This is a genomic window from Gloeobacter violaceus PCC 7421, from assembly GCF_000011385.1.
Classification (GTDB): Bacteria; Cyanobacteriota; Cyanobacteriia; order Gloeobacterales; family Gloeobacteraceae; genus Gloeobacter; species Gloeobacter violaceus.
The window spans coordinates 3,782,620-3,838,296 of the sequence record NC_005125.1 but is presented as its reverse complement, the minus strand read 5'-3'; the positions used below and the strand labels follow the sequence as shown (position 1 = coordinate 3,838,296).

The window sequence follows — 55,677 nt, the reverse complement described above, 5'->3', positions numbered from 1 at the left end:
AGTCGGGGCGGCCAGTTTCGCTTCGTAGAAGCGGCAGGCGGCCAGACCCAGCGAATAAAAAGTCGCCGCATTGGTACCGGCGCCGACCACCTGGCCCACGATCGGCAATTTGGTGAGCGGTCCAAGGCCCAGGCGCAGCACCCGGCCGCCGCCAAAATCGAGGGCAAAGATCATCACCACCTCGCCCTTGCGCTCGGAAGCCTGCAGATCCAGACCGTACACCGCCGCAATCTGATAGATCATCTGGGCCTGCAGCAGCAACGTGGCCGCAAGATCAATAGCCAGCAGTCCCGCCAAAAATCCCGGCACCACACTGCTCGCGAGGCCCAGACCGCCCGCGAAGAGCGCTTTTTCGCTCACAATGCGCCGGGCCAACTCCGCCGGGCCCTCGCCGGGGTATTTGTTGCGGAAGCGGTCCGCCTCCGCCTCCACCTCATCGACGTTGACCCGCTCGACAGCCCGCAGGATATTGCCCAGACCGACGGCGCCACCCACCGTCCGCACGAAAGGGTTCTCGACAATCGTCTCCACGGTCCGCCCCGCCTGCTGCGTGGCCTGCTCGATCCAACGGAGCGTATCGTTCATGGTTTCTGCCTTTGCACACCGGTAATGCCGTTGCTCTCAGTACAGCACAGTTCGTCGCCGTTGCTCCCCCTCCGCGGACAGAAGGCTTCCTCCATCCACCGGTTTGTTGCATGTTTTTTCGGTCCGGGTCTGTGGTCAGAGCTAACCGCTAAGATTCGAAATTGCTCAGCTTCCCATCCATTGCAAACCGATGATTCAGCCAATCGATATCAAAAACACCGGATTGGGCTTCTGCCTGCTGGTGCTTGCCGCCGCCCTCCCCGCCCTGGCCGAACCGCCCGCCAGATCCACGGTAGCCAAAAGCTCGCCCTCCGCGCCGCTGCTGGTGCGCTACAAGCTCAGCGGCGGCCGTTGCCAGGACGGCCCCTGCCAGAGCACCTATCTCATCGACCGCAGCGGGCATATCCAATTCACCGACCGCAGCGGCAAAACGGTCGAAAAATCGATGAGTCAGGCAGATCTTGCGGCCCTGCTCGAACAGATCAACGCCGCCGATTACCCACAAATTCGCTCCAACCGCACCGACGGCGAATGTCCCTCGGCTTCCGACGGTCAGGACGCTTCCTACACCTTCTACACCAACCAGGGTTCCCAGTCGATCTCCAACTGCGCCATCAAGATCGACCCCGCCTCGGCACCGTTTGCCCGGCTGCAGGAGATCTTGAGCCGCTATCTGCCCGAAGCTCAATAGCTCCCGGCGGCGTTGTCGATGAGCACCTTGAGCACGCCGGGTTCACCCGCCCGCCTATCCAACCAGGCTCGTCACGGGTTTCGACGACGGGCAAAGAGTTCTCGAAGACGACGGCGAGCATGGCGGTGAATTACGGCAGGTCTGCGGGATCGATACCCTGCTGCCTGAGCAATTCCGCCAGACGCGCCGCCCGTTGCTCGGCTTGCTCGGCACGTTGTACGGCCTGCTCAGCGAGCTGTTCGGCGCGCTCGGCCCGCTCGGTGAGTGCTTCGAACGTCTCGAAGCGTCTGCCGTCCGGGCGGAACAATTCCAGGTTGCCGTCCGCATCGAGATCGAAGCGCACCCCCAGGCGGGGGCTCGTCCAACCCGTCATCGTCGGCACATCTGCCAGAAACTGGCCTTCGCGTGTAAACCCCGTCAGGGTCAAGCGATCCGGGTCGTAGATGTAGTATTCCTCGACGCCGTGGCGCTCGTAGAAGCTGAACTTGCGGGTCATCTCGGAGGGCGTGTTGCCCGGTGAGAGCACCTCGAAGACCACCGCAGGCGGCTTGTTGTCCTCTTTCCACTGCTGGTAGGAGCCGCGGTCGCCCTTGGGACGGCCGAAGACGACCATGGCGTCGGGAGCGGCACGCAGATCCGGCCAGCCTTCCACCGGGTACCACAGCAAATCCCCGGCGACAAACACCGTCGGATCGGCCACGAATACCACGTCGAGGCCCTTCTTGATATAGACGATCCACTCGAACTGCCGGGTGTTGTCCGCCATGGGCAGGCCGTCCGAGTCCGGATAAACGACGGGTGTTTCGACCGAAGGCATGGCAGGGCCTGAAGGATTGCGCCCATTTTATCCGCCTGCCTGGACTACTTCAAAAACACCACCGTCACCCCGTTGCCGCCCTCGGTGCGATCGGCAAATTCGAAGCGGGCGACGCGCGGGTGGCGTTCGAGGATTTCGTGGATGCCGTCGCGCAGCTTGCCGGTGCCGTGGCCGTGGATGATCCAGAGCGGCCCGCTTTGGCGGTTCAGTTCCGGCTCCAGGAGCGCTTCCGCCTCGGCGACGCGCCGCCCCCTGAGATCGATCGTCTGCGCTTCGGTGCGCACCAGCGGTTCTTGCTTGGGCGGTGAAGGCGGACGGGGAACTTCAGCCTGGGGCCGCGGTTTGGGCCGGGTCGCCGGGCTACCGGGGCGACGCAGTTGGCTTGCCGGTACGGTGAGCTTTAATATACCCACCTGCACACGCACCTGATCGCCGTTGTCGGGAGGGCTCAGCACTTCACCCATCTGGCCGAGCGGAACGATCTCGACTTTGTCTCCCGGTTGGGGGCGGTACTCGGCCGGGGCGGCGGACTCCTCGCCCAGGTACGCTTCGCCAACGGCTTTGAGCGCCTCGGAAGCCTGCTGGGCCTGCTGGGCGGTGGCATCGCCGCGCTGGAGGGTGCGGATCACCTGGGCTACTTCAGCGCGGGCCTCGGCCACCACCTCGCGCACCTGCTGGTCCTGGCGGGCGCGTAGGGCCGCCTCGCGCGCGTCGAGAAGCACCTGCTGCCTGAGCAAATCCGATTGCAGCCGCTCGACTTCGCCCCGCAATCGGGTGGTGGAGCGCACCTGCTCCTCCTGGATCTGCAACTGCTCCTGCAGAGCGCCGATCACCCGGTCGAGTTCGACGTCGCCCTCGCTCAGACTCGCCTGGGCCACCGCCACCACCTGCGCGTCGAGCCCGAGCCGCTCGGCGATCGTCAGGGCGTTCGAGCGCCCCGGTATGCCCCACAGCAGACGATAGGTGGGCGAGAGTGTGGCCAGATCGAATTCGACCGAGGCGTTTTCGAAGTGGGACTGGGTGTATTTGAGCGCTTTGAGTTCGCCGTAGTGGGTGGTGGCGAGCACCAGACCCGCCCGCTCGGCCAGGTGCACCAACAGGGCGCGGGCGAGGGCGGCACCTTCCTGGGGGTCGGTGCCTGCCCCCACCTCATCGAGCAACACCAGCGCATCGGGGGTGAGGGCCGCCAGAATCCGCACGATGCGGCGGATATGGCCGGAGAAGGTGGACAAATTTTGCTCGATCGATTGCTCGTCGCCGATGTCGGCCAGCACCCGGTCGAACCAGGGCAGCACCGCCGGATCGCGGGCGGGCACGAATAGCCCCGCCTGGGCCATCAGCACCACCAGGCCGAGGGTCTTGAGGGTCACCGTCTTGCCGCCGGTGTTGGGGCCGGTGATCACGACCGCCCGCACCGCCGGGTCAACGGGCAGATCGACAGGCACCACCGGGGTACCCTGCTCGTGGCGCTCCTGCCAGACCAGGAGCGGATGGCGCACCTGTACCAGCCCGCAGCCGCGCTCGCCAAAGCGGGGGCGCACCGCCCCCAGCCAGCTTGCGTAGCGGGCGCGAGCCGCCGCCAGGTCGAGATCCACCAGCACCCGATGCAGATGCAGCAGCTCCGTAGCGCGCTCGGCCACCAGGGCCGCGAGTTCGGCAAGAATGCGCTCGATTTCGACTTGCTCGGCGCGCATCCCTTCGACCAACCGATTGGTGGTATCGATCACCGCCATCGGTTCGACAAACAGCGTCTGGCCGCTTGCGGAAGAATCATGGACGATCCCCGGTACCTGATCGCGGTGGCTGACTTTGACCGGGACGACAAATCGCTCGCCCCGCTGGGTGATCAGACTTTCCTGAAAGCAGTTGGCCCGCCGCTGCAACAGTTGCAACAGCGTGCGCTGGATCTCGGCGCGCAACCGCCGGTGGCCCGAACGCAGATCGCGCAACTTCTCGCTCGCCCGGTCGGCCACTTCACCGGTATCGTCGATGCAACGGTAAATTTCTTGTTCCAGTTCCGGAAAAGTGCGCACTTCGGCCACCAACAACGCCAGTTCCTCCGCCTGGCCGGAATGCTCTTCGATCGCCCGGCGCAGGCGGCGGGCAGCCGCCAGGGTCGAGGCGACGGCCAGCAGCGCTTCACCGGTGAGCAGACCCCCGCGCCCGGCGCGCTCAACGTCGGAGGCAATGTCGTGCACCCCGTCAAAGGCGAGGCCGCCCGGGACGCTCTCGGCCAAGCGCAGGGCCTCCTCGGCGCGCTGCAGCCAGCGTTCGGCTTCGCTGCGCGCCTCGAAGGGCAACAATGTCTCGCATTCACCTTTGGCCGCCTTGGTCTGGGCGAAGGAAGCCAGCTGAGCGCAAAGGCGCGCCCAGCCCAGCAGTCCGCGCGTTTCAGCACCGAGATCCGCTAACAACACAATGAGCAAATCGGGTGAGCCGTGAAAGATGATGCAGCCGCACCCACTTGATCGATCGTAGTACAGGCCCTTGCTTTTGGCCGCCGGGCGGCTATGCCGTACGATAGACTCCCGGGTATGCAAAACTGTTGGCAATTGCTTTTGATGTACCTGGACCGCCAGAACAATGCTCACCACAATGAATTCAACCCCAGAACCGGTCTCCGACAAATCCTGCAGTAACTCCGCCCAGCGCATTTTAGAGACGGCGGAGTACTTTTTTGCCCGGTTGGGGTTCATGGGCACGCGCGTCGACGAGATCGCCCGCGTCGCCCACATCAACAAGCGCATGATCTACTATCACTACGGCAGCAAAGAAGGGCTTTACCAGGCGGTGCTCGAAAAACACCTCAAGCCGATGATCGAGATGAGCCGCCACGTGCTGCAAACGGACCTGCCCCCCGCCGCGATGCTGGAGCGGCTGCTCAACACCTACTTTGATTTTCTGGCCACCCACCGCGTCTACGTGCGGCTGATCAGCTGGGAGGTGCTCGGAGAGGGCAATCAGCTGAGCAACCTCGGTTTTCGCCGCCAGACTTTTGAGCAGGTGGTTCATTATTTCGAGGTGGCCCAGAGGCAGGGTAAGCTGCGTCCTGACTGCGATGTGAGCCGCACGCTGATGGCGGGGATGCTGCTGTGCTACTCGTACTTCTCCCAGATGCAATACATGCAGAGTTTTTACTCGGAAATCCTCGACGACCCCGAACAATACGAACACTGGAAGCGTTCGGTGTTGGCGATGCTTTTGCGCTCCTGCGGCCTCGAACCCGCCTGAAGCGCCAAATCCTTCCCGGTGTGGCATCGTTGAATCTATGATCCTGCTTACCGGCGCCACCGGTTTTATCGGTTCACACACCGCCCGAACGCTGCGCGAGCGCGGTCTTTCTGTACGCGCTCTGGTACGCTCGGGGGCGGACACCTCTGCGCTTAAAGCTCTGGAGGTGGACCTGGTCGTGGGCCACCTGGACGACAAAGCCTCCCTTGTCCGCGCCTGCACCGGGGTGGACGCGATCGTCCACCTGGTCGGGATCATCCGCGAACTGCCGCCGACGGTCACCTTCGAGCGCATCCATGTCGAAGGCACCCGCAACCTGCTTGCGGCCGCGACCGAGGCCGGAGTGCGCAAATTCGTCTACATCTCCGCCATCGGTTCTCGGCCCGACGCCATAGCCCGCTACCACCAGACCAAGTGGGCCACCGAAGCCCTGGTGCGCTCCTCGGGACTGACCTGGGTGATCTTGCGTCCCTCGGTGGTTTTCGGTCCGGGGGACGAATTTATCAACCTGCTGGCCAACGATCTGGTGCGCAAGCCGCCCTTTATTCCGGTCATCGGCCCCGGCACCAACAAGTTGCAACCCTTATGGGTCAAAGATCTGGCCGAAGTGATCGCCCGCTGCACCACCAGTTCGAGCTTCGACGGCCGCATCCTCGAAGTGGGCGGCCCCGAGCAGTTGAGCCTGCACGAGATCTTGGCGCTGCTGGCCCGGCACCTGCGCGTGCGCAAACCCTTCGTCTCGATTCCGATCGCCCTCGTTCAGCCCGCTGTCGCCCTGGGTAGCGCCATTGCCCCGCAACTGTTGCCCATCACCGCCGATCAACTGACGATGCTCCAGGAGGACAACATCACCGCCGAGCGGCCCTTCAGCGGCGAATTGCGGATGCCGCTGACCGACCTGGCCACCGGCATCCGCGAGTATCTCCAAAATTAAGGCAGTGCTTTATCATTGTTTAAGAAATATTCGGGTCCCCAGATGGAAGTTCTCAAGTGGGTTGTCACGATCGTCGTGCTGTTGTTTGTGGCCATCTTCGCCTTCGGCTTCCTGTCCGGGGATCCGAGCCGCAACCCCGGGCGGGGCAGCGGGCAGTAGATAGATGCCGGGTGCCGGCGTTTGTGGGCCGACACCCGAATCTCTAAACTCAATGGGCGCCCGAGCCGATGGCGGCCCCGACCGGGGCGGGCTGGAGCAGACTGAGCCAATGGCCGTCCGGCGTGCGCATCGCCGCCACCTTGCCGAAGGAGGGCTCGCGGACCCGACCTTCCAGCTTGGCTCCCAGGGCTTCGAGCGCTGCCATGGTGGCAGCCAGGTCATCGACGACGAAGCTGAGAATGGGCGAAGCGCCGGCCGGGTGGGGATTTTCTGCGTAGTGCAGAGCAAGGATCGTTCCCCCGGTCTCCAACTCTCCCCAGCCGGGCGAGGCCGTTTTGACGGTCAGGCCCAGGCCTTCGCTGTAGAATTTCGCTGCCGCCATCACGTCCGGGACCATCAGCATGATGTGTCTAAACTGGACTGTCATCGGTCTATCCTCCGTCTCAACCAGCTTTAAGCTAGCAGAGCCCTGATTCGGTATGCTGAGTTCATTCAGCAGGAGTGTTCATGCCGTACCTTCCGGCTCTGCCGCCCGCACCGCCGCCCCTGGTGCGTCTGGTCCAGGCGGATCCTCAGGCGCCCGCCAAAAATCCGCCCCCTGAGCGTGCCCGCGATCTGCAGGCCCAGGGGGCGGGACAGGCCCAGGATCTTTCTACCGGCATCGACAACACCGCCCTGCAGCCGCGCGAGGAGGGGGTGCCCGTGGGCGGAGCGCTCAAGCCCGGCGAGGAGGTTTTCCTGGATGCCGATACCCAGCAGTACGACCAGATCAATCGGGTCTTTACCGCCCGGGGCAACGTCAAGATGCGCCTGCGCGAGGTTTTGTTGAGCGCCGACCAGATGCAAGTCAACCTGGACACCCGTCTGGCCGTTGCCGAGGGCAACGTCAAGCTGGTGCAGGGCGAACAGCGCATCGCCGGTACGCGCATGGAATACAACTTTGCCCGCAAAGAAGGCGTCCTGCTCAATGCCACCGGCCGCATCGACACCAAGGCCGAGAGCAAAGTGCGCATCAACACGCCCCTGGCCGCCGATCTGACCGGGGCTTCCGAACTGCCGCCCCCGCCCAAGCCCCGGGGCGGCATCCTGCGCTTCGAGGCCAAGCGCATCGTGTTCAACGCCGAAGGTTGGCGCGCGGAGGATCTGCGCGTCACCCCCGACCAGTTCGACCCGCCCGAACTGGAGCTGGTAAGCGCGCGGGCGACGTTGCGCGAAATCGGTCCGGGCAGCAACCGCCTGATGATCGATTCGGGGACGCTTTTTTTTGATCAAAATTTCGCGATGCCCTTTCCGGCCATCGAGAGCGTGATCGACAACGAAAAGCGCAAGCCCCCCTACGAAGTCGGCTCCGACTTTCTCGACAAAGGCGGCGTCTACTACCAGCAAAACCTTTATGTCGAATTTGCCAAGAACATCACTTTTCAAATCTCACCCCAGCTGTACATCCAGCAGGCCCTCAGTTCCAACAGCTTCTTGGATCCCAAAAATTTTGGTCTGCAGAACAAATTGAGTGTCGAGTACGACAATGGCCAACTCACCCGCCTGTTCTCCGAGATCAACGGCCTAGTGCTCGACGATCTTGAAAATCGCGTGCGCGCCCGCCTCGAACACATCGTCCCCGTCGGCAATCACACGCTCACTTTTAGTTACGCGTACCGGGAGCGCTTTTTTAACTATTTGCTGGGCTTTCAGACGGCCCAATCCAACCTCGGCATCACCCTCGATTCGCCGCTGATCACCCTCGGAAGCTCGGGCGTGCGGCTTTCCTACCAGGCCAACGCCGCACTCATCTCCGCCAACACCGATCAGCCGCAACTGGATAGGCAGCCGGATTTGGGCCGCTTTCGCGTGGCAGGCTCGCTTTCAAAGACCATCACCCTCCTGCAGGCAGAATTCTTACCACTGTCGCGCGAGACCCTGCGCTTTACGCAGATACCGGTCACCCCCGGTTTGTTTCTGGATGTGGGGACTACCCTTGTCCAGTCGTGGTACTCCAGCGGCGACAGCCAGGGCTACCTGGGGGGGCGCGTGAGCCTGTTCAGCATTCTGGGCCGCTTCAGCCGCGACTTTCTCGATTACACCGCCCTCAGCCTTTCGTACAACAACGGTTTTGTGAACGGCGAATCGCCGTTTTTGTTCGACCGGGTGGCTTCGCGCGAGCAAGTGTTCGCCGGCATCACCCAGCAGATCTACGGTCCCCTGCGCTTTGGAGTGCAGACCGGCATCGATCTGACCTTCGGACGGGCCGTCGACACCTTCTACACAGTCAGCCTCGATCGGCGCACCTACTCGCTGTCGATCACTTACAACCCGGTGCGCCAGACCGGCGGTTTTCAGTTGCGGGTGGATGATTTTAACTGGGGCACCAACGCCTACGGTCGCCCTGACCAGGTCACCGATGTGGTTGGCGGCGTCGAGCGGTTCAACCGCAACGGACCGGGCAGTCCGTGAACCCCTGCGCTGCTACGATGGCTGGAGAACTCTGGGCAGGAGTATGAAACCGACGCTGCTGATCTGCGAGCGCAAGGTGGACGATACCCTCGTGATGCGGGCTTATCGCATCGAGGAGCACCATGTGGTGGCTGTCTGGGGGTTGAGCGGCACACCATCGCCGCCCAAACGCTTGCTCTACGAAAATTTCGACGAACTCGACCGCAGCTGGTCTACCTTCGCGGCCATGGATGCAGCCACACTGCACCACGAACTCAGCCAGCGGCGCGAGGGTCTGCAGCCGCGCCTGCCGCGCATCCAGCGCAATCCCAACCGTCGGCGCGACCGGCAAGGGGATTCCCCCGCCGCTGCAGAGCGGCCCTACCGGACAGGAGAGCGCCCCGAGCGCCCGCGCATCGAGCGACCCCGCCGCTTCAACCCTCAACCCGGCTCCTAGCATGGGCTCGGTCGTCGCCATCGATCTCGGGGGTACCGCCATCAAAGCCGGCCGTTACGACGGACAGGGCCGGGAACTGGCGAGCGCCACGATCGCAACCCCCCGGCCGAGCACCCCCGAGGCGGTGCTCGCAGCCCTGAGCGCTCTGGTGGCGGTGCTCGATCCTGGAAGGGAAGCTGTCGCTCTCGGCGTGGGCGTACCGGGGTTGGTCGATGTCGGCGGCCGGCTGGTGTACACCTGCATCAACCTCGACGGCTGGCGCGACGTGCCGATGGCCCGCCTGCTGGAGGAGAAGACCGGCCTGTCGACGGTGCTGGGCAACGACGCCAACCTGGCCGGTTTGGGAGAAAACTGGCTCGGCAGCGCCAGCCGCTTCGGCCACGTCATCTTCATCACCCTGGGTACGGGCGTGGGGGGCAGCCTTATCCACAATCGCCGACTATTCACCGGTGCCCACGGCCTGGGGGGCGAGTTGGGCCATATGGTCTTCGATCCGCGCGGTCCGCGCTGCAACTGCGGCAGCAGCGGCTGCCTGGAACAATTTATCGCAGCCCCAGCCATCGCCCGCCGCTTCGGGCTTGACCCCGCGGTGCTCGGCGAGCGGGCGGCAGCAGGTGACCCCCAGGCCCTCGAATGTTGGCGGCAGGTGGGGCGCGACCTGGGCTACGCCCTGGTCGGTCTGGTGAACCTGCTCGACCCGGAGGCGGTGGTGATTGGCGGCGGGGTGAGCAAAAGCTGCCCCTACTTCCTGAGCGAGGCTGAGGCTGAAATTGACCGCCGCTCGATCATCAAGCGGCCCTGGTTGCAACTTTTGCAGGCGGAGCTCGGCAACGAAGCAGGTTGCATCGGCGCGGCGCGCCTGGCATTTCTAACGTTTACTTCTTGAGTTTTGTCGTTACTTAATTAGAGCTCTGCTTCGGCCTGGGTTGCTGTGACGACGTTATGTTTATTAACTTCAGAATGGTTTATAGACGTGATGCAAGTGTTGACTTACTGAAAACAGCCAATGTATTCTACGGGCAATTGCATAGTTTAGTGATTGAAGGATTTGGCCTCACCTGGCCACCCACTCTCAAAGGATGAATGCTATGGATTCCAAACGGTTAGTTTATCTGCCGCTGCTTACTGCTGCATTAACCCTGAATGTGACGATGGCCGGAGCCGTTGAACCGGCTCCTGAAGCCCTCAGCGGTCCTACCCTCCAACCTGAGGGATTGATTGCTCCACCGGAAATTGCACCTCGCACCGCCCCGGCTGCAACCACTTCGACAGTACCGTCTCTGCGTGCGCTTAATAGCGATTTCAACAGTGACGGCATTCCAGATATCGTCTGGCGGCTGCGCGGCAATAGTACCAGCAAGGGGGCCAACGTTCTGTGGCTGATGAATGGTACGAGCTATGCTTCGACGGTCACCCTGCCCGCGGTGACCGATCTGAACTGGTTCATCGCGGGCACGGGCGATTTCAACGGCGACGGCAATACTGATATTCTCTGGCGCAACAACAAGCCCGGTCCGACCAATACCCAGCAGGGCCGGATTGTGGTCTGGCTGATGGACGGTTCTACTTATCTGAGTACCGTCGATTTGCCCGGCGTGAGCGACGGCGACTGGCACATCCGCGGGGCGGGAGACTTCGACGGCAACGGCAGTCCGGATATTGTCTGGCGCAATTACGTAACCGGGGCCAACACCCTGTGGCTGATGGAGGGTGCCAACTTGCTGCAGACCTCGGCCCTGCCGAGCGTGGGCGATCAAGGCTGGAACATCTTCGGCAGCGGCGACGGTGACTTCGACGGCAACGGCAGCCCGGATATTGTCTGGCGCAACGAAGTGACCGGTGCCAACACCATCTGGTTGATGAACGGCACCACGTTCGGTGGGGCTGTGTCCTTGCCTGTGGTCGTACCCAACGCGGGTTGGCAGCTCAACGCCTTCGGCGATTACAGCGGCGACGGCAAGCCGGATCTTGTCTGGCGCAATTACACGACCGGCGCCAATACGCTCTGGCTGATGAACGGCACTGCCTTGGGCAGCACGGTTGCGCTACCCGCCGTGGCCTCCCCCGACTGGAAGCTGGAGAGCCCGCGCTGAGGGGGGCGAGTCCGACCGGATATGCTTTTTTGAGCTGCTTTCACGCTTATTTGGTGAAAGCAGCTCATTGCACCTATGCGGACGGGACTTTTGCTCTCACCACGTGAGGGAACAGCGCAGGCAATCGCGTGATAGCGCCTCATATATTTTGCGGATTCTTTCTGCAGCCTGACTGAAGACATTCGATAATGCCAGCGTCCCTCTCGCGTCCCGGCACAGGCTATGGGTATCAAAAGGCTGGTCTTCTCACTATCGCTTTTCGCAGCGATTGCCGGATGTTCGGTGAGTTTCGCTGCTGAGCTGCAAGGGCAACTTGCAGGCGGTTCGCCCCTGCGGCCGGATGGTGTGCTCTTCAACGCTCCCTGGTTCGCAGTCCCGGGGGGTACCCCGGCGGCCGACGGCGATTTTGACGGCGACGGCGGCGGCGACATTCTCTGGCGCAACAATCAGACCGGCGAAAATGTCCTCTGGTATCTCAACGGTACGACCTACACGAGCACCGTCGCATTGCCGCCGGTCTCCGACTTGAACTGGTTCATCGCCGGCACCGGCGACTTCAACGCCGACGGCCAGACAGACATTCTCTGGCACAACAACGGTTCCAGCCCTGAGAATACCCAGCGGGGGAGCGTCTCCGTCTGGCTCATGCGCGGGGCGACCTATCTCACCAGTGCCGCCTTATCCTCGACCGTCACAGGCGACTGGCACCTGCGGGGAGCGGGCGACTTTAACGGCGACGGCAGCCCGGATATCATCTGGCGCAACTACACCACCGGTGCCAACGTACTCTGGCTACTCAACGGTGTGCTCGTCACCGAGATCATCAATCTTCCCTCGGTCTCCGAAAGCGGCTGGAATATCTACGGCAGCGGCGACAGTGATTTTGACGGCAACGGCACCCCGGACATCGTTTGGCGCAACAACCAGACCGGGGCTAATACTATCTGGTTCATGAACGGTACGACTTACTCTACTTCCGCCGCCATACCTTCGGTCTCAGACCTCGACTGGCAAATCTCCGCCGTCGGTGAGTATAACAACGACGGCAAACCCGACCTGGTCTGGCGCAACAACCAAACCGGCGCCAACACCATCTGGCTGATGAACGGCACTGCTCTTGTTCAAACCGTGGCACTGCCCGCCGTCGGAGAGCTGCGCTGGAAAATGGTCGGCCCTCGCTAGGTTCAGGCGGAAGGGTGCAATAGTGGCCAAATAGATATAAATGCGTTGCGATCATGGCGCTGCACGCTGGGGGACTGTGGTCTCCTCCCAGATTTGGGACGGATCGCTGTCATGGGAGGATCAACGAACAGGGCGCCGTTGTGGTCCGCTGGTGTATTTCAAACTGTTTACATAATTTTCGATTTCGTTAGATAATATCTCCGATCCGTTGAGTGAGCAGGATATCGAGATGCATCGAAATAGGTTGTCTTATTTGTCCCTCGCCCTTGCTGCCGTTCTGGCGCTTCCGGCTTCCGCCGTCGTCACAGGCCCGATTCCCGAGCCGGCTCAAGGTCCTGCCCTGCAGCCGGATAGTGAGGTCAGTGCTGCCAAGGCCGCTTTAGAGTTGATTGGTGGGGGTGCTGTGCTCAACAGTGATTTCGATGGCAACGGCTCTTCAGACATTGTTTGGCGCAACTACACCACCGGCGCCAATACTGTCTGGCTACTCAACGGGGCAAACTTTGTCTCTTCCGTCTCCTTGCCGTCCGTCAGCAACCTGGGCTGGTTCATTGCCGCCACCGGTGACTTTAACGCCGACGGCAGTGTTGATATTCTTTGGCGCAATAACTTGGTGCAGCCGGGCAATACCCAGCAAGGCCTCAATTCTGTCTGGTTGATGAACGGGACGACCTACGTTGGTAGCGTCAGTTTACCTGCCCAACTTGATTCCAACTGGCGCATCCGGGGTGCGGGCGACTTCAATGGCGACGGCAGTCCGGATATCGTCTGGCGCAACTTCGCCACAGGTGCCAACGTTCTGTGGTTGATGGACGGCGTCATTTTGACCTCGACCGTTTCCTTGCCCGCGGTGGGACTCGATTGGGTTATTTACGGTAGTGGCGACGCTGACTACGACAACAACGGCACCCCGGATATTATCTGGCGCAATACCAAAACCGGTGCAAACAGCATCTGGCTTATGGACGGGCCCGCCTACAGTGCGTCCGCCATCCTCCCCGCGGTAAGTCCAAACGTCGGCTGGGAACCGAATGCCTTCGGCGATTACAGCGCTGACGGCAAACCCGATATTATTTGGCGCAACTACACTACCGGAGCCAACACCCTCTGGTTGTTGGACGGTACGACGTTTGTGGGCTCACTCGCACTCCCGGCGGTGGGTGATCGCAACTGGGAGATGGAAGGACCGCGCTAAAGCGGTTTGCTCAAAAACAGCGCCCGCGTCTGAAATCCCATTGCAGCGTACAGCCCGAGGGCGGCGGTGTTATCAGGCAGCGACTGCAGCAGCAGTTGCGAGTCGCCCTGGGTGCGGGCGATCTCCGAAGCCCAATCGAGCAAAAAGCGGCCGAGTCCCCGGCGACGGTGCTCGGGGCGGACGTACAGCAGGTGGACGTAGGTGCTCTGCGCGCCGCTGAACTGGTCCCACGCCCGCCCCAACCACAGACAGCCCACCTCTGTAGAGTCCTGCATCGCCCACCAGAGCGGCGTGCGGCGCGCGTCGAAGACGCGCGCGAGCAGGTTGTCGATGGTCCCGGGAGCCTCGGGGATTTCACCCAATTCGCCGAGCAGTTCCTTGAGAAAGCGGCGCAGGAGTGCACGGTCCTGGGTCTTGCCCGCGCGCAGGTGGTAGCCCTCCGGGAGACTGTTCACGGCGCACTGCTTGCAGGCACGGACCCGGAAGGATCCATCTGGGCCGGCGCCTTCATGTCCGCGGGCAAGAAGGCGCGCGAGGACATCAGCACCAAGGCAAATACGAACACGATCAAAACGGTAAAAAAGAGCAAATTGCCACGCATAGGCTGGGCACCCGACGACAAAAAAACGATCAGCGCGGCCGCGGGCGACCGCATCCTTCCATGATGGCCGAGCGGGCTCCGCAACATTGCGACAGCCGCGCTCAAAATTGCCCGAGGCTGCTGCTAGACTGATTAGCACTGTGCTAGCGATACGGGCAGATTATGGTAGACGCATTGCGCGAGGCGAACACCGCATCCCAGTCTGAGCGGCGGGAAACTTTGCTCACCCCCCGGTTTTACACTACCGACTTCGAAGCCTTGGCCAAACTGGATATCTCGGCGATGGAAGCCGACTTCGAGGCCCTGCTCGCCGAATTTCAGGCCGACTACAACCGCGAGCACTTCCAGCGCGACGCGGGCTTTGTGGAGCAAGCCCACCAGATCGATCCGCAGTGGCGCGCGTTGATGCTCGAATTTCTCGAGCGCTCCTGCACCTCCGAATTCTCGGGATTTTTGCTCTACAAAGAAATTTCCCGCCGTCTCAAAGCTGCCAATCCGCTGCTCGCCGAGTGTTTCAAAGCGATGTCGCGCGACGAAGCGCGCCACGCCGGTTTCTTGAACAAGGCGATGGGCGACTACGACCTGGGCCTCGATCTGTCGAACCTTGCCAAGCAGAAAAAGTACACTTTCTTCAAGCCCAAGTTCATCTTCTACGCCACTTACCTGTCGGAGAAGATTGGCTACTGGCGCTATATCGCCATCTTCCGGCACCTCGAGCGACACCCTGAAAACCGTATCCACCCGTTATTCAATTACTTCAAGAACTGGTGCCAGGACGAGAATCGCCACGGCGACTTTTTCGGGCTGATTCTCAAAAGCCAGCCGCAGCTGCTCAAAGGTCCGATCAACCGGCTGTGGGTCCGCTTTTTCTTGCTGTCGTTCTGCCTGACCATGTACCTCAACGACCGCAAGCCCCACAACCTCTACAGCGCCCTCGGCCTCGACGCCTCGCATTACGCGATGGAGGTGTTGCGGCAGACCAACCTCGATAGCGGCAAGGTCTTTCCGCTGATTCTCGATCTGGATAATCCCCGCTTTCAGCGCCATCTCGATCGCTGCGCGGACTTGAATTTGCAGCTTGAGGCGCTCTCGGGAAAAAGTCCTCTGGCCCGCCTACCGGTGATCGCAGCCCTTGCCGGCACCATTGCCCAACTGTTTTTGCTCAAACCCGTGGCGCCCCCGGCCCCCGAAATGGTGCGCTGACGGTGGCTAGAAGGGTCGGGGCCTTCGTGGGCGGGTTCTTGCTGGGCACAGCTGTGGGTAGTGTGCTCGGGTTGCTCCTGGCACCGCGATCCGGCGAGGAGACGCGCCGCCGCCTCAAGCGCTCGGTCGCCACCATACCGGGAGCCGCCGAGGAAGTGGCCGAGGACGCCCAGCAACGCGTCGACCGGCTGGTGCAGTCGGCCCGGCGCAGCCTCGATGAAACGATTGCAAGGCTCAACGAAGCGATCGAGGCCAGCAGACCCATCCAGGCTCCGCCCTCGGCAAAACCGGACAACAACGGTCAGACGGTTCCACCGGCACCGGCTGTCGAGCCTTAAAGACACTAAAACAGGGAAGAGAATGCGGCTCTCCCCTGTGTCCGGTCGGTAGAACCTAGTAGAGTTCGTCTTCTTTGTGGGTTTCGATCGAGCAGTTGGAGGTCGGGTAAGCGACGCAAGTCAGTACATAACCCGCTGCAATCTGGTCGTCATCCAGAAAAGACTGATCGCCCTGATCGATCGTCCCGCTCACCATCTTGCCGGCACAGGTCGAGCAGGCGCCCGCGCGGCAGGAGAAGGGCAGGTCCAGGCCCTGGCGCTCGGCTGCATCCAGGATGTACTCATCACTGGGACAGTCGATCTCTTTTTTGCCACTGGGGGTGACCAGGGTTACTTTGTAAGTTGCCATGTCGGTTGTTCTCCCGATTGAGGACTAAGAAGCCACAACTCCTCAAGGTACCATAAGCCCGATCGGGATCAGTGGGCGCTTCTAGGTATTTTTTCTCACCTGATCCTCAGGCAAAATCGTGTCAATCTGAAAGCAGCGCACCACTTCATTCACCATGCAAACCCTCGACCCGGTCACTCCCGCTCTGTTGCCTTTGCGCCGCGTCACCCGGCCGGTGCAGGTGGGGGCGCTCACCATCGGCGGCAACGCCCCGGTGGTTGTCCAATCGATGATCAACGAGGACACCCTCGACACCCCGGGGGCGGTGGCGGCCATCCGCGCCCTGCACAAAGCCGGCTGCGAGCTGGTGCGGGTCACGGTGCCGAGCCTGGCCCACGCCCGCGCCCTCGAGCGCATCCGCAAGACCCTCGAAGACACCTACCGGCCGGTGCCCCTGGTCGCCGACGTCCACCACGACGGCGGTCCCATCGCTCTGGAAGTGGCCCGCCACGTCGACAAAGTGCGCATCAACCCGGGATTGTTCGTCTTTCGACGGGCGCGCTTGGGCGACTACACCGCCGAGGACGTCGAGCGCGCCCGCGCCCAGATCCGCGAGGAACTGAAGCCCCTGGTGGATGTCCTGGGTGCCCAGGACAAGGCGATGCGCATCGGTGTCAACCACGGCTCGCTCTCGGAGCGGATGCTCTATATCCATGGCGACACCCCCGAGGGCATGGTCCAATCGGCCGTCGAATTTGTCGAGATTTGCGAGCAGCTGGGCTATCACAATCTGGTAATTTCCCTCAAAGCCTCGCGCGTGCCGGTGATGATCGCGGTCTATCGCCTGGCGGCCAAGCTGCTCGACGCCCGGGGGATGCACTATCCCTTTCACCTCGGGGTCACCGAGGCGGGCGACGGCGAGTACGGCCGCATCAAATCGACCGCCGGGATCGCGACGCTGTTGGCTGACGGCATCGGCGATACGATTCGCGTTTCGCTCACCGAAGATCCGCTCAAAGAAATTCCGGTCTGCTACGGTATCCTGCAGGCCCTGGGCCTCAGGCGGACGATGGTCGAGTACGTCGCCTGCCCCAGTTGCGGGCGGACGCTGTTTAACCTCGAGACCGTTCTGCACCGGGTGCGCGAGGCGACCCGCCACCTCACCGGCCTCAACATCGCCGTAATGGGCTGCATCGTCAACGGCCCCGGTGAGATGGCCGACGCGGATTATGGTTACGTGGGCAAGACCCCCGGTACGATCTCGCTGTATCGGGGCCGCGAGGAGATCAAAAAGGTGCCCGAAGCTCGCGGCGTCGAGGCACTGGTTGATTTAATCAAGTCCGATGGCCGCTGGGTGGATCCGTAAACGGGTTGCGCTCCGGTGTAGAGGCCGCAGTACGCGAGGGCGCCTTACAAGCGATTTTCAAGCAGCGGCGCCGTTTTTGCTGTCCAAAGCGTGCCCAACAGCCGCAGGGCAATCCGAGTGCAGTGCTTTTCCGTAATCCGGTTGGAATGCAGGAGAAGCTCACCATGAAAGACGCATTAACCAACCGCCGCGCCCTGCTGGACTTGTTGGGAGCCGCCGCCGCCGCCGCGGGTATCCGGTTGTGGGCCGATTCGCCCGCTGTTCGGGCGATGGAGACCGGCTCCGCTCCGCCCCTGCCCCTGCGTGGACCGCTGCCCGACTTTACAGGGATCACCCAGTGGTTGAACACGCCCAAACCGCTCACAGTAGCGGACCTGAAGGGTAGTGTCGTTCTGGTGCACATCTGGACCTTTGCCTGCATCAACTGCCAGCGCACCTTGCCCTACGTCGTCCGCTGGCACGAAACCTATGCTGCGCGGGGGCTGCGGGTCGTGGGCGTCCACACACCCGAATTTGCCTACGAGCGCGATATCGAGAACATCCGGCGGGCGATGCAGCAGCACCGCATCACCTATCCGAACGCCGTGGACAACCGGTTTGCCACCTGGAAAGCTTACAACAACGAGTACTGGCCGCACCTGTTCCTGGCCGATCGCCAGGGTCGGTTGCGCTACGACCACATCGGCGAGGGAGCCTACAACACCACCGAGCGGGTGATCCGCACGCTGCTTGACGCCTAGGAGGGTCGGCCCCCCTTTTGCGGGGGGCCGGTCCACCGACTTTCCTGACCTTCGTTCTCAGGAGCCGACGATCATGGTTGCTGTACCGTTGGGTCTGGCGTTTGCCGGTGGCTTTCTGACCGTGCTCTCGCCGTGTATTTTGCCGGTGTTGCCGATTCTGGTGGGCCGCTCGCTGCGCTCGCACCGCTTCGGGCCGGTGGCGCTGGTGATTGGGCTGGTGGGCGGTTTTGCCCTGGCGGGCAGTCTGTTGGGCGTCACCGCCGAGTGGTTCGCGGGGCTGGCAAGTTTCCTGCGCACCGCCGCCATCGCGCTGTTGCTCGCGCTGGGACTTGCAGCCCTCTTTCCGGAGCGGAGCGAGCGGCTGTGGGCGCGCCTGGGGGGATTTCAGCCCCTGGAACCCAAGCAGGACGGCTTGTGGGGGGAATTGCTGGTAGGCAGCCAGCTTGGCTTGATCTGGACTCCCTGCGCCGGGCCGGTGCTCGGTTCGATCTTGACCCTGGCGGCGGTGGGGGGACAACCGACGGGAGCTTTCGGCCTGCTGCTGGTCTACGGCTTGGGAGCGGCGGTGCCGATGCTGGTCTTCGCCTACGGCGGCCGTTACCTGAGCGCTCGGCTATTGGGGCTGCGCGCCCAGGGCGAGCTGTTGCAGCGGATCGCAGGCGCCGCGGTGGCCGCGTCGGCCCTGGCGATTCTGCTGGGCTGGGATGTGACTGTGCAGCTGTGGCTTGCTCCCCTGCTGCCGACGCCGACACTGTAATTCGTTTGTTGCAATCTTTGACGACCGGTCGGCTGCGTAAAATGGGACGCAGCCGACCATTTCTTTAGAAACCATCCGCTCGGACCCATGCCATACATCGACGCAACGCTATGGTAGCTATCGCCAGAATCGGCAAGTGATCGCGGTGGGGATGTACGTTTCACTGTATATTCGAGAAACATATGTTTGTAAAATTACATCAGACGTATCGTGGGAGCCGGTTCCTCCGTGGGCATGGACACTGAACCGGTTCCGACGTTGCCGCCGCCTGAAGCTACCGCACAAGAGGAAGACGCAATGACGACAGCCTACCAGCCCGAAACCGCCGGCTCTCCCCAGGTTCAGCCCAAAGGTTTTCTGGCTCAGTGGATCTATTGGGCGCTCAAGCAGCGGCTGCTGGCGCTGCTGGTGCTGCTGGTGATCGTCGGTGTCGGGATCAACTCGGTGATGCGGCTGCCCCTGGACGGCCTGCCGGACATCTCCAACGTGCAGGTGCAGGTGATTACCGAAGCGCCCGCCCTGGGTCCCCAGGAGATCGAGCAGCTCATCACCTTTCCGGTGGAGATTGCCCTGACCGGCATGCCCCGTCTCAACCAGATGCGCTCGATCTCCAAGTACGGCCTGTCGCAGATCACGGTCGTCTTCGAGGACGGTACTGACATTTACTTTGCCCGCCAACTGGTGAACGAACGGCTCAAAGATGCCGAGGGCCTCCTGCCCGCCGGGTCTGAAAGGCCCGTCCTCGGTCCGGTGAGCACCGGCCTTGGGGAGATCTATGTCTTCGAACTGAAGGGCGACGGCCGTTACACGCCCATGGAACTGCGCACGATCATGAACTGGACGGTGATCCCCCGCCTCAAATCGGTCCGGGGCGTCGCCGAGATCAACCCGATGGGCGGTTTCGTCAAGCAGTACCAGGTCAAACTCGACCCGGAGCGGATGCTGGGCTACAGCATTACGCCCCAGATGGTCTTTTCGGCGCTTGAGACCAACAACGCCAACTCCGGCGGCGGCTATTCAACAGATGGCAGCGGCGAGCAGACGATCATCCGCGGCGAGGGCCTGGTGACCAGCACCAGCGATATCAGCGATGTGATCGTCGATCGCAGCCACGGCACGCCGGTCTACTTGCGCGATGTGGCGGAAGTGGTCATCGGCAATCAACTGCGTCAGGGCGTGGTCACCCGCAACGGCACCGACGGCACGGTGGTGGCCACGGTGCTGATGCGCGCCGGCCAGAACGCCAACGGCGTGATCAAAGACGTCAAAGCGCGCGTCGCCGAACTGCAAAAGGAGTTGCCCGAAGGGGTCGAAATCGTCCCCCACTACGATCGCACCCAGCTCATCACCGCCGCCATCAAGACCGTCGCCATCAACTTGATTGAAGGCGCCCTACTGGTAACGGCCATTTTGCTGATCATGCTGGGCAACATCCCGGGATCGCTCATCACCGCCTTGATCATTCCGCTTTCGATGCTGCTGGCGATCACCGGCATGGTGATCGGCGGCGTGAGCGGCAACCTGATGAGCTTGGGGGCCATTGACTTTGGTCTGCTCGTCGACGGTGCCGTCTTCATGGTCGAGAACATCATCCTCAGGCTTTCCGAGCAGCGCCCCGAGACTCCCAAAGAGCGCATGGCGGTGATCGGAGCGGCCTCGGCGGAGGTGGCCAAGCCGGTGGCCTTTGCGATCACGATCGTCACGGTGGTCTACATCCCGATCTTTGGTTTGTCGGGTGTGGAGGGTAAGCTCTTCCAGCCGATGGCCTTCACGGTGATTCTGGCCTTGGTGGCCTCGCTGGTGCTCACCCTGTCGCTGGTGCCCCTGGCTTGCTACTTCGCGTTTTCCAAAAAGCTTCCCGAAGAGCGCGAGACGCTAGTGATCCAGTGGCTGCGCCCGGGCTACGAAAAGGGTGTCACCTGGCTGATGGGCAAGTGGCTGCCGGTCTCGGCCGTCTGCACGGCCATCTTTGTCGCTTCGCTGACGCTGGTGCCGCTGTTGGGTTCGGAGTTCGTCCCCAACCTCTCGGAGGGGTCGATGGTGATCAACATGCGCCGCCCGCCCGCCGCCTCCCTCGACGAAGGTGCCCGCCAGACCAAGATCCTCGAGAAGGCGATCAAGGAGTTTCCCGAGGTGGTCACCGCCGTCTCCTTCACCGGTCACCCGGAACTGGCCACCGACACCAACAAATCCGAGAACTCCGACATCCTGGTCATCCTCAAGCCCCAAAAAGAGTGGAAGACCGCCAAGACCCAGCCGGAGTTGGTCAAGAAGATCGAAAAGCGGCTCACCGGCATCGTACCGGGGGTGACGGTCGCCTACACCCAGCCGATTCAACAGCGCGTCAACGAACTGCTTTCCGGCGACCGTCTCGACATTGCCCTGCGCATCTATGGACCTGAGATCAACGAACTGGATCGCCTTGCGGGCCAGGCGGCCGGGGTGATCAAAAAGGTCCAAGGGGCGGCGGACGTGCGTGCCGAGACCGTGCGCGGCCTGCCGGTCTTCAATATCAAAGTCGATCGCCAGAGGCTTGCCCAGTACGGCATCAACGTGCGCGAGGTGCTCGACACCATCGAAGCGACCCGCGCCGGCAAGGTGGTGGGCACGATCTACGAAGGGCGCCAGCGCTTCAGTCTGGCGGTCAAGTTCGACGAGGATGCCGTGCGCGATCTGGAGGACACCCGGCGCCTGCCCGTCTCCACCGAGGACGGCCGCATCGTGCCGTTGGGAGCGGTGGTCGACATCACCACCAGCGACGGCATCGCCCAGATTTCGCACCGCGAGGGCGAGCGGGTGATCACCGTCGGCATGAACGTGCGCGACCGCGACCTGGGATCTTTCGTCGCCGCCGCCCAGCAGGCGGTCGAATCGCAAATCAGCGCCCCCAAGGGCTACCGGTTGGTCTGGGGCGGTCAGTTCGAAAACTACCAATCGGCCCTCTCGCGGTTGCAGATTCTCGTGCCGCTGGCGCTGGCCCTGATCTTTTTGCTGCTCTATAGCTCCTTCGGCAACCTGCGGCCGGGCATCTTGATCTTCCTCAATGTGCCCTTCTCGCTGGTGGGCGGTCTGGTGGCGCTTTACCTCAGGGGCATGCCGCTGTCGGTCTCGGCGGGGGTAGGCTTTATTACGCTCTTTGGCGTCGCGGTGCTCAACGGCATCGTGCTGGTCTCCACCATCCGCACCATGCAGGAGGCCGAGGGTCTGTCTGCTGAAAAGGCGGCCCTCAAAGGCGCCAAAGAGCGCCTGCGTCCGATTCTCTCGGCGGCCTTGCTCGCGTCGATCGGTTTTATTCCGATGGCCACCGCCACCAGCGCCGGGGCCGAGGTGCAGCAGCCGCTCGCCTCCGTCGTCATCGGCGGCCTGATTACCTGCACGTTCTTCACGCTCTTTGCTCTGCCGGTGCTCTACCCGGTGATCTGCGGCGGATCTTCCCCCGGAGGCAGCGCCCCCCGCACGAATTTATCGCTGTGGGAGCGCCTGCAGAAGTTGTTCGGGCAGTATAGCGCCGCCCCGAAGCCGCGTCCCGGGATCGAGCCTGCCCGGGTGGAACCGCCCCCTGCTTGAGATCTAGACATCGAGCGGTTCGCCCACCGCTTTTTCGAGATCCGCCCAGGCGCCCTGGTAGGCCACCACTGCTTCGAGATAGCTTTCGAGCACCGCCTGGGCCGCCTGCTGGGCGAGGACCACCTCGCCCAGGTCGCGCTTGCCCAGTTCGTAACTCAGTTGGGTCAGCTGTACCACGTCCTGGGCGGCGGGCAACAGCTGGTTGCGGTGGCGGCGCAGGCTCTCGCGGGCGTTGAGCAGCGCCCGGTAGGCCGTGCGCACTTCCACGGCAATCTGCAGCTTCAGAGCATCGATCTGCAGGCTGCTTTGCTCGCCGGCCAGTTCCGCCAGTTTCACTTCGCCCTGGTTGTTGTAGAAGACCGGCAGATCGATCCCCACGCCCACGTAGACCCCCTGGGCCTGGGGGTCGCTGTTGGTGCGCGTGGTAAACAGATACCCAGTCGCCACATTCACATCCGGGACGCGCTGGGCGCGGGCCAGAGCCAGCTGGCGGCGGGCCACCTCCCGCTGCTGCTCGGCCGCCTGCAGATCTAAGCGGGCGCGGTAAGCCCGCTCCAGGAAGGTGGCCACCAGCGGCACGGGGGCGCCCGGCAAAGGAACCAGGGCAGTTTTTTCGAGCGACAGCTCAAATAGACCCAGATCGTCGATATCGAGGGTTTCTTCCGGATCGCGTCCCAACAGACCACTCAGGGCGATCTGCGCCTGCTCGACGCGGCCGAGGGCTTCGGTCTGTTGGGTTTTGAGCCGGTTGACCTCCAGTTGGGTCTGCAGGGCGTCGGTTTTGGGCGATTCGCCCGCTGCGCTGCGCTTGCGGGCTACTTCGAGCAGCCTTTGGGCGAGGCGCTCCTGCACTTCGAGGGCGCGGCCGCCGGCCTGGGCCGCGGCGAACTGGGCGTAGGCTTTGCGCACCTGCGAGCGGATTTCAAAGCGTGTGGCGTTGTACTGTAAAAGGGCGAGGCGGTACTGGGCGTCGGCCAGGGCAAGGCGGGCCGGCCGCTTGCCTGCCGTCTCCAGTTTCTGAGAAAGCCCCACTGTCTGGGGGCTGCCGTCCTCGGTGTAGACCGTGCCGAACCCCCAGTAGACGGTCAGTTGCGGGTTCGGAGCAGCCCCGGCGGCGGTGATCCCGGCTAGCCCAATGCCCAGGTTGCGCTGGGCAACCACCAGCTGCGGGTTGCGCAGTTCTGCCTGGCTGAGCGCCTGTCTGAGCCCAAGGGGTCCGCCTGCGGGCAGGACGCCCTGGGCATTGGCGGGCAGGGCGTTCATCCCGGCCCACAGCAAAGCGATGCCGCTCAAATACAGACGGTAATGCATCTTGATCGTCCCTGCTGAAGTGATTGAGGTTCATCTTCTCCGCACAGCCCGGTTGGGAAGCGTCGCATGGACGACTGCTGTGGCGGTTGCGCGGCTGATATCGTGTGGCCATCGGTGCAGGCGGACGGCGATGGAGCGATACCGGCAAGACAGGCGACTGTGGATGGCCCTCGGTGCTCTCGGTCTGCTGATGGCGTTGCAGGCGACTGCCCGTGCCCAACTGGCGACGCTCTACCAGTTCGATGGACGGGGCGGCTCCTCCCCCTATGCGGGCATCGTCCAGGGCCGGGATGGGCATCTCTACGGCAGCGCCACCACCGGCGGGGCCTACGGCAAGGGCACGCTGTATCGCCTGTCGGCGGCAGGCGAGTTCAAAGTCCTGCACAGCTTTCGCGGTAAGGAAGGCGCCCACCCGGTCGCCCGGCCGGCCATCACCCCCGACGGCTCCCTTTACGGCACCACCAGCGCCGGGGGTTCCGCCGGGCGCGGCACGCTCTACCGCAGAGCCCCGAGTGGAGCGCTCACCACTCTGCACAGTTTTGACGGCGACGACGGCGGCAATCCCTTCGCCAGTCTGCTTTTGGCCCGCGACGGCCACTTCTACGGCACCACCAGTTGCGTCGCTTCCCCGGGCCTGGGCACGATCTTCCGCCTCGCAGCGGACAGCCGCTTCAAGACATTGCACACCTTCAAGCTCCAGGAAGGTTCCGACCCGTTCACCGGCCTGGTGGAAGGCAGTGACGGCCAGTTGTACGGCACAACGGTCTACGACGGACCCAACAACGGCGGCACGGTCTACCGCTTTTCGGCCGCGGCCGGCTTCTCGATGCTCCATGCCTTTCAGGACAGCGACAGCAGCACCGGCACGAGCCCCCGGGCCGCGCTGATGCTCGCGGGCGACGGCCATCTCTACGGCACCACCGTCGCCGGGGGCAGCTATGGCCTGGGCACGATCTTCAAGTTGTCCCCAGAAGGGGAGATGACGACTCTGCACAGCTTCCGGGGCGTGGACGGCTCGCGGCCCTACGGTTCGCTGATCCAGGGCAGGGACGGCAGGCTCTACGGCACGACCGTCAACGGCGGCAAGCCGTCGCTGATGGGCGGCAGCGCGGGCAAACTGTCGATCTTCGAGGACGGCGACGGCACGCTCTTTGCGATCACCCTGGAGGGCCGCCTCAAGACGCTGCATGTCTTTGGCGGCGAGGACGGTTCCCATCCGGTCAGCACCCTGATGCAGGGCACGGACGGTCACCTGTACGGCACCACCGCCCACGGCGGCCGGCTCGATCAAGGCACCGTCTTCAAGTTCGTCTTGCCGGGGGAGCGCTTTCCGGCCGCCTCCCGGGACAATCCGCCCTAGAATGGCCTCTGGCTTTCGGAGTGACCCGCTGTGCCGACCGGTGCGACAGCCCGATGGTGGGTTTGGTTGTGGCTGTTGTGCCTGTCCTGGTGGTGCCGGCCGGCCCACCCCCAGGCTTGGCCGGAGAGCGAACTGCACGCTCCCAATGCCGTCTGGTCCCTGGCGGATGTGCCCCCCGGCGCCTGGAGCCGCACAAAACTGACCCAAATCGCCCAGCGGCTCGACCTGGCGCAGCCGCCGCGCTTCGAAGGCGACCGCCCCCTCAACCGGCTCGAATTTGCCGACTGGTTGCAGCGGATCCTGGTGGGGCTCGAAGCGCGTATCGCCTCCGAGGGCGCGGCACTCCCCGAGCCTGCCGATCTGGCGGTCCTTGAGCGCCTGCGCGCGGAATTTCAAGACGAACTGGGGGGAGCCGCCGATCGCCTGGGAAGCCTCGAAACGCGCCTCGGTGCAATCGAAGCCAATCTCTTGAGCCCCGTCACCAAAATGGACGGCTCGGTGGTGATGGGCATCTCCGGCGGCGTCGGTTGTCCCGGCTGTACGATTTTCTCGGGGACCGCCGAGGAAACTTACCCCTCCGCCGCCGCCCTGGGGGATGCGCTCGGCGCGGTGAGCATTCCTATCCGGGCGGCCAACACCACTTTCGTTTCGCGCACCACCCTCAACCTGCGCACCACCTTCACCGGCCAGGACGAACTGCGGCTGCGGATGCGGGGGGTTACCGGCCAGGACATCAGCGCCGCGCTCGCAGGGATCGCGAGCGGCATCGGCGTGCTCATCTTCAGCGGCGGCCCCGACAATACTTCCTTCGACGGCTCGACGGTGGGCATCAACATCAACGGCACCTCCAGCTTCACCATCGACGAAATTCGCTATATCTTCCCGCTCTTTAGCCAGAACTTCCGGGTCTTCTTCGGCCCGCGCCTGGAGATTTCCGAATACCTCGATGCCAACAGCTTCGCCAACAACGAAGAACTCGACTTCACCGGCGGACTGACCACCAACAGCCCGCTGTTGACTTTTGTCTTTTTCGGGCCTGGTCTGGGTTTCGATTGGGACATCTCCGAGACGTTCAGTCTGCGGGGCATCTATCTATCCACCAACGCCGGGGCGGCCACCGGCGACGCCCGCCGCGACGTGAACCCCTTTGGAGCCCCCTACGGCGGGTACGGTGCGGGCGGGTTATTCGGCGGTGAATCGTCGCTGTTGGGCGAGTTCGAGGTGCGCCCCGGCCCTGCCGCCTCGGTGAAATTGCAGTTCGGACAACTCAACGAGCAAGGCGGCATCGTCGATACCCTGACGCTGCCCGAGACCATCCAGAACACCGTCACCCAGTCGCTGGGGGTGAACTTCGAATGGTCGATCATCCCGGCTTTCGCGATTTTCGGCCGCTACGGCTGGGGGACCACCGCGGTCTATCCGGTGGCCAGCATCGACGAGCAGTTCACGGCGATCAGCCTCAACACCTGGCAGTTGGGCTTTACCCTGCCCAATCTCGGAGGCGACGGCAACGCCCTCGGCTTCACCGTTGCCCAGCCGCTGCGCGTCTTTTCGGGCAGTGCCGTTGGTCTGGTGGGACCGGGGCTGACCAGTTCGCTGGTGCCGAGCGGCACCGAGCGCGACTACGTGGTCTACTACCGCCACATGCTCACCGACCGGCTCAGCCTCACACCGATACTGCAATTTATCGAGCAGCCGGTCAATTCCAGCCGCAGTAACGGCCTGGCGGTCGGTATCCTGCGGGCGGTCTTCAGTTTTTGACAACTGCGCTTTGAGATTTTGGCTGCACCGAAGCGGCGCCCGCTATGCCGGTCATGTAGGTTCTATTCCTTCTCACGAAATTCGAAAACTGCTATTGACTTCTTGAGGAGAGATTCAGTAATCGGCCCGTCTACCGATTGGAGTTGCGCCAAACAGATAGGCAGGGTGAGCGCGACACGCTGACGGTGCCCGGGGAGCACCCGTTCTTTCTCCAGAACAAAGGCTGGACAGCGGCGGAACGTTTGGAGCCTGGGGATCGAGTGCAGGCGGCCGAGGGCAAGAGGCTGCGGGTGGCCGGACTGGCGGCACAGGAGCAGACACGGAAGACGTACAATCTGGAGGTCGAGGGGGACCCCGCACCTTCTGCTTCGCTGGCGACACCCAGGCTTGGGTACACAACGTGTGTCCAGTTATTTCTCGGATTGTAAGCGGTAGCTATGCCCTCAAAGAGACGAAAACGCTTATTCAGCTCGAACGGCGGGGAGGTTTGGCAGAAGCAAACCGAATTTTTGACGATATCGCTGGTGCGAGACCAATTTTTACGATCCAAACCCCAAAAGGAGTTGTGCGCGCCGTGGAACTCGAAAACGGTATGAAAGCCTCGGTAAGAGGCTTTTCCTCCCAACCTTCCAGGCCGACGATTCAAATCGAGGGATTTGGCTCAAAGACGATTAAGATCCGCTTTGCCTGAGGAACGTACCGTGAGCAAATCAGAGGTTGGGGTCATACCGGAAACAGAATTCGACAGTAAGTTTGGGCTCGCTTACGCTTCTGTCTTCGTGGACGAAAGCCAACTTGCTTCTCTGGATCGAAGCGTTCGGACAACACCTTTTGTGAATAAAGCCTGGGAGACCGTACTCGTGCCCTACGGATTGTATGGAATCATAACCAATGCCACTGAATTCAAGGCACTCGAGCGGGCGGCGCTAGAAGTCGGTGACGAAGTTGCCATTATCACAGACATTGAGCCGATTCCACCGCACCGGTATTCTGTTCTAACTACTTGGGACGAGCAAAGTTTTGAAGCCGCATGTGACACAGGATTCTTGAAACATGTGGACAGCGTGTTGTTTGGAAGGTCGATGGGTTGGGGAGCTTTCTGTGCGACTGACGATTATTCTTGGATCGGCGGCCACGCAGGCTTTATGCAAGTTTTCATCGCAGAAGCCGGTGGAATCACGGTTTTGAGAGATCGGTTTCTCAGCTTCGCGTCGGACGAATGGCAAGTCGACTCGGCTTTTCGAGATGCACTGCTTGAACGGGTGGGTTGGCTCGCCCGGTAGAAGCTGCACTACGACAACGGTACCCGGGTGTGGTGCTGTGTAGCAGGACACCCGCTCACGCCGCAGTGTCTTCACACTCATCTCCGCACCGACGCTCGGCGGCCGCTCCCCGGCAAGAGGGGCGGTCGGTTGGATGCCTGCTCGGGCAGCACTTTCAACTTGCACGATACGGTCGTGACGCTGTTCATGTGTACCATTGCACACCAGTTGTGCAGGAGATGGTGAAGCGTGCTGTAGATGCCATTCCTCCCGGCGTTGACCTTTCAGGTACAGCGCGGGACTCCTGGCATATCTGTTGAACAAAAGAACAAGCTTGAGTGCTAGTGCGGGTCCGGGGTCGGGGCAAGACCCTCGGCGGGAGGGGACTTGGGCGGTTGCACTGTTGGAATTGGGCTGCCGGATTGGGTGCGGGCGTAGTCGAGGGCAGCTTTGGGAGTGACGAGCATCACCTTTTTGGTCTGGGAATCGGTGGGTTCTTGCAATGCTTCTAGAATTCCTTCGAGATCGAGCACTTCCACGGTTACGGGTACGTTTGCATTGGCTTGCTGGCGGCGGTAGCGGTCGATAAAGGCCGTCATCTCCTGCTTGGTGAAGTACACCGGCACGACGGTGCGGTTGTTCTGCTGGAGGGTCAGGTACTGTTTCTTGCCGGCATTGACCGTGGCGGCAAACAGCGGTGCCCCCTGCAAATCTTCGGGTTTGCGCCCGGCGGCTTGCAATAGCGACAGTGCCCACTCGACTTCGGTGCGGTTTGCGAAGAAGGCGAGGGTGACTTCCTCCTCGGTGCCGCGGCTTTCGAGGCGCAGCCGGTAGAGGTTGCCAAGCGAAACCGGCTGCACGCGCAACTGGCCGCCGCGGGCGGCGTCTTTTTTCTTGAACGCGGCGACGAACGCCTCGGCGTCCTGAGGGGAGAAATAGACCCCGGCCACCAGCGGCCCTTTGGAGCCGTCCGGCGGCAGCGACAACAGCGGTTTGCCGTCGGCGGTGGCGACGGTAAAGAGCACTACCGGCTTAAGCTTTTCGATAATCTGCGCCTGGGTGAGTGCTAGGACCTCACCACTCCAGACGATTGAACTGACCAGGATGGCCGCTGCCCATCCCTGCACCCGGCGCTTCATGAGCTTATCCAGATTTGATCAGATTCTACTGTGCGCCCTGGCCGTCCCACCGTCAACCGGCCCGATCCGGTATGGTGTGAAATGTTTGTCAGTGGAAAGTACGGATGTTTCGGATAGCGACCGACGGGGCCTGCAGCGGCAATCCCGGTCCGGGGGGATGGGCGGCCCTGGTCGTGGGGGAGGGCACCTACGAAGAAGTGTTCGGTTTCGAGCCGCACACCACCAATAACCGCATGGAGATGCGCGCCGTCATCGAAGGTTTGACGCGCGTACCCGCGGACGCCAAGGTGAAAGTGCTCACCGACAGCCAGTACGTGATCAAAGGGATGAGCGAGTGGCTGCCCGGCTGGAAGCGGCGCGGCTGGATCACTTCCACCGGCAAACCCGTCGAGAACCGGGATCTGTGGGAAGCGCTGGAGCGGGCGGTAGGGGGGCGCGTGCTCTGGGAGCATGTGCGCGGCCACACCGGCCACCCCGAGAATGAGCGGGCCAACACGCTCGCCCAGACGGCAGCCCGCGGCGGTGCTCCGGCCGTTGGCGCCCGGACTGTGCCCACCAATGGAACGACCTATCTGAGTCTGGTGGACGGGCACCTCAGCCGCTCGACCGGCTGGAGCGCCTGCCAGGCGCTGGTGCAGGGCGTATCCGGGGCGCGATACAAAAAATGCCGCAACCGGGCGGAGGAATTGGACACGATTTCTGCCTGGGGACTGCCTCCCGAGTCGCTTGTGCAGCTGGAAGGTTAAGATCTGCGGCATCCCGGAAATTTTGCATGCCCGACAGCCTGACCATCCACCTGCCCGACATTCCAAGTACGCTCAACCTGGTCGGTCCCGCCGAAGAAAACTTGCGTCTACTGGAAGCAAAAACGGGAGCCCAACTGGTCCTGCGCGGTCAGGATCTGGTCATTGCCGGGACAGACGAGCAGATCCAACGCTCGCAGCAGATCATTTATAACCTCGAAAATCTCTGGCAGCGCGGCAGGCGCATCGGCAATATCGATCTTTCCAGTGCCGAGCGGGCGGTGAGCACCGGTCGCACCGAGGAACTCCAGCGTCTGCAGCGCACCGTGGTGGCCGTCAACCGTCGCGGCGAACCTCTCTATACCCGCACCTTCGGCCAGTGGCACTACGTGCAGGCCATCGTCAGGCACGATCTCACCTTCGGTATCGGTCCGGCGGGCACCGGCAAGACCTATCTGGCGGCGGTGCAGGCGGTGCTCGCCCTGCAGGAACGGCGCGTCGAACGCATCATCCTCACCCGCCCGGCAGTCGAAGCGGGCGAGCGGCTGGGGTTTTTGCCGGGGGATCTGCAGGCCAAAGTCAGTCCCTATCTGCGTCCCCTCTACGACGCGCTCTACGACTTTATGGAACCCGAGCGGCTGATGCAGCTGATGGAAAAAGGCACCATCGAGGTGGCTCCCCTCGCCTACATGCGCGGCCGGACACTTAGTAATGCCTTTGTGATTCTCGATGAAGCCCAGAACACCACCGCCGAGCAGATGAAGATGATGCTCACCCGGTTGGGCAACGCCTCGAAGATGGTCGTCACCGGCGATCCGACCCAGACGGATCTGCCCGCGGGCAGCCGCTCGGGGCTCGCCCTCGCCCGCCGGATCCTCTCCGGGGTGCGGGGGATCGCCTTTTGCGAGTTCGGCCGCGAAGATGTCGTGCGCCACCCGCTCGTGCAGCGCATCGTCGAAGCCTACGAACAATTCGAAGCGAGCCAGGCGAGCAAACAGTGACGCGTCAGGGGGACCACCCCAGGTTGAGCGTTGTCCCTTCGAGCGCCAGCAGGGCGGCCTTGCGCGCCAGGCCGCCCGCGTAGCCCGTCAGGCTGCCGTCCGAACCGATCACCCGGTGGCAGGGTACAACGATCGCAATCGGATTGAGGGCGTTGGCCCGGCCGACCGCCCGGGCCGCGCTCGGATTGCCGATGCGGCCGGCGAGTTCGCCGTAGGTGATCGTGACCCCGTAGGGAATCCGGCACAGTTGCCTCCAGACGGTTTGCTGGAAGGCATTGCCGACCGGCGCCAGGGCCAAATCGAAGCTTCGGCGCTCCCCTGCAAAATACGCTTGAAGCTGTGAGGCGACTGCTGCCACCGCCTCAGGTTGCAAGGTCACGGTTTCGTATCGCTCCAGCGGGCGCGGGACACCCTGCAGTTCGTTCTTTTCTATGAAGTCGAGGTGAACGAGGGCACCGTCGCTGTTGACCTTACACCGTAAGGTTCCGAGCGGTGTTGGGATGTTCCCGACTTGTAGAGTGCTGTCGATGGATTGCGTCTGTGACATGACCCTTCTCCTTCCCCTTCGTGCTTGTCGGTTGTGGCCGCTTGGGATGCCCAGAGGTGGATTGCGGCGTAGGCCCGCCACGGCCGCCAAGCCTGGGAGCGCAGTTCCAGCGCGCGCGGGGTGAGGTGTGGCCTGCCTGACGAGGTGGCTTTGAGCAGGCCAAGGTCGCCTGCCGGAAAGGCGTCGGGATCTCCCAAGGCCCTGATGGCCACGTACTGAGCCGTCCAGGGTCCGATGCCCGGCAGTTGCAGGAGCCTTGCGACCGTCCGTGCCGGGGGAGGCGCCGGATTTAACAGTTCTGGATCTTCTACCAGCGCCGCTGCAAGTGCACGGATCGCCCGGGCGCGGGCGGGCATGACGCCGACATCTTCCAAAGGAGCGTTCACCAGGGCTTGCACCTGTGGAAACAACAGCAATGGCCCATCCGGCGGCAACGCGCCCAGGTGCAGGTCGAGCGGCTCACCCCAGCGCTCGGCGATACGGCCCACAATGGTGCGGGCGCCCGTGACGCTCACCTGTTGCCCGACGATGGCGCGTACCGCCAGCTCGAAGCTGTCCATGGTCCCCGGTATCCGTCGGCCTGGCACGGTTTCGAGCAACGGAGCGAGAAGTGGGTCGGCACCCAGGACAGCCGCGATTGCGGCCGGATCGGCGTCGAGGTCGAAAAAGCGCCGCAGTCGGGCGGCAACGGCCGAAAGTGCTGCGACCCGGTCGCTCTGTACACGCGCAACCAGCACCCCGGCCTGCGGATCATCGGTAACGGTCACGAGGGCCGCACCGTCCGCCGCCCGCAGGCTGCGCCGATAGGTTTCACCGGTTACCGCTTCGACCCCGCGGATCGCCCTGGGGGCCAGAAAAGCGAGAAACGCCGACCAGTTGAACGGCTTGCGATAACCCAGGCGCAGGACAATGCCGCAGCCACCGGCAATGCATCCTTGCTTGCGCAGGGTGTGGGGCGGACGACCATACATTTGCTGGAAAGCCGCATTGAATCGACGGATGCTGCCGAAACCGGAAGCGAAAGCGATCTCCGCCATGGCCAGATCTGTATCGACGATCAGGGCTTTTGCAAAGAGGATGCGGTGTACGGTCTTAAACTCGATCGCCGAGGCGCCCGTTTGCTCGCGAAAAATGCGCCGCAGTTGTCGCTCGCCGACACCGACGGCAGCGGCGATGTCCGGGAGGTTTTCGGTTTCGGGGGCTCCCTCGGCCATCAGCGAAATTGCTCGGCGCAGGGTTTCGTGCGTGCCGCTCCAGCCTGCATGGCCTGGGGCAAGTTCCGGCCGACAGCGGATACAGGGCCGAAATCCGGCCGCCTGTGCAGCCGCCGCGCTCGCGAAGAACATACAGTTGTGCGCCTTGGGAGGCGGCGTCGGGCAGACGGGTCGGCAGTAGATGCCGGTCGTCTTCACCGCCGTATAGAAGCGGCCGTCGAAGCGCTCATCCCGCGCCAGAACGGCCCGGTAGCAGGCCAGGTGGTCGATATCCATATGCCAAGCCTAATCGACCAAAAAGACGATGTCTGGCCGTTTTCGGACACCACCGGCGTTCAGGCCGCAGGCGACAGCTCGATGAGCGTCACCTCCGGCGGACAGCCGATGCTGAGACGCTTGAAGCGGCCCATTCCCCGCGACACATAAAGCTGGTTGTCGGCCTGTTGATACAGCCCCGCCCAGGCGTTCGATTTGATCACCCAGCCTTTGTAAGGCCAGGCGGCGGCCAGTTCCGGCAAGTAGTCTTTCACCTTTCGGCTCAGACGATTGTTCAAGGCGAGCACCGGACCGAGGCCCGGCAACCGCACCTGCCCGCCGTGGGTGTGGCCGGACAGTTGCAGGTCGATACGAAAGTCCCCCAGCCGCCAGAAGGTGTCGGGGTTATGGGAGAGCAACAGTGTCGGGGTGCGGCCCCGCAATGGGGTGAGTACGCGCGCGGGGTCGTAAGGGCCGAACCAGAGATCGCCCGTGCCGCCTACTGCCAGTTCGCCTACCCGGGTCCAGCGATTTTCGAGCACCGCGATCCCGGAACGCTCCAGGGCTTTTTTGATCTTGCGGCGTGAGTCGTAGCGGACGTTGTCGTGGTTGCCCAGTACCGCGAAGCTGCCGTGGCGGGAGCGCAGAGCGCCCAGGACTGGGGCCAGTTCGTGGATGGGCTGCGGATGGTGGGTGACAAAGTCGCCCGTGAGGGCCACCAGATCGACGTCGAGGGCGTTGACCATCTCCACCGCCCGCTCGATCGAACGCCAGGGCACATTGGCGTGATCCCAGTGGATATCGCTCAACTGCGCCACTTTCAGCGGCCGGTCGAGGCCGCGCACCTGGACCGGCACCCGCTCAAACTGCAACGAATCGGCCTCGTGCAGCGCCCAGGCGGGCAGGACGACGGCGCCGCCGCCCACGGCCGCGAAGCCCCCGAGCAGGAGTTGGCGTCTGGTGAGCATACTGGGGAAGTATTCCGTAGGGCTGATATCGATCCAGCGTAAAGCATCTTCTGCCGTCGCTGGCTTAACATCGGTACACGAGACAACGGGAGGAGATTGTATGTCCGACCTGATCCAGACGGTCATCGACAGCGAGGAAAAGGCAGACCTGCGCCAGTTTATCGGCTTACTGTACCAACAAGAAAAGCGTTACTTGTTGCGAAGCGATATTCTGCGGGTCTTCTCGGAATACTGCTCCCAGGCCCAAAAAGAAGATAGTTTTTTCTCGGGATCGCTGCTCGGCCAACTCATTTACTTTACCCAGGAATTTATTCTCGAGAACGAGAGTCTCTGTCTGGTGTTGCGGCCGGTAATCGCCCGGCAGGAGTATTGCCGCATCAATCGCGAAGATTTGCGCGTCGAACCGCTCAGCATCCAGGAGTACCTGGATCTATGCGATCAGACCGCGGGCCGCTTCCGTCCCCAGGACGGCGACGTGCTGGAGCTGGATTTTCAGCCGTTTTATGATTTCTCGCCGAGCATCCGCGACTCCAAAAATATCGGCAAGGGGGTGCAGTTTCTCAACCGCTTCCTGTCGAGCAAACTCTTCCAAGATCCGGGCAGGTGGCAGCAGCGGCTGTTTCAGTTTCTCCGGCTGCACCGCCACAACGGCAGCCAACTGCTCATCAACGAGCGTATCCAGACGTTGAGTCAGCTGAGCGCGCAGCTCAAGCGCGTCATCGCCTTTGTGAGCGCCCGCCGCCCCGAAGAGCCCTACGCCAATTTCCGCTTCGACCTGCAATCGCTCGGCTTCGAGCCGGGCTGGGGCAACACCGCCGCCCGCGTGCGCGAGACGCTCGAAATTCTGGATGCGCTGCTCGATTCGCCCGACCACGAGACGCTCGAAGCGTTTATCTCGCGCATCCCGATGGTTTTTCGGGTGGTGCTCGTTTCTCCCCACGGCTGGTTCGGCCAGGAGGGCGTGTTGGGCCGCCCCGACACCGGCGGCCAGGTGGTCTACGTGCTCGACCAGGCGCGCAGTCTGGAAAAGCAGCTCATCGAGGACCACACCCTGGCCGGTCTGGAACCCAACCCCAAAGTAGTCATCCTCACCCGCCTCATCCCCAACAACGACGGCACCCGCTCCAACCAGCGGCTCGAAAAAGTCTACGGCACCGACAACGTCTGGATTTTGCGGGTGCCCCTGCGCGAGTTCAATCCGGCGGTGACCCAGAACTGGATCTCGCGCTTCGAGATCTGGCCCTACCTTGAGTCGTTCGCCATCGACTCCGAAAAAGAACTGATGGCCGAACTGCGGGGACGGCCCGATCTAATCGTCGGCAATTACTCCGACGGCAACCTGGTCGCTTTTTTGCTGGCGCGGCGGCTCGGGGTGACCCAGTGCATCATCGCCCACGCCCTCGAAAAAGCGAAGTACGCCTACTCGAATCTGCAGTGGGAAGAACTCGACGAGCAGTACCATTTCTCGCTGCAATTTACCGCCGATCTGATCGCGATGAACGCCGCCAACTTCGTCGTCACCAGCACCTACCAGGAGATCGCCGGCACCGCCGACAGCGTCGGGCAGTACGAGTCGCACCGCACCTTCACGATGCCCGATTTGTACCATGTCGTCTCGGGGATCGATCTGTTCAATCCGAAGTTCAACGTGGTACCCCCAGGGGTCAACGAGAACATCTATTTTCCCTACACCCGCGCCGAGGACCGCACCCCGGGCGACCGCGAAAGGCTCGAACAACTGCTTTTCAGCCTCGACGATCCCGACCAGGCCTATGGCCATTTGGTCGATCCCGGCAAGCGCCCGCTCTTTTCGATGGCCCGCCTCGATCGGATCAAGAACCTGACCGGATTGGCGGAGTGCTTCGGTCGCAGCCCCGCCCTGCAGGAACGCTGCAATCTCATTCTGGTGGCGGGCAAACTGCGCGCCGAAGATTCCACCGACCGCGAGGAAATTGCCGAGATCAACCGGCTTTACGAGATCATCGATCGCTACGGTCTCGACGGCAAAATCCGCTGGCTGGGGGTGCGCCTGGCCAAGGTCGATTCGGGCGAAATCTATCGGGTAATCGCCGATCGCCAGGGGATCTTCGTGCAGCCGGCCCTTTTTGAGGCGTTCGGTCTGACGATTCTTGAGTCGATGATCTCGGGATTGCCTACTTTTGCGACGCGCTTCGGCGGACCGCTCGAAATTATCCAGGACGGCGTCAACGGGTTTCTCATCAACCCCAATGCCCTGGAGGAGACGGCGGAGAAGCTGCTCGAATTTGTGAGCAAGTGCGAGGCCAATCCCGCCTACTGGCAGCAAATCTCCGAGCGGGCCGTCCAGCGGGTCTACAGCACCTACACCTGGAAAATCCACACCACCCGCTTGCTGACCCTGGCACGCATCTACGGCTTCTGGAACTACGGCTCCCAGGAGAACCGCGAGGACCTGCTCCGTTACGTCGAGATGCTCTTTTATCTGCTCTTCAGGCCGCGGGCGCAGAAGTTGCTGGAGCGGCACTTCCAGCGCGATTCGATAGAATAAGGCAGACCTTCGCACCCGATGCCATGCTGCAACGCATCAAGCTTCTGCCCTGGCCCGAGATCGCCTGGAGCGCCGTGCTCGCCGATCTCGGGCTTTTGGTGATCTGCCCGCTGTTGGTGGTGGTGTTTTTTGCCACCCCCGGCCCGCTGCGCACCACCCTCGTCGGTGTCGGCGTGCCGCTGTTGTGCGGAGTGGCAGGCGGGGTGCTCGCCCGGCTGATTTTCAGCCGTCTGTTCTCACGGCAGATGATCGACAACGGCATCGGTTGGGCACTGGTGCTCACCGTTTCGCTCACCGCCTTTCCGGTGGGCTGGGCTCTGGGAATCGCGCTGCAGAACCTGCCTCCCCTGCTGGGTTTAGCACTGGAGGCGAGCGAACCCGTTCAATTTGTCGGTGAATTTATCGGCAACACCGCGCGGTTGCTGTTCGATATTGTCTTCGTGGTGGGCGGGGCGATGGGCATGTTCTGGCGGGCCATCCGCGTCGGCCGCTGACGGCAATCGTTCAATTGCTCTGCCACCGCCCCTGGAGTTGGGCCTGCTCCATGCTTTGCTCCCAGTGCGCTCCGTCGAATGGGACAATCGAGAACTTTTCGAGCACCTCGCCGTCGAGACAGCGCACGTTGACGTCCACGGCATCCGGGTGGGAGCGGGGCCGGTAGAACGGGTGGATCCCGCAGACCCGGCAGAAGGTGTGTTTGGCCACGCCGGTGTTGAACGTGTAGGTGCTTAGGGCATCGGTGCCGCTTATCAACGTGAAGCGCTCGTTCGGCACGATCAGGTGCAGGAATCCTTTTTTGCGGCAGATGGAGCAGTTGCAATCGTCCGCCTCGTGCTTTTCCACCGCCACGCGAAAGCGCACAGCGCCGCAGTGGCAACCGCCTTCGTAGATTGTCAAATTCTGGCTATTGTGGCGCACAAGCAAATTCTTGAGTGATTGGGTTTTGTGAGCATTTCTGCTGTTTGACAGTAGGCACAGCAATCAGCGAAATGGTTACGTATTTCCTGTTGAAGTCTGACCGACTCGGGTGTTGGCCTGGAGTTGCAGTGGTTTTTCGGGGTGCAACACCGTTCCGTCGAACGTCGCTTCAATATTCTGAGTCACAGGCTTGTTCTTTCTGGATGCCTTCAGTCTAAACCTCTGCAAGACCACCGATCGGATCAATTCAAGAACGGCTTGCACTTATAGAAAACCGTGCTCGGCCAGGAAGGCAGGGGTCAGGTTTTCCTGGCTGTCACGTTTACTGCCGCCCAGAAGCTTCTCGACGTACTTGCCGATGAGATCCGCCTCCAGGTTGACTGGGTCACCGGGTTTGATTGCACCCAAGGTTGTTTCGGCAAAGCTGTGGGGGATAATCGCTACCCGGAACCAATCGCCAGCAGTGTTGCAGGCGGCCACCGTCAGGCTGATGCCGTCGATGGCGATGCTGCCTTTTTCGACGATGTAGCGGGCCACCGCCGGCGGCGCCTCGAAGTCGATCTCCCAGGAAAGGCCGGCGGGATGAACCGCCACACAGCGGCCGACGCCGTCGATGTGGCCGGTGACGATGTGGCCGCCCAGCTTGCCCCCGGCGCGCAGCGCACTTTCGAGGTTGACCGCGTCGCCCGGGATGCGGCCAATCAGCGTCGTGCGATCGAGCGTCTCCTGCGACAGACCGGCGGTGAAACTGTCGCGGTCGAAGCGCACGACGGTAAGACAAATACCGTCCACGGAAATGCTGTCGCCCAGGGCCACGTCTTTGAGCACTTTCGCAGCCCGAACGGCGATTTCTTCACTGCCCAGAGCCAGCAGAGTGCCCGTCTCCTCGACGATGCCGGTGAACATCAGTTGGCCCTCGCAAGCGCAGGGGCGGCGCCAAGCCCGTGGGTGCGGCCGAAGGTGTCAATTGCAGCCAGGGCGCGGTCGCGGTAGGCCCAGTAGCGCTGCTGCTTGTGGCGGATGCGGGGGGTAATTTCGGGAAGCAGGGCGAAATTGGGGGGCATCGGCTGGAAGGTTTTCGGATCGCCGTGGCTCACGTAATCCACCAGCGCCCCCGCCATCGTCTCGACCGGCAAGACCAGCGGATCTCTACTCTGAGCCAGGCGGGCGGCGTTGGTCCCCGCGAGCCAACCGCCCGCCACCGCCGCCGTGTAGCCCTCGGTGCCGGTGAGCTGGCCGCAGGCCAGTAGCCGGGGATGGGCGTGAAACTGCAGCGTCGGGGCAAGCAGATGGGGCGAGCACAAAAATGTGTTGCGGTGCATCACCCCAAGGCGGACGAACTCGGCCTGCTCCAGACCGGGGATCATCTGAAAGACGCGCTTCTGCTCGCCCCATTTGAGGTTGGTCTGAAAGCCGACCAGATTCCAGAGGCGACCCGCCCTGTCCTCCTGCCTGAGCTGCACACAGGCAAAGGGCCAGCGGCCGGTGCGCGGGTCGGTGAGTCCCACCGGCTTGAGCGGGCCGTAGCGGAGCGTCTCGTAACCGCGGCGGGCCAGTTCTTCCACCGGCAGGCAAGCTTCAAAAAATTTGCGCTCCTCGTGCTCGAATTCTTTGAGTTCAGCCTGCTCGGCCGAGGCCAACGCTTCCCAGAACGCCCGGTACTCGGGCTCGCTCATCGGACAATTGTAATAAGCCGCCTCTCCCCGGTCGTAGCGCGAGGCCAGAAAGACTTTTTCGGTGTCCAACGATTCGCCCGCGACGATCGGGCTTGCGGCGTCGAAAAAGCTCAAGTACCCCAATCCCGTGAGCGCCTGCAGACCGTGGGCGAGCGGCTCGGAGGTGAGCGGGCCGGTGGCGAAGACGACGAGCCCCGCGGCGGGAATTTCCGTCACCTCCTCGCGGCGCAATTCGATGAGCGGATGGTTGGCCACACGCTCGGTGAGTTCCCGGGTATAGACCGCCCGGTCCACCGCCAGCGCCCCCCCCGCCGGGACGGCATGGGCGTCGGCCACGGCGATCACCAGCGATCCCAACCGCCGCAGTTCTTCTTTGAGCAATCCCGGCGCCCGGTCGGTGGCCATCGCCCCGAAGGAATTGCTGCACACCAGTTCTCCGAGGTGGTCGGTGTGGTGGGCGGGACTGGGTCGCACCGGCCGCATCTCCGAGAGCACCACCGGCACCCCGGCGCGCGCACACTGCCAGGCCGCCTCCGCCCCGGCAATACCGCCCCCAATCACTCTCACCGGCTCGATCATGGCCAACGTTTCGACGACCACTCCAGTGTGCCATCCCCCCGCCGCCCATAGCCGCAAACCGGCCGCCGCGACAATTTTCCCGGAGTTGTTGACAAAGACTATCAATAAACTTAGTCTGACCATTAAGGCGGCTTTCGCAGCAGCCTTCCGGGCGGGCAAAGCGGCGGTGGCCAGCCTGTCCATAGGGTTGGTCGTTGCGGGGGCAATTGCTTTGGGTTTTCCCATGCCCGTGGGTCTCGTCTCCAGTTCTGTTAGTGAAGTTTCTCAATAGATGGCCGAAGCACCTCAAGTGATGGAAACGCTTGCACAGGCACCCTTGCAGATGGCAGACGGCGGCAATGTGCACCTGCACGTCCTGCCGGGGGAATGGCTGGGACTGATTGGGGCAAGCGGGGCGGGCAAATCGACGATGTTGCGGTTGCTGGCCCGGCTGTTGGCCCCCTTCGGCGGGGTGGTGCGCCTGGATGGCCGGCTGTTGCAGTCGGGCGGCATTTTGGAGGCCGCCCAGGCGCTCGGGCTGATTCCCTGCGGCCTGGCACCCACGGGCCTCACGGTGTGGGAGACGGCGGCGCTGGCGCGGGCCGGTTCGCGCGGCTGCCGGTTGGGGGCCGAAGATCGCAAAGCGGTGGATTGGGCGCTGGCGCGCGCCGGGGTGGGTGATCTGGCCGACCGGTTGGCCGAGCCGCTGCTTGGCGCTGCCCGCCAGCGGCTTTTTTTGGCCCTGGCCCTGCTGCAAAGTCCGCGGGTGCTGCTGCTCGACGATCCGACCATCGCCCTCGATGCGCGCGAGCAACTGGCGCTGTTGGAGTTGCTCGCCGATCTCAAGCGCACCGAGAATCTGGCGGTCGTGACCGTCTTTGATGATCTCAATCTGGCGGCGCGCTTTTGTGAGCGTCTGCTGCTGCTCAGTGACGGCCGGCCGGTGGCCGGCGGCACTCCCGGACAGGTGCTCGCAGCACCGCTGTTGGAGCGGGCGATGGGGGTCGAGTTCTATCGGTTCGAGACGCCCTTCGGCCTGCAGGTCTTTCCTATTCGGATTCTTTCGGAGTAATTGCGCCCATGCATGGTTTATTCCGCCCGCACTTTGCGGGACGGTGGAACGCGGCTGCGTTCGCCTGGTGCCTTGTTTGTGTCCCAGTTGCCCCGGCTGCTGAAGTACCGCACCTGGCCGAGCTTGAGCGGCCGGCCACCGAAGCGGGGTTGCTTACCCAGCAGCCGCTCCCGGAGCCTCCCTCCAAAGCTCCGGCACCTGGGAGTACTCCTGCAGAACCGGTCTCGAACTTTGTCCTGGAAGATGTGAACGTGACGGCCAACCGCCGCACCCAGAGCGATCTGAGTACGCCGCTTGCCATCACCGTGATCCCCAAAGAAGAAATCGACCGGCGGCGGGCGCGGGCCACGACCATCGCGGACTTGCTCAATACCGTCCCCAACTTCAGCCAGTCGTTTACGGGGGGCCGCTTCATCAGCCAGCCGCGCCTGCGGGGCGGTCTGGGGGGGCGCGGCTCCCAGTCGGGGCTGCTCATCTTGGTGGACGGCATCCGCCGCAACAATACCAACGGCACCGAAGACTATCTGCTTGATTTTCCGGTCGATCAAATCGAGCGCATCGAGGTGATCCGGGGGGCGGCCTCGGTGCTGTACGGTACGGAAGCGGTGGACGGCGTCATCAACCTCATCACCCGCCGGGGTGTTACCGAGCAGACCGCGCGCCTCAGCGCCAACTTCGACTTCGGCAGTTCTGAAACATTTCGCACCGGGATCGGCCTGAGCGGCAAAGCGGGCAATCTGCGCTACCTGACGCGCTTTTCGAGCCAGAACGTCGGGGATTACCTGGATGCCACCGGGAAGACCCAGGTGCGCAACCGCTTCGATTCTCAGAACTATCTGGCCCGCCTCACCTATGAGTTCGACAACAAAAGCGAGCTGGAATTCGAGTTTCTCGCCTCGCGCACGCAAAATCTGCTGTTGCCCATCGTTTCTGATAGCGGAGCGGTGTTCGATTTTTCCTTTCCTTACCGCAACCGCGACCAGTACGCCTTCACCTACCGCAACGCAAATCTGCTCGGAAGCGAATTTCAGGCGCGGCTCTACTACACCGGCTTCGAGCGCAACTTCCGCAACAACATCTTCCTTGAGGCCGGACCCGGGGCATTGATCCCCACTTCGCTGCAAGACCAGCGGCCGATTCTCACCAGCCTGGGCGGCATCGCCCAGTTCGTGAGCACCCTGGGAGCCGCCAAGCTCACCTGGGGGCTCGACGCCTACAACGAGAGCTACTCCAACAACGACACCGAATTGACCGGCGGCGTCGCCGACTCGACTCCCCAACGCCCGAGCGGCTCCCAGCGCTCCATCGCCCCCTTCGCCCAGGCGGCCGTGCCGATTGCTGCGGGGCTCAACCTCACCGCCGGTCTGCGCTGGGACAACTACCGCCAAGCGGCGCAAGCCACCGCCCTCAACCCGGTCTGTCCGCTGCCTTTTTTGCCTCCTGGCGTGCCTTGCCCCTTCCCGTTGCCGCCGGATAGCTTTCCGGGCAACGTGCGCGAGACGAGTGAACTCATCCCAGCGGCGGGCCTCACCTGGGAATTCGCTCCAGGCTATGCGCTACGCGCCAGTTACGGCCGGGCCATCCGCAACCCGAACTTTTTTGAGTTGTACGGCGGACCCCAAAGCGTCGGTGTCACCCTCGGCAATCCGGGCCTCACCACCGAGCGCTCCGAGACTTACGATATCGGCATCAGGGTGCGCCAGGGCCGATTGCGCGCCGATATCGGTTATTTTCTGAGCAACTTCGATAACAAAATCGTCGCCCAGGCGCTGCCCGAGTTCGGCGGGCTGGTGTTGCTGCCGGCCAACATTCGGCGGGTGCAGGGCTACGGCTACGAGGCGGAGGCGTCCTGGGAAATCGTGGACGGCCTGACTGTATTTGGCAGCTACGGCACCGTCACCGCCTACGACCAGGACACCGGTACCCGCATCGGCTCTGCCCAGGGCTATCAGCTCGTGCCCGCCTCAGCAAGCATCGGGCTGCGCTTTCAGGAGCGCTCCGGCTTCTACGCCCAGGCCATCTTGCGCAACGTACCCAGTTACTTCGCCACCGCCCCGGCCGGTCAAGGCAACGGGTTTACCGTCCTCGATTTTGATCTGGGCGTGCCTTTGAGCGGGGCAACCCGCCTGGGGATCGGGGTGACCAATCTTACCGACGCTCTATATCGCGAGCCTTTCACAACCTTCAACGCCCCCGGTGCCCAGATTTTCGCCTCGCTTGCCACGGAGTTTTGAATCAAGCTGGCAGAATATCCCAGTCTTCGGCAGCAAGGGGCTCGAAGGCATTTTCATAGAAGAAAGAGGTACCCCTCAAGGGATAAAGACTGCGATTTTCACCCGCAGGTATCGAAGACCGAATCGAAATCGTTACTTCCAAGACATCGCCCGCTTTGATTGGCAAGCCCTCAACACTCAGTGATCCGTCCTTGACCACGATGATTTGAAAACTATGGGCCTCCATTGCAGCTCCTTATAGTTGCGTCCTCCTACTCATTAGATTTTTCAGCAATCGTTTCGGCAAGAAACCCACGGCCAACCTACCGGATCGGCCGTGGGAGCAGGGAGAACGACAAAATCGCGAAATCAGCTTCTGCCGGCAGGATCGGCCAGACCGTCAATCGGACTGACGTCCCCCATAAAGGCGATCAAGTCGGCGGCGGTGAAGCGTCCGTCCTCGCGGGCGATGGGCCGCTTGGGTTTCCAGGTGGGGCAGCGGTTGAGGAAGGAACTGCTGTCACCTTCGAGCAGACCCACGAACACCTCCGCCAGGATGCGGCTGCCAACCGGGCCGAGGCGGCGGCCACCGTGCTTGATCTGGGCCTCCTTGAGGACGTAGTACCAGAGGGGAGATTCGATGTGCAGGTTGTGCTTTTTGGCCACCGCGCCGTCCGGACCCTGGGCGATTTGCTCCGGGCTCAGCGGCTCCATGCCCATGCGCAGGGCCACCGACTGGCCCGGCGGCAGACCGACCATCTTGCCGCGCAGCAGGTTGCGCACGGCGAGGGAGGCAAAAGCGTCCGGGCGGCCCTGCCCCTCGACGTTGGGCAACACGCTGAGCGGCTCCACCAGGAATGGATCGAGTTTGCGGCTGGGGTTGGTGGGCAGAGAGGCATCGAGATCAAAGAATCGGCGCCAATCGATGATCCAGTCGCTCGGAACGGGTACGTTGGCAAAATCGTTCGGCTCACCCGACTTGGCCGTAAAGCGGAACAGCAAATCGAGGGTGGCCGGAGTCACCCCACCCGGCCGCGGGGTGAAGACCCGGTTGTAGTCGTAGACCGAGCGGATCATGCTGTGACCCAGGCGGTAGACGGCCACGGAGAACTCCACCGGGATAAACGGAAAATCCTTGTACTGGTAAAAGCGGCGGCCGTTTTTGAGTACGTCATCCAGTTGCCCTTGCTCGATAATGCGGGGCAGAAAGTCGTGCAGCACGATCCACTGGTAGTGCCAGATCAGCAAATCGCGGGCCTCCTCGAAGGGGGACTTGCGCTCGGGCGACTCGCTGGGAATTTCGCCGCTGCGGATGAGGCGGACGAGCTTGTTGTGGGCCTTCAAAAAAGCAACGTGCAACTGGGCGACGATCAGGTTCTCATCGTTGCGCTGGTCGCCCAACAGCGCCGTGCCCTCGGCGTTGCGCGGCAGGTCGTTGGGCTGGGAGACCGGTACGTCGGCATCACCGGCGCCGGGCTGGGTGTTGGTCAAACCGACCAGCAATTCCTCCACCGGGCCTGTGCGGCGGATGTTCGTGACCGGGTCGGTAGCGGCAGGAGGTTGACGGTAGAGGTAGGGCTGCACCGCCGGGCCCGAGCCGTAGACCGAATCGAGATCGAGCATCGGCGAACGGAAGTTGGTGAGCGCCTGCGGATCGATGAGCGTTTCCTGCAGGGAGGTGGTGTCGAAGGTGATGTCGTGGTCGATGAACTGGCCCAGGTAGGTGTAACCCGCAGGCACCTCGGGGTTGTCCCCTTCGGGGGTGTTCGGTTCGACGTCGCCCATGGCCAGGCCCAGTTCGATGAGCGCCTCGTTTGGGGGCAACAGCGGACGCAGACGGGCGAACATGCGGCCGAACTTGCCGGAGGGCACGAACTCGCCCAGTGGGTACTGCTCACCGGTGCGCGGTGCGTGGCCGTGGCGGCGGACCTCCGGTCCGCGGCGGCTCGCAGAAGGAGGGACGGAGGTGGGTCTGTCTTGGGTACTGGTCATCTTCGTCACCCGATGATGGATTGAATCGAGAGGTCTGGATACAGAGCGGCCCGTCGGCACCAAGCGTCATACCCGGGCAGGCGCGCCGCAAGCTTCGGCTTGCAAAACGCGGACTGACGATTTGGATCGACGCGGCGACCGCCCGCGAGGCCCTAGGGCCGTGCCGGTCATGGCCGTTGTTGAGAAATGATTGCCGACAATAACCGAACATCCGCCGGGACATTCGTTCTCTTGCCGCCCTGGAAAATCATTCGCGCCGACAAGCGGGATGCTCGTCGGCAGGACAGTAGTCGATTCGGTGCTGATCGACTGTAGATTTGTGCATTTTGAATTATGCATTGCTGTCGAAACGTCCGTGGGCGCAGGCCCGACGGCCGATCCATGGGGCTTCCAGGCCGCAGGCGACCCGGAGCGACTACTCTGAAGTCAGGAGAATCGCACGGTCTCGATGGAACAACTGCTCTACCTGGAAGTTCCGGCACCGACGGCGAAGGTGCGCGAGTGGCTGCAGGTCACTTTTCGCCCCGCCTTCGGCACCCCCTCGCCCACGCCGGACGGCTTTCGGCTCAGCTACGAGGACGCCGAGTGGGTCTGCTTTGTGTGGGAACTGCAGCGGACCACTTATCTCAAAGTCTTTCGGTGGAGTGATAAGCCAAGCGCCGCCGAGGCAGGCTGGGTGTCGGATCTCAAGACGCGGCTGGAGGCGGCTTTTCCGCTCGCCTACCCCGAACTGCCCACCATCGACCTGGGGGGTCAGTCGATTTTCGAGGCGCTGCGCCCTTACTATCCGCTCACGGTGCACTACTTCGAGACCCGGATGGAAAACGGCGAGTACGCCCTCAAAAAAGCCTACTGGTGGGAAAAGCGCTGGCGCGAAGGGGCCGCAGGCCGCCTGGCGGCACCCGAACCGGTCATCTTCAAAAGCCGCCCCGCCAATCCGCCGCCCATCACCTACGACCTGATCTACTGCGGCGCCGCCCTCGGGATCATCCACGCCGCCGCCATGGCCCGCCTCGGTTGGCGGGTGGCGGTGATCGAGCGCGGCCCGTTCGGCGGGATGAACCGCGAGTGGAACATCTCCAGGAGCGAACTCGAATCGCTCGTCGAACTGGGACTGTTTGGCCGCGAGCAGGTCGAAGGGCTCATCCTCAACGAGTACTACGACGGGCTCAACAAGTTCTACGACGGCAACGTGCCGCCCCGGGCCAAGGGCAAACTGCTGCACACCCCGACGGTCCTCAACGTCGCCCTGGATGCCGAGAAGCTGTTGCACCTGTGCGGAGAACAGGTGCGCGCCCACGGCGGCGATATTTTCGACTGCACCGAGTTCGATCGCATCCACGTCTGGGAGGAAGGTCTGGTCGTCGAAGCCCATCAACTGGGCACCGGCGAGCGGCTGCGCCTGGGTGGGCGGCTGTGCATCGACGCGATGGGATCGGCTTCGCCGATTGCCCTACAGCTCACCGGCGGCCGCGCTTTTGACTCCGTTTGCCCGACGGTGGGGGCGGTGGTGAGTGGCTTCAAGCCGGGGGTGTGGGACCTCAAACTGGGCGATGTGCTCTGCTCCCACGGCGACATCTCGCGGGGCCGCCAGCTCATCTGGGAACTGTTCCCGGGCAAGGGCGACGAGATGGCGATTTATCTATTTTATTACCATCAGATCCACCCCGACAACCCCGGCAGCCTGCTCGATCTCTACGAGGATTTCTTTGCGATCCTCCCCGAGTACAAGCGCTGCGATCTCGGTGCGCTCGAATTGAAAAAGGCGACCTTCGGCTACATCCCGGCGGGCTCCGCCCTGGAGACCCACGAGCGGCGGGTGGCCTTCGACCGGTTGCTGACCATCGGCGATGCCGCCTCGCTGCAGTCGCCTTTGGTCTTCACGGGCTTCGGCTCGCTGGTGCGCAATTTGCCCCGGCTGTGCGAGTTGTTGCACACGGCCTTGCAGCACGATTTGCTCGCCGCCGCCGATCTCGACTGCGTGCGCGCCTCCCAGAGCAACATCGCCGTCACCTGGCTTTTTTCGCGGGCGATGATGGTGCCCACCGGTAGGCGGCTCTCGCCCGAGCGCATCAACGCTATTCTCAACATCTACTTCGATATCCTGGCCGATAGCCCCCCCGGCCTGGTGGACGCCTTTCTCAAAGACCGCCTGGGCTGGATCGAGTTTACGAATCTGGCCCTGCGCGCTGCCTTCAAAAACCCCCGCATCCTTACCTGGGCCGTGGACGTGGTGGGCACCGAGACCCTCGTCAACTGGCTTCCGGCTTACGGCCGCTTTGCCTTCGATTCGCTGCAGAGTGCCGTGTTGGGCGGCTGGCTGCCGGAGGTGGTGCGCTCCGCCCGCCACCGCCTCGAAAAGACCAATCCCCGCCTCTGGTATCGCCTGTTGGCCTGGAGCTACCGGCTCACCTACGGTATCGGCCGCCCGGCCCGCACCGGATTTGTTCTCAGTTAAGATGACCTCGTTGCAAAAAATGCGGGAGAACCAGTGATGAGTGAAGTGCAGACGCAGCCCTCGGCCGCCGATGTGTTCCGGGCAGCCTACGAGAACCGCTACACCTGGGATGCCGATTTTCCGGGTTTCGAGGCGGATTTTACCCTGGTGCTGAATGACGAAACCCACACCGGCACCGCCGCCATCCTCAAAGACTTGAGCGTGCGCGTCGAGACCGCTGACGCCAAGGCGCAGGAATGGCTCTACAACCAGCTCAAAGACGTGGTTGTCCACCGCAAGCGCTCCAGTTTCGAAGCGGCCCACAGCAAACACACCTTCAGTTTCGACGGTGAAGCCGACGAGACCGGGGCGCTGCCGGTGACCGTGGGCGGCGACGCGATGGGCTCGAATTACAAAATCCGCGACAACCAGGTCGTCCAGGTCTCCCGGACAATGGGGCGCATGGCCTTCACGATCAACCACCTGGCCAAGATCGATACCTCCACCGGTTATCTTTCGACCGCCTACAACGCCGTGTTCCGCAACGCCCAGAGCGGTGAAGTGACCGCCCAGCGCAGATTCGAAGACACCTACGAAGAGTACGAAGGCTACTGGGTGATGACCAGGCAGGTTGTCCACAGCCGCGAAGGCGACACCTCGACCGTCACCGAGATCACCTTCACCAACCTGCGGCCAGTGCAGTAACAGAGTTTCGGGTGTCGCTCCGAGCTGGCCGACACCCGACGCCGATTCCAACCATCCAGCACAAACGCAGCTACCTACCCGGCACCAGTTCCACCTTCACCCAACCCGGCTGGCGCAGGTCGAGAGCTTTGTAGGCATCGATCGCCGAGAGCATCGGTTCGACCTGGGTGAGGATCTTGCTCGGTTCGAACGACAGGTTTGGGAGCCATCCTGTTGACAAGAAAGCCAAAAGACGCCTATTATTTAGGAGTCCTAAATAAATTGCCGATGAGGCAAGCGGGATGTTTGAAGAAGTCCCCGGCGCGATCGAGAGCAAAGTCCTCGATGGGCTGGCTCGGATTGCCACAGTCATGAAGGGAGAGACCTGGCAGGTGGCGGGCGAAATGGGTCTGACGCCTACCCAGGTCCAGATTTTGAAGCTGTTGCACCTTCGTTCTCAAGAGGTGGTACGTATGTCGGAAGTAGCTCGGGAACTGTCCGTCACCCCGGCCACCGCGAGCGACGCTGTGGGTGCCCTTATCCGCAAGGGCCTGGTTGCCAGAACTCTGTCGCCACAGGATGCCCGGGCTTTTGTTTTGACATTGACCGAAGCGGGAGCAGCCCAGGCCAACCGCCTGGTGCAGTGGCCCGCGAGCCTGCTGGAGGCGGCCGGTACCCTGGCGCCGGGCGAGCAGGCGGCAATGACTCGATGTCTTATCAAGATGATCCGTTCTCTGCAAGAGCAGGGCCAGATTCTCCCGGCGCGGATGTGTGTCAATTGTCGCTACTTTCGACCCCACAGCTATCCAGGTTCGAACACTCCGCACCACTGCGCCTTCGTCGACGCGCCCTTCGGTGATCGCAACCTGCGCGTGGAGTGCCCGGATTACGAGAGGGCCGAGCCGCAACTGGCCGACCGCAACTGGTCAACTTTTATCCGTGCACAATCACAATCCGACAGCTCATTGTGATCGTAACGGTGGTTTTTGAGCAGCAGTCCAAACAACCGCCGGCTTGAAAGGCGCCTTCCCAAGCCCCGACAAGTTTCATTGCTGATTTTCCTAATCAGGTGTTGCGGGCAGAGCGGGCGGTCGCGCTCGCTTTGCGCAGATTCCCGTCTATCCATCGAATCCAAGGAGATCTCACCATGTCGAGTATGCTTCGTTCGTTGTTGCTGGCCGGCACAGCCTCCGTCGCGCTCATTACCGGCACGGCCTTTGCCCACGAGGCCCTCACCCCTGTTGCCACCAGCACTACCGCCGATGCAAGCACCATCGAGGCGCCCGCGGGCGGTGCGGTGAAGCCCGAGTGGGACATTGTCCGCACTGTAATCGCCACCGAGGGCAACGTCGCCGTCTTCCGCATGGAGGTGAGCGGTAAGGCGGGTGCCGCCAAACCGACCGCCACCGGCAAGTACGCGGGCACCGAGATCTACGCCTATGTCTGGCCGACTTCGATCGACCCAGCCGAGGTCGGTTTCGAAGCCAAAAGCGGCATCCTCGCCTTCGCGGTCGCCACCCACCCGGACTTCGACGACACACCCATTTTCGACGAGAACGGCGACGGCAAACTCGACAACGACGGCAACACCTGGCACACCCACTGGGTGGTGCTCGTCCCCGACGAGACGATGCCCGGCATGCTGAAGGTGCGCGATTTGCCCGAAGGGGTCAAACCCCGCCTGCCCAAGACCTGGCCCGGCGTGCCTATTTTCATCGACAGCCCCGGTTACTCGCCCGCCATCGGCACCCGCACAGTCGAGGTACGTGTTCCTTTTGACAACATCGGCGCTGTCAAAGGAGCATCCTTCGACGGTGTAACCGCGGGTCTGCGCGTCAACGCCAATCTGCACAAGCCGCTGTGGCGCGTGCCCAACGTCTTCGATGTGGCCTCAGGCAAACTCACCCTGCCCGGTAAGATCCGCTAAGCATCCTGCAGCTTCCGCCCGGGGTGCCTACCCCCGGACGGTTCTTTAGAGTCGGGAGTGGTCGGAACAGCAGGGACGCTTGAGTATGATGTGCTCAGAGAATGGGGCAGGTTGCGGAGCCTTTGGAAAATGAAAACACCGGCTTTCCTGCAGGACACCTGGGTACCGGCCAGTTGGGAGTATCTGCTGGCCCTGGAGGGCGATCCGGCTCTGGTGAAGGCCAAGTTTTATTACAACAGCGGCTGGATGCGCGTTGAGATGTCGCCGGTCGGACCGTCCCACGCCCAGGACAATGGCCTTGTCGCCTCGATCATTGCCCAGTGGCTACTCATCCGGGCGCTGCCTCTGTACAGCTACATCAACGTCACGCTCAGGAAGACCGGCCTGCAAGAAGCGCAACCGGCTCTAGCGTATTTCGCAGGACAGGCTGGCGCCCGCCCCGCTCGCTCCAACAGACCGATCGACCTGGAGACGGTCCAGGCGCCGGTGCTGGCCATCGAAATTTCAGCAAGCACCCTGGCGGACGATCTGGACGCCAAGCGGGAACTGTACACCCGGCTGGGGGTAGGGGAGTACTGGGTGGTGGACGTCGAGGCCGTTGAAGTCCGCATGTTCGGCACAGCCGAGGGTGAAAGCGGGCTGGTAGCGATCCAACATTCACGAGTGCTCGTGGGCCTGGAACCGTCGGCCCTGGCCGAAGCCCTCAGGCGCGGCCAGAGTGAGGGTGACGCCTCAGCGATGCGCTACATCAGTAATCTCTAAAGGCCATGGGTTTAAATGGTAATGGCGCAAACCCAGACGCCACAGGGTACCCACGCCGCCGGAGGAATCCCCGCTATGAGCGATCTGCCAGTCGCCCCAACCCCCGCCGAACCAGTCAAGTACGGTGAGCGGGCTATCGAAGCAGGCCAACTGATTACCTTTCCCAATCCCCGCCCCGGCCGCGACTACGACATCCACATCACCCTGCCGGAATTTACTTGCAAGTGCCCTTTCTCGGGCTACCCGGACTTTGCGACTATCTATCTCACCTACGTTCCCCACGAGAAGGTGGTCGAACTGAAGGCCCTCAAGCTCTACGTCAACAGTTTCCGCGACCGCTACATCTCCCACGAGGAAGTGGTGCACGTCGTGCTCGACGATTTCGTGGCCGCGGCCGACCCGCTGCGCGTGCAGATCAAGGGCGACTTCAACCCGCGCGGCAACGTGCACATGGTGGTCGAAGCCCGCCATACCCGACCCGGCACCTGACACCTGCATGCCCAACCTCATCGCCGACCCCGAACGCCTCAAAGAGCGGCTCGAACTGCTGCCCACCTCGGCGGGCGTCTACCTGATGCGCGACGAGGCCGGGGAGATTCTCTACGTCGGCAAGGCCAAGAATCTCAGAAACCGGGTGCGCTCGTACTTCCAGCCCGGACACGACCACTCGCCGCGCATCGCGATCATGGTGGGCAAGGTCCACGACTTCGAACTGATTCTCACCGACACCGAGGCGGAGGCGCTCGTCCTCGAAGACAACCTGATCAAGACCCACAAGCCGCGCTACAACGTCCTGCTCAAAGACGACAAGCAGTACCCCTACCTGTGCATTACTTGGTCGGAGGAGTACCCGCGCATCTTCGTCACCCGCCGCCGCGGCAGCGGCCACCCGGAAGACCGCTACTTCGGTCCCTACACCGACGCGGGGGCGTTGCACAGCACCCTGGGCCTGCTCAAAAAACTCTTTCCCCTGCGCCAGCGCAATACCCCCGTCTTTAAGGACCGCCCCTGCATCAACTACGAGATGGGCCGCTGTCCGGGCCTCTGCCAGCGGTTGATTTCGCCCCAGGAGTATCGCGCCACCATCCGTCAGATCCAGATGATCCTCCAGGGGCGCACCGCAGAACTCCTCGCCCAACTCGAAGACCAGATGCAAACGGCCGCCGCCGCGATGAACTTCGAGCATGCCGCCCGACTGCGCGACCGCATCACCGGCCTCAACCAGTTGGGTGCCCACCAGAAGATCACCGTTCCCGACAGTTCGGTCTCCCGCGACGCGGTCGCCCTGGCCGCCGACGCCGCCCTCGTCTCGATTCAGCTTTTTCAGGTGCGCTCGGGCAAGCTCATCGGCCGGCTCGGTTTTTCGGCCGCCGCTTCCGGCGAGGATCCTGGCCACATCCTCCAGCGCGTGCTCGAAGAGCATTACCGCGCCTCGGCTTCCGAGGAGATTCCCCTCGAAGTGCTCACCCAGCATCCGCTGCCAGAGGCAGATATTCTGGCTACCTGGCTTGCCGAGAAAAAAGGCCGCAAAGTCGAAATCCATGCCCCCCAGCGTCAAATCAAAGCCGAACTCGTCGAGATGGTGGCCCGCAACGCCGAGGCCGAGTTGCAGCGCTTGGAGCGCTTCTCCCGCCGCCAGGAAAAGGGGCTGCTCAACCTGGCGGAGGCTCTAGAATTGCCGAGCGTTCCCCGGCGCATGGAGTGCTACGACATCTCCCACATCCAGGGCACCGACACCGTCGCCTCGCGGGTGGTGTTCGTGGACGGAGCGCCCGCCAAGCAGTACTACCGCCACTACAAAATCCGCGATCCGCGCATCGTGGCGGGCCGTCCGGACGACTTTGCCTCGATGGCCGAGGTGATCTCCCGCCGCTTTGCGCGTGCCGAGAGCGAACCGGAGGGAGACCTGCCGGATCTGGTGGTAATCGACGGCGGCAAAGGACAGCTTTCGGCCGCCCGCGCCGTTATGGAAGAGCTGTCCTACGGCGATGTGCCCACGATTGGCCTGGCCAAGCGCCTCGAAGAAGTCTTCCTGCCGGGGCGTTCGGACCCGGTGCTGATTGCGCAGGGCGACCCGGCTTTGCACCTGCTGCAGCGCATCCGCGACGAGGCCCACCGCTTTGCGGTGAGCTTCCACCGCGAGCAGCGCGGCAAGCGGATGACCCGCTCCAGCCTGGATGATATCCCCGGCATCGGCCCTGCCAAGCGCAAGATCCTTCTCGATACGTTCCGCTCGGTGCCGGTACTCGAAAAGGCGAGCTTCGAGGAAATTGCCAAGACCCCCGGCATCGGCTCGCGTCTAGCGCAAGTGATTCACACGTACTTTCACGGCGAGCCGGAAGCAGTGGCAAGGGCACTGGAAGCCGAGCAAGCTGCCAATTGATTCCGGTGCCCCAAGCACCCTGGAACACTGCGGCGGTACGCTTGTTCGTGTATCTGCCGGTTGCTGAAATGGGCTGCCGCAGATAAGCGTGCCACTCGGCTTTTTTGTGCCCCCATCGCCCTGGCCAGTTGGACCGCGAGCGACCCGACACCACCGGCACCGGCATGGATGAGAATCGACTCCCCCACGCGCAGGGCAGCCCGCACCACCAGGGCATCCCAGGCGGTTCCACCCGCCAGAGGAAGTGCTGCTGCTTGAGCGTGCGAGAGGTTGGCGGGTTTATGGGCAACGATGGCTTCCTCCACAACATGGTATTGCGCGTAGCTGCCCGGACCACCGAAAATGCGCGGAACGTAGAAGACTTCGTCGCCCTCGGCAAAGTCCCGTACGGCGTCACCCACAGCTTCCACCACGCCGGAGACATCGTGGCCAAGGATGGCGGGCAGGCTCACCTGCTCCTTGTAATTCCCCCGCCGGATCTGGCAGTCGAGGGGGTTGACGGAGGTGGCTTTGACCCGAATGAGCAACTCGCGGCCTTTGGGAACCGGTACTGGCAAGTGTCGGTATTCAAACACCTGTGGTCCCCCGAACGACTCGATCACTGCAGCTTGCATGCTGCCCTCCTGAAGAACGTTGTGCTCAGTCATGACCTAAAATTAGGTGTCCTGATCAATCAACACAAGTAAGCACTTTTTGGTGGGGTAGGCTCGAAATGGTTGCAATTTCGTCGCAGGGGCAATCCGTGCACTAGCCGCAAAGCGCGGCCGACGGTGATGCGGATAGTCGAGGAGGCGCTCGGCTGCAAGTGGTCCCTGGAGATCCTCAATCAGGTGCGCCGTGGAGTCCACCGGCCGGGGGCGTTGGCACGCTCGCTCGACGGGTTGTCCACAAAAGTTTTGAACGACCGCTTGGGTGAGTTTGTGCGTTACGGCCTGCTTGAGAAGCGCTCCTACCCAGAAATTCCGCCGCACGTGGAGTACACCCTTACCGACTTCGGCCGTCGATTCGTCGACGTGCTCGATTCCATCGAGCAGTTGCAAAGGGAGGTCTCGGACCCGGAGAAATGACGTAATACAGGTACTACGCAGTAAACTGTTGTTCAGTCTTGAGAGGTGGGAAGCTCATCTGCGGTGGGTGGGTACTGTTACCCTCACTCCACAGGCCCGCCAATCCGCTGGGAACTGTCCTCCCCGCGCCCTTCAAGGCGTCCTTTGAGGGATCATCCATTTCGTCCGGCCCGATATTCGCCAGGAGCGGACGGATGGAAGTTCCTGGCCCTTAACGCCCGGTAAGCAGCGTTTTGTTCAAAGGCCGCCAGTCCCCGGAGGCGATGAACGCACCCCAATAGTACGGGTGTTGATAGCGTTTACTGCCCAGCATCTTCAACTGCTCCTGCCTTAGCGCCTCACTGCGGCCCTGGCCGGAAAGCAGGTTGCGGTAGAATCCCGCCATCATTTCCTGGGTGCCCCGGTCGTCCACGCGCCACAAACTGAGCACCTGGCTGCGGGCACCGGCGACGGCGAAGGCGCGCCTGAGGCCGTAGACGCCCTCGCCGCTGTAAATCTGCCCGAGTCCGGTGTCGCAGGCCGAGAGCACCACCAGTTGCGTGCCCTGCAGGTCGAGGCTCGCCGCCTCCAGTGCCGTGAGCACCCCGTCCTCACTGCCGCTGGAGCGGGCATTGAACCCGGCCAACGCCAGACCGGAGCGCAAGAGCGGATTTTCCTGGAGTACCTCGCTGGTCCCCTTGCGGCCTAATAACCCGGTATCGCTCAAGAAAAAGCCGTGGGTGGCCAGGTGCAGCAAACCCGGTCCGCGCACCTGCTTGAGGGTGTTCTCGGTCGCCTTGGGACCGGTGAGCGTGCGCGCCCCCGGCAACAGGGCCGCCAGCACCTTCGCCTCCTGCAAGCTTCCCGGCAAAGGTCCCACCTGCAGCTGCCCCAGGCTCCCCGAACGGGTGGAGGGGGCGGTCGAGGGTGCCTGCAAAGCTGCAGGGGAGCGACCGTAATCGGGACCGGCCACCACCAGAGGCGCTTCGCGGGGATCTGAAGCCCGCTCCTGCAGGCGGGTCAAGTCCCGCCCTGCATTGAGATAGCTCAGGGTGTACTTTTCGATGAGATAGTGGCCCTGTTCATCGACCAGCACGCCGAAAGGCAGAGTATGCAGTTGCCCGTCCGGCGAGAGCAGCAGGTGTTTGACGCCGCCGAGCCTGGTGCGGACGGGGCGCATCGTCCGTTCATCGATGGTGCGCGCCAGTTTGCGCACCAACGGCAAATCGGCGCTTTGTCGGCCGACC

Annotated in this window: 56 protein-coding genes (2 of these 56 cut by a window edge); 37 read left to right on the top strand and 19 right to left on the bottom strand. The window is 62.7% G+C overall.

Translation table 11 applies throughout. The features are described from left to right. Nucleotides 1–585 carry the 5' portion of an EcsC family protein gene (locus GLL_RS18780; RefSeq protein WP_011143629.1) on the bottom strand. Its footprint begins 15 nt before the window's first position, so the window shows 585 of its 600 coding nt (coding positions 1–585); its start codon is at nucleotides 583–585; its stop codon lies off the left edge, out of view. Between the two features lie 190 nt (nucleotides 586–775). Here GLL_RS18780 and GLL_RS18775 point away from each other — a divergent pair, with 190 nt between their 5' ends. After that, the gene (locus tag GLL_RS18775) at nucleotides 776–1,276 is read left to right on the top strand and encodes a hypothetical protein (RefSeq protein ID WP_011143628.1); all 501 of its coding nucleotides are present in this window, start codon (nucleotides 776–778) and stop codon (nucleotides 1,274–1,276) included. Between the two features lie 130 nt (nucleotides 1,277–1,406). Here GLL_RS18775 and GLL_RS18770 read toward each other — a convergent pair whose 3' ends face one another. Both GLL_RS18770 and GLL_RS18765 read right to left on the bottom strand, forming a co-directional pair. Next, nucleotides 1,407–2,093: a Uma2 family endonuclease gene (locus GLL_RS18770; RefSeq protein WP_011143627.1), complete on the bottom strand. Its 687-nt coding sequence runs from the start codon at nucleotides 2,091–2,093 to the stop codon at nucleotides 1,407–1,409. Nucleotides 2,094–2,137: 44 nt separating this feature from the next. After that, the gene (locus tag GLL_RS18765) at nucleotides 2,138–4,510 is read right to left on the bottom strand and encodes an endonuclease MutS2 (protein ID WP_011143626.1); all 2,373 of its coding nucleotides are present in this window, start codon (nucleotides 4,508–4,510) and stop codon (nucleotides 2,138–2,140) included. 178 nt (nucleotides 4,511–4,688) lie between these two features. Between GLL_RS18765 and GLL_RS18760 the strand changes: the two genes are divergently transcribed. From GLL_RS18760 to psbI, 3 genes are read left to right on the top strand one after another with little or no spacing between them, the layout of a single operon-like run. Further along, nucleotides 4,689–5,324: a TetR/AcrR family transcriptional regulator gene (locus GLL_RS18760; protein WP_011143625.1), complete on the top strand. Its 636-nt coding sequence runs from the start codon at nucleotides 4,689–4,691 to the stop codon at nucleotides 5,322–5,324. 37 nt (nucleotides 5,325–5,361) lie between these two features. Next, a complete protein-coding gene (locus tag GLL_RS18755; RefSeq protein WP_011143624.1) occupies nucleotides 5,362–6,258 on the top strand; it encodes a complex I NDUFA9 subunit family protein in 897 nt (298 codons plus the stop codon). A 42-nt stretch (nucleotides 6,259–6,300) separates the two neighbouring features. Continuing rightward, a complete protein-coding gene (gene psbI, locus GLL_RS18750) occupies nucleotides 6,301–6,417 on the top strand; it encodes a photosystem II reaction center protein I (protein WP_011143623.1) in 117 nt (38 codons plus the stop codon). 49 nt (nucleotides 6,418–6,466) lie between these two features. Here psbI and GLL_RS18745 read toward each other — a convergent pair whose 3' ends face one another. Beyond that, complete coding sequence (locus tag GLL_RS18745) at nucleotides 6,467–6,844, bottom strand: VOC family protein (RefSeq protein WP_011143622.1); 378 nt, start codon at nucleotides 6,842–6,844, stop codon at nucleotides 6,467–6,469. A gap of 80 nt (nucleotides 6,845–6,924) precedes the next feature. Here GLL_RS18745 and GLL_RS18740 point away from each other — a divergent pair, with 80 nt between their 5' ends. From GLL_RS18740 to GLL_RS18715, 6 genes are all read left to right on the top strand, one after another. After that, nucleotides 6,925–8,868, top strand: a complete 1,944-nt coding sequence (locus GLL_RS18740; RefSeq protein WP_164929343.1) for a DUF3769 domain-containing protein — start codon at nucleotides 6,925–6,927, stop codon at nucleotides 8,866–8,868. Between the two features lie 43 nt (nucleotides 8,869–8,911). Next, complete coding sequence (locus GLL_RS18735) at nucleotides 8,912–9,304, top strand: hypothetical protein (RefSeq protein ID WP_011143620.1); 393 nt, start codon at nucleotides 8,912–8,914, stop codon at nucleotides 9,302–9,304. A gap of 1 nt (nucleotide 9,305) precedes the next feature. Next, entirely contained in the window at nucleotides 9,306–10,190 is an 885-nt protein-coding gene (locus tag GLL_RS18730) for an ROK family protein (protein WP_011143619.1), read from the top strand. A 202-nt stretch (nucleotides 10,191–10,392) separates the two neighbouring features. Then, on the top strand, nucleotides 10,393–11,397 hold the full coding sequence (locus GLL_RS18725; RefSeq protein ID WP_164929342.1) for an FG-GAP repeat domain-containing protein: 1,005 nt from the start codon (nucleotides 10,393–10,395) through the stop codon (nucleotides 11,395–11,397). A 282-nt stretch (nucleotides 11,398–11,679) separates the two neighbouring features. Continuing rightward, nucleotides 11,680–12,579: an FG-GAP repeat domain-containing protein gene (locus tag GLL_RS18720; RefSeq protein ID WP_231848257.1), complete on the top strand. Its 900-nt coding sequence runs from the start codon at nucleotides 11,680–11,682 to the stop codon at nucleotides 12,577–12,579. A 208-nt stretch (nucleotides 12,580–12,787) separates the two neighbouring features. After that, nucleotides 12,788–13,774 (top strand): FG-GAP repeat domain-containing protein, encoded by a 987-nt coding sequence (locus GLL_RS18715; protein ID WP_231848256.1) that lies wholly within the window; start codon nucleotides 12,788–12,790, stop codon nucleotides 13,772–13,774. Here the strand turns inward: GLL_RS18715 and GLL_RS18710 are convergent. Next, a complete protein-coding gene (locus GLL_RS18710; RefSeq protein ID WP_164929341.1) occupies nucleotides 13,771–14,229 on the bottom strand; it encodes a GNAT family N-acetyltransferase in 459 nt (152 codons plus the stop codon). The genes GLL_RS18715 and GLL_RS18710 overlap by 4 nt on opposite strands. A 54-nt stretch (nucleotides 14,230–14,283) precedes the next feature. On the opposite strand from GLL_RS18710, the gene GLL_RS18705 reads away from it, so the two are divergent. The 3 genes from GLL_RS18705 (at nucleotide 14,284) to GLL_RS18695 (ending at nucleotide 15,916) form a co-directional block, all read left to right on the top strand. Further along, nucleotides 14,284–14,439 (top strand): hypothetical protein, encoded by a 156-nt coding sequence (locus GLL_RS18705; RefSeq protein ID WP_164929340.1) that lies wholly within the window; start codon nucleotides 14,284–14,286, stop codon nucleotides 14,437–14,439. A 98-nt stretch (nucleotides 14,440–14,537) separates the two neighbouring features. Further along, the gene (gene acsF / locus GLL_RS18700) at nucleotides 14,538–15,578 is read left to right on the top strand and encodes a magnesium-protoporphyrin IX monomethyl ester (oxidative) cyclase (protein WP_011143614.1); all 1,041 of its coding nucleotides are present in this window, start codon (nucleotides 14,538–14,540) and stop codon (nucleotides 15,576–15,578) included. 2 nt (nucleotides 15,579–15,580) lie between these two features. Next, nucleotides 15,581–15,916, top strand: coding sequence for a YtxH domain-containing protein (locus GLL_RS18695; protein ID WP_011143613.1), 336 nt, complete (start codon nucleotides 15,581–15,583; stop codon nucleotides 15,914–15,916). Between the two features lie 55 nt (nucleotides 15,917–15,971). On the opposite strand, the gene GLL_RS18690 is transcribed toward GLL_RS18695, so the two are convergent. Next, complete coding sequence (locus tag GLL_RS18690) at nucleotides 15,972–16,265, bottom strand: ferredoxin (protein WP_011143612.1); 294 nt, start codon at nucleotides 16,263–16,265, stop codon at nucleotides 15,972–15,974. A 154-nt stretch (nucleotides 16,266–16,419) separates the two neighbouring features. Between GLL_RS18690 and ispG the strand changes: the two genes are divergently transcribed. From ispG to GLL_RS18670, 4 genes are all read left to right on the top strand, one after another. Beyond that, a complete protein-coding gene (gene ispG / locus GLL_RS18685; protein WP_011143611.1) occupies nucleotides 16,420–17,610 on the top strand; it encodes a (E)-4-hydroxy-3-methylbut-2-enyl-diphosphate synthase in 1,191 nt (396 codons plus the stop codon). A 164-nt stretch (nucleotides 17,611–17,774) separates the two neighbouring features. Beyond that, nucleotides 17,775–18,350: a redoxin family protein gene (locus GLL_RS18680; protein WP_197530042.1), complete on the top strand. Its 576-nt coding sequence runs from the start codon at nucleotides 17,775–17,777 to the stop codon at nucleotides 18,348–18,350. 73 nt (nucleotides 18,351–18,423) lie between these two features. After that, entirely contained in the window at nucleotides 18,424–19,107 is a 684-nt protein-coding gene (locus GLL_RS18675; protein ID WP_011143609.1) for a cytochrome c biogenesis CcdA family protein, read from the top strand. Between the two features lie 297 nt (nucleotides 19,108–19,404). Further along, the gene (locus GLL_RS18670; RefSeq protein WP_011143608.1) at nucleotides 19,405–22,674 is read left to right on the top strand and encodes an efflux RND transporter permease subunit; all 3,270 of its coding nucleotides are present in this window, start codon (nucleotides 19,405–19,407) and stop codon (nucleotides 22,672–22,674) included. A 3-nt stretch (nucleotides 22,675–22,677) separates the two neighbouring features. Here the strand turns inward: GLL_RS18670 and GLL_RS18665 are convergent, their stop codons facing one another. Continuing rightward, nucleotides 22,678–23,985, bottom strand: coding sequence for a TolC family protein (locus GLL_RS18665; protein WP_011143607.1), 1,308 nt, complete (start codon nucleotides 23,983–23,985; stop codon nucleotides 22,678–22,680). Nucleotides 23,986–24,115: 130 nt separating this feature from the next. Between GLL_RS18665 and GLL_RS18660 the strand changes: the two genes are divergently transcribed. The 5 genes from GLL_RS18660 (at nucleotide 24,116) to GLL_RS18640 (ending at nucleotide 28,389) form a co-directional block, all read left to right on the top strand. After that, a complete protein-coding gene (locus GLL_RS18660; RefSeq protein WP_164929338.1) occupies nucleotides 24,116–25,345 on the top strand; it encodes a choice-of-anchor tandem repeat GloVer-containing protein in 1,230 nt (409 codons plus the stop codon). 30 nt (nucleotides 25,346–25,375) lie between these two features. Next, complete coding sequence (locus GLL_RS18655) at nucleotides 25,376–27,106, top strand: iron uptake porin (protein ID WP_011143605.1); 1,731 nt, start codon at nucleotides 25,376–25,378, stop codon at nucleotides 27,104–27,106. Nucleotides 27,107–27,243: 137 nt separating this feature from the next. Further along, a complete protein-coding gene (locus GLL_RS23805; protein ID WP_407919990.1) occupies nucleotides 27,244–27,534 on the top strand; it encodes a polymorphic toxin-type HINT domain-containing protein in 291 nt (96 codons plus the stop codon). Between the two features lie 59 nt (nucleotides 27,535–27,593). Further along, entirely contained in the window at nucleotides 27,594–27,797 is a 204-nt protein-coding gene (locus GLL_RS18645; RefSeq protein WP_164929336.1) for a hypothetical protein, read from the top strand. Between the two features lie 10 nt (nucleotides 27,798–27,807). Beyond that, a complete protein-coding gene (locus GLL_RS18640; protein ID WP_164929335.1) occupies nucleotides 27,808–28,389 on the top strand; it encodes a hypothetical protein in 582 nt (193 codons plus the stop codon). Nucleotides 28,390–28,709: 320 nt separating this feature from the next. Here the strand turns inward: GLL_RS18640 and GLL_RS18635 are convergent, their stop codons facing one another. Continuing rightward, nucleotides 28,710–29,507 carry a Tic22 family protein gene (locus GLL_RS18635; RefSeq protein ID WP_011143602.1) on the bottom strand — a complete coding sequence of 266 codons (798 nt, stop codon included), beginning with the start codon at nucleotides 29,505–29,507 and terminating at the stop codon, nucleotides 28,710–28,712. Between the two features lie 104 nt (nucleotides 29,508–29,611). On the opposite strand from GLL_RS18635, the gene rnhA reads away from it, so the two are divergent. Continuing rightward, complete coding sequence (rnhA, locus tag GLL_RS18630; RefSeq protein WP_011143601.1) at nucleotides 29,612–30,253, top strand: ribonuclease HI; 642 nt, start codon at nucleotides 29,612–29,614, stop codon at nucleotides 30,251–30,253. A gap of 26 nt (nucleotides 30,254–30,279) precedes the next feature. Next, a complete protein-coding gene (locus GLL_RS18625) occupies nucleotides 30,280–31,251 on the top strand; it encodes a PhoH family protein (RefSeq protein WP_011143600.1) in 972 nt (323 codons plus the stop codon). Between the two features lie 4 nt (nucleotides 31,252–31,255). Here GLL_RS18625 and GLL_RS23330 read toward each other — a convergent pair whose 3' ends face one another. Genes GLL_RS23330 through GLL_RS18610 form a run of 3 tightly spaced genes read right to left on the bottom strand, consistent with a single transcriptional unit; the run spans nucleotide 31,256 to nucleotide 34,235 of the window. Further along, nucleotides 31,256–31,798, bottom strand: coding sequence for a methylated-DNA--[protein]-cysteine S-methyltransferase (locus GLL_RS23330; protein ID WP_164929334.1), 543 nt, complete (start codon nucleotides 31,796–31,798; stop codon nucleotides 31,256–31,258). Then, nucleotides 31,681–33,288 (bottom strand): AlkA N-terminal domain-containing protein, encoded by a 1,608-nt coding sequence (locus tag GLL_RS18615; protein ID WP_011143598.1) that lies wholly within the window; start codon nucleotides 33,286–33,288, stop codon nucleotides 31,681–31,683. Before GLL_RS18615 ends, GLL_RS23330 begins: the two co-directional genes overlap by 118 nt. 59 nt (nucleotides 33,289–33,347) lie before the next feature. Further along, nucleotides 33,348–34,235, bottom strand: a complete 888-nt coding sequence (locus GLL_RS18610; RefSeq protein WP_011143597.1) for a metallophosphoesterase — start codon at nucleotides 34,233–34,235, stop codon at nucleotides 33,348–33,350. Nucleotides 34,236–34,335: 100 nt separating this feature from the next. Between GLL_RS18610 and GLL_RS18605 the strand changes: the two genes are divergently transcribed. Beyond that, nucleotides 34,336–36,762 (top strand): sucrose synthase, encoded by a 2,427-nt coding sequence (locus tag GLL_RS18605; protein WP_011143596.1) that lies wholly within the window; start codon nucleotides 34,336–34,338, stop codon nucleotides 36,760–36,762. A 23-nt stretch (nucleotides 36,763–36,785) separates the two neighbouring features. Then, nucleotides 36,786–37,256, top strand: a complete 471-nt coding sequence (locus GLL_RS18600) for a hypothetical protein (protein ID WP_011143595.1) — start codon at nucleotides 36,786–36,788, stop codon at nucleotides 37,254–37,256. 10 nt (nucleotides 37,257–37,266) lie between these two features. Here GLL_RS18600 and GLL_RS18595 read toward each other — a convergent pair whose 3' ends face one another. From GLL_RS18595 to trmFO, 3 genes are all read right to left on the bottom strand, one after another. Further along, nucleotides 37,267–37,680, bottom strand: coding sequence for a GFA family protein (locus GLL_RS18595; protein ID WP_011143594.1), 414 nt, complete (start codon nucleotides 37,678–37,680; stop codon nucleotides 37,267–37,269). Nucleotides 37,681–37,944: 264 nt separating this feature from the next. Continuing rightward, the gene (locus tag GLL_RS18590; protein ID WP_011143593.1) at nucleotides 37,945–38,586 is read right to left on the bottom strand and encodes a riboflavin synthase; all 642 of its coding nucleotides are present in this window, start codon (nucleotides 38,584–38,586) and stop codon (nucleotides 37,945–37,947) included. Continuing rightward, the gene (gene trmFO, locus GLL_RS18585) at nucleotides 38,586–39,935 is read right to left on the bottom strand and encodes an FADH(2)-oxidizing methylenetetrahydrofolate--tRNA-(uracil(54)-C(5))-methyltransferase TrmFO (RefSeq protein WP_164929333.1); all 1,350 of its coding nucleotides are present in this window, start codon (nucleotides 39,933–39,935) and stop codon (nucleotides 38,586–38,588) included. Before trmFO ends, GLL_RS18590 begins: the two co-directional genes overlap by 1 nt. Here trmFO and GLL_RS18580 point away from each other — a divergent pair. The 3 genes from GLL_RS18580 to GLL_RS18570 are packed head-to-tail and all read left to right on the top strand — an operon-like array spanning nucleotide 39,934 to nucleotide 43,220. After that, complete coding sequence (locus tag GLL_RS18580) at nucleotides 39,934–40,206, top strand: hypothetical protein (RefSeq protein ID WP_164929332.1); 273 nt, start codon at nucleotides 39,934–39,936, stop codon at nucleotides 40,204–40,206. The genes trmFO and GLL_RS18580 overlap by 2 nt on opposite strands. A 21-nt stretch (nucleotides 40,207–40,227) precedes the next feature. After that, entirely contained in the window at nucleotides 40,228–40,986 is a 759-nt protein-coding gene (locus GLL_RS18575; protein ID WP_164929331.1) for an ABC transporter ATP-binding protein, read from the top strand. Nucleotides 40,987–40,994: 8 nt separating this feature from the next. Next, the gene (locus tag GLL_RS18570; protein WP_011143590.1) at nucleotides 40,995–43,220 is read left to right on the top strand and encodes a TonB-dependent receptor; all 2,226 of its coding nucleotides are present in this window, start codon (nucleotides 40,995–40,997) and stop codon (nucleotides 43,218–43,220) included. A 1-nt stretch (nucleotide 43,221) separates the two neighbouring features. Here the strand turns inward: GLL_RS18570 and GLL_RS18565 are convergent, their stop codons facing one another. Together GLL_RS18565 and GLL_RS18560 are read right to left on the bottom strand one after the other, a co-directional pair. After that, complete coding sequence (locus tag GLL_RS18565; RefSeq protein ID WP_011143589.1) at nucleotides 43,222–43,446, bottom strand: hypothetical protein; 225 nt, start codon at nucleotides 43,444–43,446, stop codon at nucleotides 43,222–43,224. A gap of 122 nt (nucleotides 43,447–43,568) precedes the next feature. Next, nucleotides 43,569–45,191: a peroxidase family protein gene (locus tag GLL_RS18560; protein WP_164929330.1), complete on the bottom strand. Its 1,623-nt coding sequence runs from the start codon at nucleotides 45,189–45,191 to the stop codon at nucleotides 43,569–43,571. A 448-nt stretch (nucleotides 45,192–45,639) separates the two neighbouring features. Here GLL_RS18560 and GLL_RS18555 point away from each other — a divergent pair, with 448 nt between their 5' ends. After that, a complete protein-coding gene (locus GLL_RS18555) occupies nucleotides 45,640–47,649 on the top strand; it encodes an NAD(P)/FAD-dependent oxidoreductase (protein WP_011143587.1) in 2,010 nt (669 codons plus the stop codon). A gap of 36 nt (nucleotides 47,650–47,685) precedes the next feature. Further along, a complete protein-coding gene (locus GLL_RS18550) occupies nucleotides 47,686–48,333 on the top strand; it encodes a DUF3386 domain-containing protein (RefSeq protein ID WP_164929329.1) in 648 nt (215 codons plus the stop codon). Nucleotides 48,334–48,403: 70 nt separating this feature from the next. Here the strand turns inward: GLL_RS18550 and GLL_RS18545 are convergent, their stop codons facing one another. Continuing rightward, nucleotides 48,404–48,553, bottom strand: coding sequence for a hypothetical protein (locus GLL_RS18545; protein ID WP_164929328.1), 150 nt, complete (start codon nucleotides 48,551–48,553; stop codon nucleotides 48,404–48,406). Between the two features lie 61 nt (nucleotides 48,554–48,614). On the opposite strand from GLL_RS18545, the gene GLL_RS18540 reads away from it, so the two are divergent. The 5 genes from GLL_RS18540 (at nucleotide 48,615) to uvrC (ending at nucleotide 53,384) form a co-directional block, all read left to right on the top strand. After that, nucleotides 48,615–49,283 carry a MarR family winged helix-turn-helix transcriptional regulator gene (locus tag GLL_RS18540; RefSeq protein ID WP_011143585.1) on the top strand — a complete coding sequence of 223 codons (669 nt, stop codon included), beginning with the start codon at nucleotides 48,615–48,617 and terminating at the stop codon, nucleotides 49,281–49,283. Nucleotides 49,284–49,459: 176 nt separating this feature from the next. Next, a complete protein-coding gene (locus GLL_RS18535) occupies nucleotides 49,460–50,239 on the top strand; it encodes a hypothetical protein (RefSeq protein WP_165444153.1) in 780 nt (259 codons plus the stop codon). Nucleotides 50,240–50,368: 129 nt separating this feature from the next. Then, nucleotides 50,369–51,001 carry a Uma2 family endonuclease gene (locus GLL_RS18530; protein ID WP_164929327.1) on the top strand — a complete coding sequence of 211 codons (633 nt, stop codon included), beginning with the start codon at nucleotides 50,369–50,371 and terminating at the stop codon, nucleotides 50,999–51,001. Nucleotides 51,002–51,076: 75 nt separating this feature from the next. Further along, nucleotides 51,077–51,490, top strand: coding sequence for a preQ(1) synthase (gene queF / locus GLL_RS18525; RefSeq protein ID WP_011143582.1), 414 nt, complete (start codon nucleotides 51,077–51,079; stop codon nucleotides 51,488–51,490). 7 nt (nucleotides 51,491–51,497) lie between these two features. After that, nucleotides 51,498–53,384, top strand: a complete 1,887-nt coding sequence (uvrC, locus tag GLL_RS18520; RefSeq protein ID WP_011143581.1) for an excinuclease ABC subunit UvrC — start codon at nucleotides 51,498–51,500, stop codon at nucleotides 53,382–53,384. On the opposite strand, the gene GLL_RS18515 is transcribed toward uvrC, so the two are convergent. Next, entirely contained in the window at nucleotides 53,327–53,998 is a 672-nt protein-coding gene (locus GLL_RS18515) for an alcohol dehydrogenase catalytic domain-containing protein (RefSeq protein ID WP_011143580.1), read from the bottom strand. The two genes, uvrC and GLL_RS18515, sit on opposite strands and share 58 nt — an antisense overlap. Nucleotides 53,999–54,157: 159 nt before the next feature. On the opposite strand from GLL_RS18515, the gene GLL_RS18510 reads away from it, so the two are divergent. Next, on the top strand, nucleotides 54,158–54,451 hold the full coding sequence (locus tag GLL_RS18510; RefSeq protein WP_164929326.1) for a winged helix-turn-helix transcriptional regulator: 294 nt from the start codon (nucleotides 54,158–54,160) through the stop codon (nucleotides 54,449–54,451). Nucleotides 54,452–54,662: 211 nt separating this feature from the next. Here the strand turns inward: GLL_RS18510 and GLL_RS18505 are convergent, their stop codons facing one another. Beyond that, nucleotides 54,663–55,677, bottom strand: the end of a protein-coding gene (locus GLL_RS18505; RefSeq protein ID WP_164929325.1) for a CHAT domain-containing tetratricopeptide repeat protein. 1,913 nt of this gene lie beyond the right edge of the window; 1,015 of the gene's 2,928 nt are visible here — the last part of the coding sequence; the start codon falls outside the window, past its right edge; the stop codon is at nucleotides 54,663–54,665.

Coding starts and splice junctions, on each gene's coding strand:
- GLL_RS18690 (WP_011143612.1), bottom strand. CDS start 16,265: ATGGCAACTTACAAAGTAACCCTGGTCACCCCCAGTGGCAAAAAAGAG.
- ispG (WP_011143611.1), top strand. CDS start 16,420: ATGCAAACCCTCGACCCGGTCACTCCCGCTCTGTTGCCTTTGCGCCGC.
- GLL_RS18580 (WP_164929332.1), top strand. CDS start 39,934: ATGGCCAACGTTTCGACGACCACTCCAGTGTGCCATCCCCCCGCCGCC.
- GLL_RS18755 (WP_011143624.1), top strand. CDS start 5,362: ATGATCCTGCTTACCGGCGCCACCGGTTTTATCGGTTCACACACCGCC.
- GLL_RS18730 (WP_011143619.1), top strand. CDS start 9,306: ATGGGCTCGGTCGTCGCCATCGATCTCGGGGGTACCGCCATCAAAGCC.
- GLL_RS18740 (WP_164929343.1), top strand. CDS start 6,925: ATGCCGTACCTTCCGGCTCTGCCGCCCGCACCGCCGCCCCTGGTGCGT.
- uvrC (WP_011143581.1), top strand. CDS start 51,498: ATGCCCAACCTCATCGCCGACCCCGAACGCCTCAAAGAGCGGCTCGAA.
- GLL_RS18680 (WP_197530042.1), top strand. CDS start 17,775: ATGAAAGACGCATTAACCAACCGCCGCGCCCTGCTGGACTTGTTGGGA.
- GLL_RS18705 (WP_164929340.1), top strand. CDS start 14,284: ATGTCCGCGGGCAAGAAGGCGCGCGAGGACATCAGCACCAAGGCAAAT.
- GLL_RS18510 (WP_164929326.1), top strand. CDS start 54,158: ATGCGGATAGTCGAGGAGGCGCTCGGCTGCAAGTGGTCCCTGGAGATC.
- GLL_RS23330 (WP_164929334.1), bottom strand. CDS start 31,798: ATGTCACAGACGCAATCCATCGACAGCACTCTACAAGTCGGGAACATC.
- GLL_RS18675 (WP_011143609.1), top strand. CDS start 18,424: ATGGTTGCTGTACCGTTGGGTCTGGCGTTTGCCGGTGGCTTTCTGACC.
- GLL_RS18770 (WP_011143627.1), bottom strand. CDS start 2,093: ATGCCTTCGGTCGAAACACCCGTCGTTTATCCGGACTCGGACGGCCTG.
- GLL_RS18570 (WP_011143590.1), top strand. CDS start 40,995: ATGCATGGTTTATTCCGCCCGCACTTTGCGGGACGGTGGAACGCGGCT.
- GLL_RS18540 (WP_011143585.1), top strand. CDS start 48,615: ATGTTTGAAGAAGTCCCCGGCGCGATCGAGAGCAAAGTCCTCGATGGG.
- rnhA (WP_011143601.1), top strand. CDS start 29,612: ATGTTTCGGATAGCGACCGACGGGGCCTGCAGCGGCAATCCCGGTCCG.
- GLL_RS18550 (WP_164929329.1), top strand. CDS start 47,686: ATGAGTGAAGTGCAGACGCAGCCCTCGGCCGCCGATGTGTTCCGGGCA.
- GLL_RS18605 (WP_011143596.1), top strand. CDS start 34,336: ATGTCCGACCTGATCCAGACGGTCATCGACAGCGAGGAAAAGGCAGAC.
- GLL_RS18760 (WP_011143625.1), top strand. CDS start 4,689: ATGAATTCAACCCCAGAACCGGTCTCCGACAAATCCTGCAGTAACTCC.
- GLL_RS18725 (WP_164929342.1), top strand. CDS start 10,393: ATGGATTCCAAACGGTTAGTTTATCTGCCGCTGCTTACTGCTGCATTA.
- GLL_RS18515 (WP_011143580.1), bottom strand. CDS start 53,998: ATGCAAGCTGCAGTGATCGAGTCGTTCGGGGGACCACAGGTGTTTGAA.
- GLL_RS18555 (WP_011143587.1), top strand. CDS start 45,640: ATGGAACAACTGCTCTACCTGGAAGTTCCGGCACCGACGGCGAAGGTG.
- GLL_RS18660 (WP_164929338.1), top strand. CDS start 24,116: ATGGAGCGATACCGGCAAGACAGGCGACTGTGGATGGCCCTCGGTGCT.
- GLL_RS18625 (WP_011143600.1), top strand. CDS start 30,280: ATGCCCGACAGCCTGACCATCCACCTGCCCGACATTCCAAGTACGCTC.
- GLL_RS18600 (WP_011143595.1), top strand. CDS start 36,786: ATGCTGCAACGCATCAAGCTTCTGCCCTGGCCCGAGATCGCCTGGAGC.
- GLL_RS18565 (WP_011143589.1), bottom strand. CDS start 43,446: ATGGAGGCCCATAGTTTTCAAATCATCGTGGTCAAGGACGGATCACTG.
- GLL_RS18575 (WP_164929331.1), top strand. CDS start 40,228: ATGGAAACGCTTGCACAGGCACCCTTGCAGATGGCAGACGGCGGCAAT.
- GLL_RS18775 (WP_011143628.1), top strand. CDS start 776: ATGATTCAGCCAATCGATATCAAAAACACCGGATTGGGCTTCTGCCTG.
- GLL_RS18735 (WP_011143620.1), top strand. CDS start 8,912: ATGAAACCGACGCTGCTGATCTGCGAGCGCAAGGTGGACGATACCCTC.
- GLL_RS18610 (WP_011143597.1), bottom strand. CDS start 34,235: ATGCTCACCAGACGCCAACTCCTGCTCGGGGGCTTCGCGGCCGTGGGC.
- GLL_RS18590 (WP_011143593.1), bottom strand. CDS start 38,586: ATGTTCACCGGCATCGTCGAGGAGACGGGCACTCTGCTGGCTCTGGGC.
- GLL_RS18560 (WP_164929330.1), bottom strand. CDS start 45,191: ATGACCAGTACCCAAGACAGACCCACCTCCGTCCCTCCTTCTGCGAGC.
- psbI (WP_011143623.1), top strand. CDS start 6,301: ATGGAAGTTCTCAAGTGGGTTGTCACGATCGTCGTGCTGTTGTTTGTG.
- GLL_RS18665 (WP_011143607.1), bottom strand. CDS start 23,985: ATGCATTACCGTCTGTATTTGAGCGGCATCGCTTTGCTGTGGGCCGGG.
- queF (WP_011143582.1), top strand. CDS start 51,077: ATGAGCGATCTGCCAGTCGCCCCAACCCCCGCCGAACCAGTCAAGTAC.
- GLL_RS18670 (WP_011143608.1), top strand. CDS start 19,405: ATGACGACAGCCTACCAGCCCGAAACCGCCGGCTCTCCCCAGGTTCAG.
- GLL_RS18535 (WP_165444153.1), top strand. CDS start 49,460: ATGTCGAGTATGCTTCGTTCGTTGTTGCTGGCCGGCACAGCCTCCGTC.
- trmFO (WP_164929333.1), bottom strand. CDS start 39,935: ATGATCGAGCCGGTGAGAGTGATTGGGGGCGGTATTGCCGGGGCGGAG.
- acsF (WP_011143614.1), top strand. CDS start 14,538: ATGGTAGACGCATTGCGCGAGGCGAACACCGCATCCCAGTCTGAGCGG.
- GLL_RS18635 (WP_011143602.1), bottom strand. CDS start 29,507: ATGAAGCGCCGGGTGCAGGGATGGGCAGCGGCCATCCTGGTCAGTTCA.
- GLL_RS18530 (WP_164929327.1), top strand. CDS start 50,369: ATGAAAACACCGGCTTTCCTGCAGGACACCTGGGTACCGGCCAGTTGG.
- GLL_RS18745 (WP_011143622.1), bottom strand. CDS start 6,844: ATGACAGTCCAGTTTAGACACATCATGCTGATGGTCCCGGACGTGATG.
- GLL_RS18615 (WP_011143598.1), bottom strand. CDS start 33,288: ATGGATATCGACCACCTGGCCTGCTACCGGGCCGTTCTGGCGCGGGAT.